Origin of the sequence: Bosea sp. F3-2 (genome assembly GCF_008253865.1) — a bacterium.
Lineage (GTDB): Bacteria > Pseudomonadota > Alphaproteobacteria > Rhizobiales > Beijerinckiaceae > Allobosea.
Map to the genome: position 1 here is coordinate 387,501 of NZ_CP042332.1, position 55,792 is coordinate 443,292.

Consider the following 55,792-nt stretch of genomic DNA (forward strand, 5'->3'; position numbering starts at 1 on the left):
CGCGCGATGGCATGCGCCCAGGCTGTCACCGGGCTCGCGGGGTCGTAGGTGTGGCGCGACAGGTGGAGCGCCAGCAGGGTTTCCTGCAGCACGTCCTCCACCTCGCTCGCCTCGCTGCGTCCGGCACGCGCCAGCATCTGGCGCAGATAGCCGCGTAGCCGCACGCTGATCGTTTCGAGGAACAGGCGATAGGCCGCGGCATCGCCGGCAAGGGCCGCGAGGAAGACAGGCCGAAGCTGGGTTTCGTGCTCTTGCAGCGACACGCCTTGCGCTTTTCGCATGGGGGATTCGGAGTGTTTCCGTCGCATGGCGCGCGCGGGCTCACAAGCCCGCGATGGGGCGGTGAAGCACGCATCCGGCCCCGCTACGCTCGCACGGGAGCGCACGGCCGTTCCGGCGCGCCATGGAGATCGCCGATGGCCACCAGACTTCGCATCGCAGGCGCGCTGGCCGGCTTCGTCGTCATCGCATCGGTTGGCGCGCAGGAGCCGGTCCGCCCGAAACCCGGCGATGCCTGCCCCGCCGGCGAGGGCTGCACCGTGGCGAGCGGCCGTTACCGCATCATCCTGCCACCACCCCGCGCCGAAACTTCGCGCTCCGGCGCCATCATGTATTTCCATGGCTATCAGGGCTCGGCCGAGGAGACGATCGCCGATGCCGGCCTCGTCGCCGTCGCGCGGCGCCTCGGCGTCGCGCTGATCGCACCGGACGGGGCCGGCCGCTCTTGGTCCTTTCCCGGGTCGCCCGCCCGCCAACGCGACGAGTTCGCCTTCGTCGGGCAAGTCTTGGACGATGTCGTCTCGCGCTTCGGCCTCGATCCGGCCCGCATCATGGCGAGCGGCTTTTCGCAAGGCGGCTCGATGGTCTGGTACCTCGCCTGCCGAATGCCGACGCGCTTCGCAGCCTTCGCTCCCATCGCCGGTGCCTTTTGGGAACCGCTCCCCGTGAGCTGCGAACCCCCCCGGCCGCCGCTGATCCATGTCCATGGCACAAGCGATACGACCGTGCCGCTCGCCGGCCGCACGCTGCGCTCCGGCGCCCGGCAAGGCGACGTCTTCAAGAGCCTCGCCATCCTCGCGCCGGGCGGCTGCACCGTCGCCTGGGCGGAGGCCACCCGCGCCTACCCCGCGCCGGATCACTTGACCTGCCGCGTCGCGACCGGCTGCGGCGGCTCGGCCCGGCTGGAACTCTGCCTCCATCCCGGCGGCCACAAGGCCGATCCGGCCTGGGTTGAGCACGCCTGGCGCCTCGCGATGCCGCGCTCGGGTTCCACAACGGCCGGACAGGCCGGGCTCACGTCTCCGTGATCATGTAACCAAACCGCTCTCCCGCGCGATCTCTCCTGCACGCCACCGACGCGGCGAGCCGGAGACAGATCATGCGCCATGAACGGATATCGGCAGCCGCGCCGACGGGGACTGGTCCGGACGAACTCGCGAGGGGCGCCGATCTGCTGGCCGTGCGACTGGCCGCCTCCGGCGCGACCCACGCTTTCGGCATCCCCGGCGGCGAAGTTCTGGCGCTGGTCGATGCGCTCGAGCGCGCCGGCATCCGCTTCATGCTCGCTCGGCACGAGAACGCCGCAGGCTTCATGGCTGAGGGGCTCTGGCATGCGACGGGCACGCTCCCCGTGCTGGTCGCGACGCTCGGGCCCGGCGTCGCCAATGCGGTCAACGTCGTTGCCAACGCGCAGCAGGACCGGGTGCCGCTGATCTTCGTGACCGGCTGCGTCGACCAGGCGCTGGCCGAGAGCTACACCCATCAGGTCTTCGACCATCAGGCCGTGTTGCGCCCGCTGGTCAAGGCGAGTTTCCGTGCAGCGCCCGGCACCGAGGATCTCGTCGCGGCGAAGGCCGTCGCACTCGCCCGGCGCGGCCGGCCCGGCCCGGTCCACATCGACCTGCCGATCGCGGTGGCGGAAGCCCCCACGGCACCGCGCACCCTGCCGGCCATGCCGCTCTTCTCGCCCTCCATCCCGGCCGATCTTCGGCCCGCGCAAGCGCTGATCGCCGCGGCGCAACGACCGCTGGTCATCGCCGGACTCGACCTCGTCGTCCAGGACGGCGCAGCCGCGCTCGGCCGTTTCCTGGCCGCCACGGGCGCGCCGCTGCTCACCACCTACAAGGCCAAGGGGCTGGTGCCGGAGGACGATCCGCGCGTGATCGGCGGCATCGGCCTTTCGCCGAAGGCCGATGCGCTCGTCCGCCCCTTGATGGAGGCCGCCGACCTGATCGTGCTGGCCGGCTATGATCCCATCGAGATGCGCCAGGGCTGGCGGAACCCCTGGCCCGCAAGCAGGCGGGTCATCGATATCGTCGCCGAGCAGGTAACGCATGGCATGCATCATTCCAGCCAGCTCATAGAGGGCGATGTCGGCACGATCCTGACGCGCCTGTCGGAGGGGTTAGCAGTGAAGGCGACTTGGCCGGGCGGCGAGCCGGCTGCGACCCGCCGCGCCTTCCGTGCCGCCTTTGCCGCTCCCGATGAATGGGGGCCGCATGCCGTCTTCGAGACCCTGCGCCAGGTCGCGCCGCCTGGCACGGTTGCGACCGCCGATTCCGGCGCGCATCGCATCCTGCTCAGCCAGATCTGGAGCTGCGACGGGCCGCGCCGTCTGCTGCAATCCAGCGGGCTGTGCACCATGGGCTGCGCCCTGCCGATGGCAACCGGCGCCGCGCTCGGCTCCGGCCGCCCAACACTGTGCTTCGTCGGCGACGCCGGCCTCGAAATGGTGCTGGGAGAGTTGGCGACGCTGCGCGATCTCGGCTTGCCGGTGATCATCGTCGCACTCGTCGACAGGGCGCTCGGGCTGATCGCGCTGAAGCAGAGCCAGCTCGGCCTGCTGCGCATCGGGGTCGATATCGGAGAGACCGATTTCACCGGAGTCGCCCGCGCGATGGGCGGGCATGGTGCGACGATCGACGACCGTGAAACTCTTGCGCGCGAAGCGGAGGCGGCCTTCCGGCGCGACGGCTTCACGCTGCTTGCCTGCCGGATTGATGCTGAAAGCTACGACGGAGCCTTCTGATGGCCGCACTCCCTCCCACGGCGAAGCGGCTGCGCGACGAACGGCTCGATTTCTTCCGCGGCGTGACCATGCTGATCATCTTCGTTGCGCATCTGCCGGAGAACAGCTGGAACGCCTGGATTCCGGCGCGCTTCGGCTTTTCGTCGGGTGCCGAGCTCTTCGTCTTCTGCTCAGGCATCGCCAGCGCTCTCGCCTTCGGCAGCGTCTTTACCCGCCACGGGCTATGGCTGGGCACGGCGCGCATCGCCTACCGGATCTGGCAGGTCTACTGGGCGCAGATCGGCCTCGTCCTGGCGCTGATCGCGCTCGCCGCCGCGCTGGACCAGCTCTTCGGCCTGGCGGAGCTCGCGCGGCAATTCGCACCCTTGCTGGCCGATCCGGAGCGCGCGCTGCTCGGTCTCGCCACCCTGAGCTGGCAGCCGGACTATCTCGACATCCTGCCGATGTACCTCGTCATCCTGGCGCTCGTGCCGGCGATGATGCTGGCGCGTCGCCTTCATGCCGCCTTGCCCTTCCTGATCACCGCAGCGCTCTATGCGGCGGTTTGGATCACAGGCCTCAACCTGCCAGGCAATCCCTGGAACGGCGCCGGCTGGTTCCTCAATCCCTTTGCCTGGCAGCTGATCTTCTTCACCGGCTTCTTCATCGCCATGAAGTGGCTGCCGGTGCCTCGGCTCGGCGACCGGCGGTTGATGGCGGCGGCGGCGTTCTTCATCCTGCTTTCGGTGCCGCTGTCCTTCTGGGGCATCCTGGAGCACTGGCCGCTGGCGCAGGCCGCCCGTGACCTGATCATCCCCGTCAGCGAGAAGACCGACCTGCACATCCTGCGCGTGCTGCATTTCCTGGCGCTCGCCTATCTAATGCTCAGCCTGGTCGAGCCCTGGCGGGACCGGCTCGACCGCGGCGCGGGCCACCTCCTCATCCTGATCGGACGGCAATCCCTCGCGGCCTTCCTCGCCAGCGTCGTGCTCGCGCGGCTGCTGGGCACGGTCGCCGATATGGCCGGGCGCAGTGAGCTCATCGTCGCTCTGCTGAATCTCGCTGGTTTCGTGCTGATCCTCGCCACCGCGCTCGTGGTCGGCTGGTTCAAGAGCGCGCCCTGGGCCGGGCCGGGACGCAAGCCTCTGGCAGAGCCGCACAACGAGCTGGCCGCGAGGGCCACGCCGACAACACGGGTCCGTGAAGCGAGTTGAACGCCGCTTGATCGACCTGTCGCGAACTCCCTGAAGAGCGCCTCTCGAACGGCGCGGCAATGGAGCAGCCCATGTCTTACGCCACGCATCATCACGACCTCTCCGGCGACAGCATCACCGTCGCGAACGACATTGCGCGCCTGGCCTGGAACGACACGCTCGAGGCGTTGCTCGCTCATGCAGCCGCCACGCCCGACCATCTCGCCTGCACGCTCGCCGCCGACTCCGATTTCGCCCTGGCCCATGCTGCCAAGGGGCTGATGCTGCTCTCGCTGGCGCGCTCCGAACTCGTCGCCCCGGCTCGCGATTGCCTAGCCAGGGCCCGCGCGGCGGCGCTCCTGCGGCCGGTGACGCGGCGCGAGACGATGGTTATCGAAGCCTTGGCGCTCTGGCTCGAGGATGCACCGCGCCGGGCGGCGGAGCGGCTCGAGGCGATCCTGCTCGCCCATCCCTTCGATGTGCTGGCGCTCAAGCTCTCGCATGGCGTGCGCTTCATGCTCGGCGATCAGGCCGAGATGCTCGCAACCCTGCGCCGCGTCGCGCCGGGCTTCGGCGAGAGCCATCCGCTCGCCGGCTTCGTCCATGGCTGCCACGCCTTCGCGCTTGAGGAGCAGGGCTTCTACGCCGAGGCCGAGCGTGCCGGCCGCCGCGCCGTCGCCCTGAGTCCGCGCGACGCCTGGGGCCGCCACGCCGTCGCCCATGTGTTGGAGATGACCGGTCGTGTCGACGAAGGCATCGCCTGGCTCCTGGACGGCCGCAGCGTCGCTCATGCCAACAATCTGCGCTTCCATATTTTCTGGCATCTCGCCCTGTTCCGGCTGGAGCGCGGCGAGACCGGCGAGGCGCTGCGGCTCTATGACGGGGAGATCCGGGCCGAGCCGACCGACGATTACCGCGACATCGCCAACGGCGCCTCGCTGCTGGCCCGGCTCGAATATGCCGGCATCGATGTCGGAGATCGCTGGGAGGAACTCGCCGCGAAGGCCGAGGGGCGCATCCATGACAGGCGCCTTGTCTTCGCCGACCTGCACTATGCGCTCTCGCTGCTCGGTGCCGGCCATGCCGACGGGGCAGAGGCCATCGCCCGCAGCCTGATCGAGGATGCGAAGGCCCACCCCAGTGGCGAGCGGCGTGACGCCGCCCGCAACGGCGCGCTCGCGGCCTTCGGACTGATTGCCTTCCATGAGGGCGACTACGACGAGGCCACCCGGCTGCTCGGTTCCGCCCGAGGCGGGCTCACCACCATCGGCGGCAGCCATGCCCAGCGTGACCTGTTCGAGCAGGCCTATGCCGAGAGCCTGATCCGCGCCGGCCAGCACGACCGTGCCGCCCAAGTCCTCGACGAGCGCCTGGCGCGGCGCGGCGGCACCAATCTCTTTGCCGCGCGCCGGCTGGCGCAGTTGCGCAGCCGCGGTGCCGGGCATCTCGCCGCTCTTGCCGTCGCTTCCACCCCGCTCGCCATCGCTCACTGACCCGCAGAAAGGACGACAGCCATGACCACCGCGACCATGACTCAGGGCTTCGCGCTGCCCTCCACCCGCACCGTGATCAACCTTGCCCTCGGCGGCTTTGCGGGCCTGGGCTTCTGGGAGCTGTTCTCCTCCGTGCCGACCGCCTGGTTCGCCGAGTATCCACTGGAGCCACCGGAGCTGGTGAAGTCGCTCTTCGCGCATCAGCTCGGCCTCACGATCTCGACCCCGACCGCCAAACTGCTGCACTTCGTCACCGGCTTCCTGTTCTATCCGCTCGGCTACTGGGTATTGACGCGCTGGGTAAAGAGCTTCGGCATGCCCGCGGATGGCTGGATCTGGGGCGTGATCACCTACTTCATCGCGCTCGCTTTCTTCGCTCCGCTCGCCGGCCAGCATTTCCTGCTGAACGACGTGCCGCGCCTCTCCTTCATGAGTCTCGTCGGCCACTCGATTTACGGCTACCTCGCGGCCTATGTCTTCGAGGCGCTCGAAGCGCGCCGGGCCTGAAGCAGGGGAGGTTTGGCCATGCTCGACCGACGGTCTTTCGTCCGGCTCGCCGGGGCAGGGCTGGTCGTCGCGGCCTTCGCGATTGGTGGGGCCGAGGCTGATACGTCCCGCCCGGTCAATACGCTCGGCTCGCCGGATGGCGTCGCGATCCGCGGTTACGACCCCGTCGCCTATTTCCGCGGCGGCGGTCCGCGCCCGGGCAAGCCCGAATTCTCAGTCAGCCATGGCGGCGCCACCTGGCGCTTCGCCAGCGCCGAGCACAAGGCGCTGTTCGAGGCTGATCCGGAGCGCTACCTGCCGGCCTATGGCGGCTTTTGCGCCTACGGCACCTCGCGCGGCTACCTCGTCAAGATCGAGCCGGAGGCCTGGTCGATCATCGATGGCAGGCTCTACCTCAACTACGACCTCGGCGTGAGGGAAATCTGGCTCGGCGATACGCGGAAGTTCATTGCTCGTGCCGATGGAAACTGGCCTCGCTTAACGACGAAGGATATCCAATAACATTCGTTTGTGGCGAGGGCAGTATGCGGCTGGCGTCACTCCGACCACCCTCGGAAAAGGCCGCCATGAAGGCGCTGCGCGACATACCGCAGATGTCCGCGAGGTCTTCCATCCGCCAAGGACGCGATGGGTGGTTGTGTATAGCGACAAGACGGTGCCGTCACGGACTGGCATAGCGAGGTTTGGAGCCAGTCCCACATGATACGGCCCGGTCCGCCGGGCACGCTGCTTGCTGCCCGCGACAAGAGCGACCCGGCTCCGCCGGCGCCACCAGTTGCCCTTGCGCAGCCGGAGGGGGGCGGCGACCGCAATGCGATCCCGCTCTACCGCTTCCCGAATGCAAAGGTGGTGCATCACTTCCTGCCGGAGATGCCGTTGCGCGGGTCTTCGATGCGCTCCCTCGGCGGCTATCTCAACGTTTTGGCCATCGAGAGCACCATCGACGACTTGGCCCATGCCTCTGGGCAGGATCCGGTCGATCTGCGCCTGCGTCTGCTTCTCGACGATCGCGCGCGCGCCGTGGTCGAGAAGGCGGCTGCGGATTTCGCTTGGAAGACGCGCCCGCAGCTTCCCAAAGGAGGCGGCTATGGCTTCGGGTTTGCCCGATACAAGAATCTCGAAGCATATTGTGCCATCGCGCTGGAAATCTTCATGACGTTCGCATTCTACGCGTCAATGCCGCCACCGACACAGGGGAGGTCGTCAATCCAGACGGTGTGAGGAACCAGATCGAGGGAGGCGTCATTCAGTCCGCGAGCTGGACGCTCTTCGAGGAGGTGACGTTCGATCCTAAGCGCATTACGTCGTTCGACTGGTCGTCCTATCCCATTCTTCGGTTCTCAGGCGTGCCGGAACGGCTGGAAGTTGCGATCATCGACAAGCCCGGCGCGCCTTTCCTCGGTGTTGCAGAGGCGTCGCAGGGCCCCACAGCTGCAGCACTTGGCAACGCCATTCGTGACGCAAGCGGTCAAAGGTTGCGGCAGTTGCCGTGTACGCCAGCCCGCGTTCGGGCAGCGTTCGGAGGGTGAGCGGAGCGAATTCGGGAGGCGAGCCCCGGTATTTGAGAGCGTTTACCCGGTCCAAGGGGAGGCTTTCGTTCGGGTCAAGTGCTAGATGGCAAGATCCAGTAACGTCCCACAGAAGGTGCCATATTATGCTGGCAGATGCGTGTTGGCGTACATCGTGCCGCTGTGATGTTACCCGGTGAGCTTGCTGAGGTCGGCCGAGCGGAGGTTGCCATGCGAGCCCCGACCCATCCAAACAGAGTGATTACTGCAGTGCCTGAGATCAGAGGGTCAGGGCCGAGCAGACAGTTGGGCTCGCAAGTTCGGCAAGCCGTGTCGGCTGTCGAATGCCATCACCGTGGTTGAGTTGTCGCTGGCTCACACACGCCCCGTCGTCAGACCTTGCCGCGCATCGAAAATCCTTGACCGCTATAGGCAAAGGCCACTGCGCTCGCCTGCAGGCGAGTGCTCCATTTGTCTTCTCAGTCGCCAGCGTTCGGACATGCAACGACCCTGGCTTCGACCAGCCGCTGAATCGCCGCCTCCGAGTAGCCGGCTTCCGCGAGGACTTCTCGGCTGTGCTCTCCCAGACGCGGCGCGGCTCTCTCCGGCCTGGGCTGGCTAACGCTCCATTGCGAGGCCACGCGCAATGTCCGAACCGAGCCTTCCGACGGGTGCTCCAAGATTGGGAAGAAACCCACCGCGGCCAGATGCGAATCGTTGACGAGCGAATCCAGCGTGTGCATCCGCGCATGCGGGATATCGGCTTCGCCGAGCAGGCGTTCCCATTCAGCCGTCGGGCGCGTGAGAAAGATCGCCGCGACGCTCTTCATGATCTCGGCCATATGGCGCGTGCGGCTGGCATGGCTTGCGAAGCGCGGGTCGTCGCGCCAGTCATCCCGTCCGGCGATGTCGATGAAGCGCTGCCAATGGCGGTCCGTGTAGATGACTGCGCAGAGATAGCCGTCTGCGGTCCGGAAGGGCCTGCGGTCCGGCGCGAGGAGGCGAGCATAACCGCCAAGGTCGAGAGGCGGCTCGTAGCTCAAGCCGCCGAAATGATCGCCGAGGACGAAGCTTGCCATCGTCTCGAACATCGGGACGTCGATGCGCTGGCCCTCGCCGGTGCGGTCGCGATGGCGCAGAGCAGCCAAGATCGCCGCGAGCGCGTGCAGGCCGACGATGCGATCGGCGATGTTGACGGGAGCATAGCGCGGCGTTCCGTCGCCGGCATCGGCGATGAGTGCCGGTACGGCGCAGAGGCCCTGGACGAGATCGTCATAGGCGGGCTTCGCGGCGTAGGGACCGTCCTGGCCGAAGCCGAAGGTGCCAACATAGATGATGTCGCTCCTGGCACCGGCGACGGCCTCGTAGCCGAGCCCGAGCCGTTCCATCGCCTGCGGCCGCAGATTGTAGACGAGAACGTCGGCAGTTCGCGCGAGGGCGAGCGCGATATCCCGACCGGCGGGCTTTTTGAGATCGACCACGATGCTGCGCTTGGAACGATTGGCATGCATGAACATGCCGCCCATCGCGCCGCTGCGGCTGGGGCCGACCTGGCGGATGAGGTCGCCCTCTGGCGACTCGAGCTTGATGACGTCGGCGCCCATGTCGCCGAGGATCGAAGTCGCATAAGGGCCCATGAGCACGGAAGTCATGTCGAGGACCCGGACGCCGGTCAGCGGGCCGCTCATGACAATTCGCTCGCTTCACGAGGCGGATCGTAGGCGCGTATGGGCGGCGCTTGCCCCTCGTATCGGGCGCATTGAACCGTCGTCACCTGCCCGCAACTGCCTTGCGCCAGCCGCGAGGTGCCGATGTCGCGGGTCACGACATTCGGATTGCCATGGCCGCAGAGAGGCCGGTCGCTGCCGTCCTCGACCGGATCGTACCAGGCGCCTGTCGAGAGGTTCGCCACGCCCGGCATAACACCATCGCTGATCTCGGCCGCTGCGAGGCATGCTCCACGAAAATTAAAGATCTGCACGAAATCGCCATCCGCGATGCCGCGCTCCACTGCGTCCTGCGGATTCAGCCGCACGACCTCGCGGCCATGGCGCTTGGCCGATTGGCTGTAGGCGCCGAAATCGAGCTGGCTGTGCAGCCGAGTCGCGGGCTGGTTGGCGATCAGCGTCAGCGGCGCGAATTCGTCCGGCTGCTCGGTGGCGGGAAGCCAGGTGGGAAGGCCGGGGCAGTCGTCATAGCGGAAGCCCGCGATCGTCTCGCAGAAGATCTCGATTCGCCCGCTTGGCGTCGGCAGGGCATTGCGCTCAGGATCTTCGCGGAAGGCGCGCAGCAGTCCGCCGTCATCCGGCGCGGATGGCAGCGGAATCTCGCCCTGCCGCCAGAACTCCGCGAAGGACGGCGCCGCGTGGCCTTGCGAAACGAGCGCTTCGCGGGTGGGTTCGTAGAGATGCTCCAACCATTGCGCGGCCGAGCGCCCTTCGGCGAAGGCCTCTTCGCAGCCCATCCGCTGCGCCAGGCCAAGGAAGATCTCAAAATCGTCGCGGGCTTCGCCGACCGGCTCGGCAGCCCGCCGCATCGCGATCAGGCGCGGGTCCGTCGCGGCCGCGCCGATGTCGTCGCGTTCCAGCGACATGGTGGCTGGCAACACGATATCGGCAAAGCGAGCCATCGGCGTCCAGGCGCTGTCCTGGCAGACTATGGTGTCGACCTGCGAGAAGGCCCGCCGCAGCCGGTTCAAATCCTGATGGTGATGGAAGGGGTTGCCGCCTGCCCAGTAGACAAGACGGATGTCGGGATAGATCAGCTTCTGCCCGTTGTATTCGAACGGTGATCCTCGATTGAGCAGCATGTCAGCGATGCGCGCCACAGGGATGAAGTCCTTCACCCCGTTGGCGCCCTGCGGCATGGTCGGGATCGGCACGGCATTCACCCGCCGGCCGGTGTGGCCCATGGCGCCGAGCGCATAGTTGTATCCGCCGCCCGGCAGGCCGATCTGGCCGACCATCGCTGCGAGGACCGCCGCCATCCAGACCGGCTGCTCGCCATATTGCGCCCGCTGTAGTGCATGGGCGACCGTGATGAGGCTGCGGCCGCCGACCAGCCTGTGCGCGATCTCGCGGATCGTGCCGGCCTCGATACCGGTGATTGCGGCCGCCCATTCGGCATCCTTGACGAAGCCGTCGGCGGTGCCGTCTAGATAAGCCGCGAAACGCTCGAAGCCGACGCAATATCGGGAGAGGAACGCCCGATCATGCATATCTTCCGCGACCAGCGTCTGCGCGATGCCGAGCATCAGCGCGACATCGGTGCCGGGTCGGATCGGGAGCCAGCGCGGGTGGGCCTCGCCCGGCATGTCGTCGCGCAGCGGGCTCACGGACCAGAAGGCGCAGCCGCGCTTGGCCGCCCGCGACATCGCATCCGGCTCGATGTGGCGGGTGATGCCGCCGCTGGCGATCATCGAATTCTTCAGCGGCATCCCGCCGAAGGCGAGCACGAAGTCGGTGTGCTCCGCGATCTGGTCCCAGGTGACGTTGCGCCGCGACAGGTTCTCGAACGGCCCCAGCACATGCGGCAGGATTACCGAGGATGCCCCGGCACTATAGCTGTTGACCGAGCGGACATAACCGCCACAGGCGAGGTTGAAGAAGCGATGAATCTGGCCTTGGGCGTGATGGAAGCGCCCGGCGCTGGCCCAGCCATAGGACCCGCCATAGATGGCCTGCGGACCGAAGCTCGTGTGCACGCGTCCGATTTCTGATGCCAGACGATCCAGCACCTCGTCCCAGCTGACAGCGACCAGATCATCCCGAAAGTCCCGCTCGCGTGGGCCTGGACCTGCTTCGAGCCAGCCGCGGCGCACCATCGGGTGACGAATTCTCGCCTTGTGATCCAGAGCATCCGTGAAATTGCCGAGGATCGGGGAGGGGGCGGGATCCTCGGGGTGAGGCGTCAGCACGAGCCGGGCGCCATCGCGGCGGGCGAAGAAGCTGCCCCAATGGGCGCTGTGAGGCAGGCCGCGCGGAGGCGAAACAGGAAGATCCATGCGCAACTCGCTGAGGACGCGGGCGTGAAACGATCCGGCGATATTGCTGAGCCTGGTTATATCGGTCCAATATGCCGATTAGTGGATTTCGAGAATTCAGACTTCTCAATGTGAGGCATGATCGATGGCGCCAGGCCGACGCCCCAGCAGCGCGATGCTCGAATTGCGGCATCTGCGCTATTTCCTCGCGACGGCCGAGGAGCTGAACTACGGCCGAGCCGCCGAGCGCTTACGCATCGCGCAGCCGGGCCTCAGCCAGCAGATCAAGAATCTCGAGGAGATCGTCGGGACGCCGCTCTTCGACCGGACGCGCCGATCGGTAAAGCTGACCCTCGCTGGCGAGCTCTTTGCGGAAGAGGCGCGCAAGGCCCTGCAACAGACCGAGACGGCGATGCTGGTGACGCGCCGGGCGGGCAGAGGCGAACTCGGGCGCATCGCCATCGGCTATGTCGGCTCGGCCGCCTATACCGGCGCGCTCACCACCATGATCGGGGATTTCCGCAAGGCCTATCCGGAGGTCGAGCTCGGCATTGCCGAGATGGAGATGTCGCAGCAGCTCGACCAGCTTGATCAGGGCAAGCTGGATGTCGGCTTCATCCGTCCGCCCGTGCCGCTGCCGCTGGGCATCGTCTCGACGCCGATCCTCTTCGAGGAGATCATGCTGGCACTGCCCGAGAACCACTCCTTGGCGACGCAGGAGCGGGTGCCGCTCTCGGCGCTCAACGGCGAGATCTTCATCACGCCGCGCCACCCCGCCGGTGTCAGCTTTCATGAGCATACGACGTCGGCCTGCCGCGCTGCCGGCTTCTTCCCACGGCTCGGGCCGCAGGGGCGCGATTTCGTCACCATCGCCAGCATGGTCGCCGTCGGCCTCGGCGTCGCCCTGGTGCCGCAGTCGCTGCGGAGCATCCAGGTCCCCGGCTTGCGCTACCGCCCCATCGCGGGCGAGCCGGTTCTTGCCGAGCTTGCCGTCGCCTATCGGCGCAACGAGCCTTCGCCGGTGGCACGGGCCTTTGCCGCGCATGCTCGCAAGACTGCACTATCAGCCAATCAATAATCTAAAGTTATCAAAAATGCGCCAGCTGCGTATTGGACTGATTTGAAAATCCGGTCCGATAATCCCTGATCATCAGCATCGGGTTCGTGGCTATGGATTGGCGCGATCGGGCGGGCAGCCCCTTCATCTGCGAGAAGACTGCAGTCGCCGCGCATCGCGGCATGGCGGTGACGAACCATCCGCTCGCCTCCGCGGCTGCCGTCGAGATGCTGGCGGCTGGCGGCAACGCGGTCGATGCCGCGGTCTCGGCTCTCTTCACGCTGACGGTCGTCGAGCCGATGATGGTCGGCATTCTCGGCGGCGGCGCCGCCCTGATCCGTCTGGCGGATGGACGCGAGATCGTTCTGGACGGCCTGTCGACCGCGCCGGCAGCAGCACGCCCGGACAGCTTCACGCCGATCTCGGACGAATGGCCTGACTATATGGAGGCCAGGGGCCGTGCCAACCGAGTAGGGCCAAAGGCCATTGCCGTGCCCGGCACGCTCAAGGCCTGGTGCGAGGCGGCCGAGCGCTTTGGCCGCCTGCCACTGCGCGACCTGATCGAGCCGGCGATCCGCCATGCCGAACGCGGCTTCAAACTCTCGCCCTATCTCGCGACCTGCATTGCCGAAATCGCTCCCGATCTCGCCTTGGATCCCGAGATCGCAGCCGTCTTCCTGCCGGGCGGCAAGCCGCTGCAAGCCGGCGATCTGCTGGTCCAGAAGGACTATGCCGGAACGCTGCGGCAGATCGCGCAGGAGGGGCCTGATGCCGTCTATGGCGGTGAGCTCGGTCAGCGCATCGCGACCCATCTAGAACAGGTCGGCTCCTTCCTGCGCTTCGAGGATCTCGTCGCCTACCGGACGATCGAGCGGGAGCCGGTTCGTGGGCTCTATCGCGGCGTCGAGATCGTCGGGCCGCCGCCACCTTGCTCGGGCGGCGTTCAGACGCTGCAAATCCTCAATCTTCTCGAAGCCTATGACCTCGGACAGCTCGGCTTCGGCACGAGCGAGACGCTGCATCTGGTGTTGGAGGCGCTGAAGATCGCTGCCGCCGACCGGCGCGCCGTCACCGCCGATCCCGATTTCGTCGATGTGCCCACCGCCCGGCTGATTTCCAAGGCCTATGCCGAGTTGCGGCGCCCGGAGATCGACCCGGGCCGGGCGCAGGCCTTCGAGGCCCGCATCCTCTCGAGCGAATCGGCCAACACCACGCACGTCACCATCGCCGATGCCGAGGGCAACATCGTCACCTCGACGCAGACGATCAACAGCCTGTTCGGCGCGCGCATCATGATCCCCGGCACCGGGATCATCCCGAACAACTACATGTACCTGTTCGATCCGCATCCTGGAAAGGCGCTGTCGCTCCAGCCCGGCAAGCGCATCACCAGCGGCATCACCGCGCTGATCGGCAAGCGCGACGGCAGGCCGATCTTCGCGCTCGGCCTGCCCGGCGCGCACCGCATCCCGGCCTCGGCCATGCAGGCCGTCCTGAACATGGTCGATCACGGCATGACGCCGCAGGAGGCGGCCGAGGCGCCACGCGTCTTCACCTGGGGGCAGGAGGCCGAGATCGAACTTGGCGTGCCCGAGACCGTGCGGGCGACGCTCGCCGGACTCGGCCACCGCGTCTCGGCCGTCGATCACGTTGCTGGAGGCATGGGCATCATCGGCTTTGCCGCCGACGGCACGATGGAAGGTGCAGCGTGCTGGCGCGCCGACGGCGTGCCGATGGGCGTGGGCGGCGGCGCGGCCCGCGAAGGCACCTCGTTCTGGCCCGATCCGCGTCGGGGCCGCAGCTACTGAGCCGAAAACGATTTCACAGCGAACCGGGCACAAGGCCCGCCTGACAAAGGGAACGGAGCCAAATGCTGATCAACCGACGCGACGCCCTGGCGCTGTCAGCCGGAGCGCTTTTCGCCGCCATGAGCCCTGCATGGGCGCAGGGAAAGAGGACATTGAGGCTGGCGCCGCACGCCGCCCTGCGGGTCCTCGATCCCGTCGTCACCAACGCCTACATCACCCGCAACCACGCCTTCATGGTCTACGACACGCTGTTTGCGGTCGATTCTAAATATCGACCGCAGCCGCAGATGGTGAAGGAGTGGTCGGTCAGCGATGACAAGCTGGCTTGGACCTTCGTGCTGCGCGACGGCCTCGCCTTTCATGACGGCCAGCCCGTCACGGCCGAGGACTGCATCGCCTCGATCGCGCGCTGGACCAAGAAGGATGTGGTGGGCCTGCGCCTCGCGGCCGTCACCGCCAGCATGCGCGTCGTCGACGGCAGGACCATCCGCATCGAGCTCAAGGAACCGTTCGGGCCGATGCTGGAGGCCTTTGCCCGTCCCAGCTCGATCCCGCTCTTCATCATGCCGAAGCGGATCGCCGATCTTCCTGCGGACAAGGTGCTCGAGGAGGTCGTTGGCTCCGGCCCGTTCCGCTTCCTGCCTTCGGAATTCCGTCCGGGCGTGAGCTGGGCCTATGAGCGCAACGAGAAATACGTCCCGCGTTCCGAGCCGCCCGATGGCCTCGCCGGCGGCAAGCAGGCCAAGGTCGACCGTGTCGAGGTCGTCTGGTTCCCGAGCAAGCAAACGGCGATCAACGCACTCGCCAAGGGCGAGATCGACCTGCTCGAAAACCTGAATGCCGATCAGCGTTCGCTGCTCCAGGGCAACAAGGACATAGTGATCCGGCGCCGGCCTGGCCCGAACGCCTCGACCATCCGCTTCAACTGGGCGCAGCCGCCCTTCGACAATGTGAAGGTGCGCCAGGCGGTGCAGGCCGTCGTCACCCAGCAGGACTACATGGATGCGTCGATCGGCGATCCCGAGTCCTATCAGGTCTGCCCCGCCTTTTTCGGCTGCGGCACGCCGCTGGAGACGACCGTCGGCTTTCCCGACACCGGCAAGCCCAACATCGCCAAGGCCAAGGCGCTGCTGCAGGAAGCCGGTTACAAGGGCGAGAAGATCGTCATCATCACGCCGGGCGACATCGCCTCCTTCGCCCCGCTGGCACCGCTGACGCAGCAGCTCCTGCGCCAGATTGGCATTCCCTCCGAGATCCAGACCATGGAGTGGAGCGCCTTCCTTGCCCGGCGCGCCAAGCCCGACCCCGTCGCGGAAGGCGGTTGGAATCTGGCCCATGCCGTCTTCGACCGCATCGACCTGATCTCGCCGCTCGGCAACCTCAACTTCGATGCGCGTGGCAAGGGCGCCTATACCGGCTTCGTCGACGACCCAGAGACCGAGGCGCTGAAAGGCCGCTACCAGCGCGAGACCGACCCCGCCAAGCAGAAGGCCATCGTCGAGGCGATGCAGAAGCGCGCCTACGAGCTCGTCTTCTACATCCCGCTCGGCACCTATTTCGACTACGAGGCCTTCCGCTCCAACGTCTCGGGCTATGTGCCGTCCCCGGTCATGGTGACCTGGGGCGTGGACAAGGTCTGATGTTGAGGCTGATCGCGCTCAGGATCGCGATGGCGGTGCCGGTGATGCTCGTCGTCGCCACCATCGTCTTCCTGCTGCTTCGCCTGAGCCCCGGCGATCCGGCGTTGATCATCGCGGGTGAGACAGCCGGACCGGAGGCGCTCGCCCGCATCCGGGCCGATATGGGGCTGGATCGGCCGCTCTTCGTGCAATATCTCGCCTGGCTCGGCGAGATCGCGCGCGGTCACCTCGGCATCTCCGTCCTGTCGAAGATCCCGGTGCTCAGCCTGATCTTCGACCGACTGGAACCGACTCTCGTGCTGGCGATCAGCGCGATCATCATCACGGTGCTCATCGCCGTGCCGCTCGGCGCGATCGCCGCCTGGCGGCACAATAGCTGGATCGACCGGGCCGTAATGATGCTTTCGGTCGTGGGCTTCTCGGTCCCGGCCTTCGTCATCGGCTACATCCTGATCCTGCTGCTCTCGGTGAAGGCGGACATCTTCCCCGTGCAGGGCTATGTCAGCCCGTTCGACGACCCGGTCGCGGCCTTGCGCCATCTTGCCTTGCCCTCGATCACTCTGGCGCTGGTCTTCATGGCGCTGATCTCGCGTGTCACCCGCTCCAGCCTGCTCGAAGTGCTCGGCGAGGATTTCGTCCGTACCGCGCGGGCCAAGGGCAATTTCGAGCGCCGCGTGCTCTGGCGCCATGCCCTGCCCAACGCCGCGGTGCCGATCATCACGGTGATCGGGCTCGGCATCGCCCTGCTGATCAGCGGCGTGGTCGTGACCGAGAGCGTCTTCACCGTTCCCGGTGTCGGCCGTCTGACCATCGATGCCATCCTCGCCCGCGACTATCCCGTTGTGCAGGGCCTCATGCTGTTCTTCGCGCTGATCTATGTCGGCGTGAACCTCCTGATTGACATCGCCTATGTGATCGTCGATCCGCGCATCCGCTATTGAGGCCCGCCATGACCGCAATGGAACGGGCCAATTCCCCTTCGCGACGCAGCCATCTCGTCGAGACACTGCTGGCGAATCGCGTCGCCCTGCTCAGCGCAATCCTGCTGCTCGCGATCGTGCTTTCCGCCATCTTCGCCACGGTGATTACCGGCGACGATGCCTTTCTGATCCGCCCGCGCCAGCGGCTGCGGCCGCCGGGGGGCGAATTCTGGTTCGGCACCGATGCCCTCGGCCGCGACGTCTTCGCGCTCGTGCTCCATGGCGGAAGGATCTCGCTGCTTGTCGGCCTGCTCTCGGCGCTAGCGGGGGTAGCTGCCGGCACCGTGGTCGGCCTCCTCACCGGCTATCTGCGCTGGCTCGATCCGATCGTGATGCGGATCATGGACGGCATCATGGCGATTCCCGGCATCCTCTTTGCCGTGGCGCTGGTCTCGCTGGTCGGGCCGAGCCTCGTGACGATCGTGGCCGCCATCACCTTCGCTGAGATCCCCCGCGTGACACGGCTGGTGCGCAGCGTCGTGCTCAGCGTGCGCGAGGAATCCTATGTCCGTGCGGCAGAAGGGCTGGGCATCCCGCCGCTGCTCGTGCTCGTCCGCCACATCCTGCCAAGCTGCATCGCGCCGCTGATCGTCCAGACGACCTATATGTTCGCAGCCGCGATTCTGTCTGAAGCCGTGCTCGGCTTCCTCGGCGTCGGCTTCCCACCTGATCTGCCGAGCTGGGGCAATGTGTTGGCCGAAGGCCGCGCCGTTTTCCAGCGCGCGCCCTGGACGATCATCGCGCCTGGCCTGTTCCTGGCCGTGACCGTAATGGCGGTGAACCTGCTCGGCGACGGGTTGCGCGATCGCCTCGATCCGCGCCTTTCCCGCGCCGCGAAGGTGTCGTCATGACCGTGTCCGAGCCGATCCTGCGCATCGAAAACCTCAGCGTCGCGCTCCCGGCCGGGCTCGACCGCACCCATGCGGTTCAGGCGCTCTCTCTCGACGTCCACCGCCGTCAGATCGTCTGCGTAGTCGGCGAATCCGGTTCGGGGAAATCGGTGACGGCTTCGGCCGTCATGCGCCTCCTGCCCGAGAAGGTGCTGCACATCACCGGCGGCACGATCCGGCTCGAAGGCGAGGACATCGCGGCCGCATCGCCGGCGCGTCTGTGCGAATTGCGCGGCAACCGCATGGCGATGATCTTCCAGGAGCCGCTGACCGCGCTCAACCCGGTCATGCGCGTCGGAGAGCAGATCGCCGAAGTGCTGCGGATTCACCGTCCGGAGATGGCGCGGGACCAAGTGAATGCCCGCGTCATTGAGTTGATGGCGGACGTCCATCTGCCTGACCCGGCACAGCTGGCGAAAGCCTATCCGCATCAGCTTTCCGGTGGCCAGCGCCAGCGCGTGATGATCGCGATGGCCTTGGCGCTGGAGCCGGCGCTGATCATCGCCGACGAGCCGACCACGGCGCTGGATGTCACCACCCAGGCGCAGATCCTGCGGCTGTTCCGTGAGCTTTTGACCAAGCACGACAGCGGTGTCCTGATGATCACCCATGATTTCGGCGTCGTCGCCGATGTCGCGGATCACGTCGTGGTCATGCGACAGGGCGAGGTCGTGGAGCGTGGTGCGCCAGACAAGGTGCTGACAGCGCCGGAGCATCCCTACACCCGCGCACTGATCGAGGCGGTGCCACGCTTTCGCTATCGGACGGAGCCGGAAGGGAACGACCAGCCGGTTCTTGAGGTCGAGGAGCTGTCCTTGACCTATCGCAGCACCAGCTTCCTCGGCGCGCGGCGAGAGACCCGCGCTCTGGATACCGTTTCCTTCCGCCTCGCGCCCGGAGAGACTCTGGGCGTCGTCGGCGAATCCGGCTCTGGCAAGACCAGCCTCGCCAAGACGTTGCTGCGCTTCGAGACGCCGGATTCCGGTCGCATCCTCTTCAAGGGGCGCAATATCGCCGGCTTGGGTGGCGCGGAGCTCCGGGAAATGCGTCGCCACATCCAGATGGTGTTCCAGGACCCGTACAAGTCGCTGAACCCGCGGCGCCGCATCGGGCAATCCCTGATCGAGGGGCCGGTTCAGCACGGCGTATCGCGCGCGAAGGCCTTGGCCCGTGCCGAGGAGCTGATGGAGCTCGTCGGGCTCAGGCGCGATGCGCTCGATCGCTTTCCGCATGAATTCTCGGGCGGTCAGCGCCAGCGCATCTGCATCGCGCGTGCACTTGCCATGGAGCCTTCGGTCATCGTCGCGGACGAAGCCGTCTCGGCCCTCGACGTTTCCGTGCAGGCGCAGGTGCTGCGATTGTTCGAGGATCTGCAGAAGCGATTGGGCTTCGCGATGATCTTCGTCACGCACGATCTGCGCGTTGCCTCCAACATCTGCGATCGCATCGCGGTGATGCAACGCGGCCGGATCGTCGAGATCGGCCCGTCGCGGCACGTCTTCGAGGAACCGGAAGCGTCCTACACACGCGAATTGCTGGCAGCGGTGCCGGGTTTCGCGCGCGAGGTCGTGGCTGTCTGACCTGCCGCGCTGCCCGTTTACGGCTGGCGGCCTTCGCGAATGCCGGGGGGCGCCGCATCCTGTTTCACGGCTTGGCGAGACATGACGACGACAACGAAAGCTCCGAACTACAAGGCCCCGTCCGGCTGGAATGCGCTGCTACCGCGGCGCATCGCGCGGCAGCAGGTTCCGCGTGATCGTCGCTTCAGGAACGTCGTTGTAGGTGCAGGCTATACCGGCCTGGCTGCTGCCCGACGGCTGGCGGAACTCGTTCCGGGCGAAGAGACGCTCCTTCTCGAATCTTCTACCGTCGGCGAGGGCGCCTCGGGCCGGAACTCCGGCTATCTGCTGATCAATCCCGGCGAGCCGAGCGCCAGCGCGGCTGGTTTTGCCGGCGAGTGGGCCACTCGACAGATTGCGCTGGTTCAGGCGGGAGTGGACTGGTTGCGCGAACTTGTCGCCACGCATTCGATCGACTGCAATTGGCAGGAAACCGTGCCGGCCATCACGGCTGCGGCGACACCCCGCGGCGAAAGATCCCTCCGTGAGACACGCAGGCGCTATGAAGCCTGGGGCATCGAGACGAGAGAATTTTCTGCCGAGGACCTGCGGCGCATTCTTGGAACCCCCTATTACTGCCATGGAATCCAGTCGTTGACCCGCGCTCTGGTCCAACCAGCCGCGCTTCATCGAGGTATTGCCGACAGCCTGCCTGCCGCCGTGACGTTGCTTGAGAACACTACGGTGGAGTCGTTGAGCGGCGCGGCGCATTTCACGGTCGGAACCAGCCGGGGCGATTTCATCGCTGACAGGGTGTTCGTCACCAACAACCTGCACGCCCGCGCCTTCGGGCTCGCCCGCGACCGGATGATCGGCATCTACACCTATGGCGCCTTCACACCGGAGCTCGACGGGGAGCAACTGGATCTCCTCGGTAAAAGCCCCGAATGGGGCGCCTTACCCGCACATCGGATGGGCACCACGATGCGTAAGACGATGGGGCGCCTGCTGATCAGAAGCGGCGACTCTTACGAGCGCGAGCTTGAGCCCGCTGCGGTCCGGGCTATGCTGACGGCGCTCCATCGCAAGCGCTTCCCGGCCATGCGGACCCACGCGTTCGAACATGTCTGGGGAGGGTTGACCGCTGTGACACATAACGGCGGCTTCCTCTTCGGGCAGGTCAAGCCCGGATTGTTCGTCTCTGCGGGATGCGGTGGGGCAGGTGTTACGCGCGGTACCATTCAGGGAAAACTGCTGGCGGAGTTGGCCTGTGGCTCACAATCACCGCTGCTGAGCGACCGGCTGGCGCAGAGCGGCCCGAATTGGCTACCTCCCGAACCTCTTAGAGGCACAGGCGCGAAGGTCCAGATCGCCTGGGAGCAATGGCTCGCGGCCGCCGAGCGTTGAGCCGCTCATTCTTCGCCTGACGCGTGCGCCCCCGGCGCGTGCGGCGCGGGCTTTGACATTCGGTCGTTCGAGGAGGACGGCCGCGAGACCCTGATTGAGGTCAAGACCACCCGCGGCGCCCTTCTATCTCACGCTCAACGAGTTGGCCGTCGCGAGCGAGCGGCCTGGCGCCTGGAGGATCTACCGCGTCTTTGAGTTTGGCTAGACGTCCCGGATATTCACGCTCAGGCCGACCGGGGCGAGTCCATCTGTCCGCTGCCTCAGATGCATCTTCCGCACTTGAAGGCGTGCTTGCTGCTGGAACCCGCAGCGGTGGCGTTGTGCGGATGTCGGGGACGAGCATGGCGGCGCCGCAAATCGCGCGGGCGGCTGCCATCCCATGCCTCACGGGAATGAGCCAGCCGAGCGGATCGAGTCAAGGTGATGCAGGCCATGACCTCGTGCAGTTGCTCGATGGTCAGGTTTGCCCCGTATCCCAGGATGCGATCAGCCGCGTCAGACTTGGCGAGGCTCTGCTGATCTCATGAAATCGAACGCGCTGCCGTTAGGCCCGATCCGCGCCCCAGCGTCCAATTGCAGGGCGGCGCTGGCGCGCAGGGCGATGCCAGCGCGCGTCGCGATCTCGTAGCCGAGGACGAGACAGGTCAGCAGAGCTTGGCCATCGAGAGCGCCCTCCTCGAGCAGATCCAAAAAATTAGAAGTTCTGCACTTGGGCAGCTTAGTGTTCGGATGGTCTGCTGTTTGGAAGCGCTAGCTTACAACATGAGGTAAAGCGTTCACACTATTCAGATGCAGTCGCATCTTGATGTCTTGGTTGTAGTTTCCAAAGCCGCGCCCGAAAATATTGACACCTCCCGGCCGACCTTCCTTTTCATCGATTCCGATACGGAGCCGGATCGAATGATGGCGATCGAGATCGAGATCTGTCAGGACGACGTCGCCCAGTCGACGCTCGCCGAGGAAGGTGCCCTCGGCCGTGATGCGCCAGGTCGTCAGAATGCCGTATTGGGAGCCTTCGAGCTTCCACCAGGGCGGGGTGTAGGTCCCGCGCCGATCGCCATAGTCGCCAGGGCAGGTCCACGTGCCGACCTTGTGTCCGTTGACCCAGAGGCTAATGTCGGACGGCCAGTCGGCATTGGTGCCCGGCACCTCCGACGACATCTCCATATCGAATTCGAGCGCGGTGATCGCCCGGTTCAGCACCTTCGCGTTGTTCGGGAACTTGTATTCGACATAGCCACGACCAAACCAGATCAGCCCCGCCTGCACGCGGCGCGGATCGAGGAAAAGCTCGGGGACGTCGAGCACGCCGAGTATTCGCTGGGTTGAGCAGAGGCCGCAAGGCGCCGAGACGTTCGAGCTCGTATAGAGCCCGAGCGGCATTTCGACCTCGACAACGTTGTTCTCGCGGCTCGGGTCGTCCGGATCGAGATTGACGACGATCTCGGAATAGCGCGCGGCACAGATCTTCTGCTGACCCTTGGCAGCCTTGCCGAGCGAGGTCGAGATCAGCTCGGCTTCCTCCAGCACCTGGACATTAGTCGCGATCGTCGACTGCGGCAGGCCGAGCGCCTCGGCGATCTGGTTGATGTTCTTGGGGCCGTGCCGGTTGAGCAGCTTCAGAATGCGAAGCCTGACCGGGGAGGCCAGGCCGCGCAGCACCTGATACTGCCGCCCCGAATCAACCACGAGGAAACCCTGGCCCTGCCGCCCCTCGGCCCATGGCGCGCCGCCGCCGCCGTTGCGGCGGCGCCTGCGAGTTGAGGCTGTCGGGCTCTGGTCCACCTTTGCGGGCGCCATTCTGTCAGCTTTCGAGCCGGATCACATTCCACGAGGCCGGCTGCAATTCCAGAGCGATCCTGTCCGATTTCGTGGATACAGCCTTCAGCGTCGCTGGTTTGACCTTGAGCGGTTCCTTCTTGCTGTTGACCGCTTTCAGATCGCTATGGTGCAGCTCCGTCGCTTCCGTGACCTTGAGCTTGCCGAAGCCCCGCGCATCGATCGCGACGTCGATGCTCTGTTCCAGGTCGCGGTTGAGCAGGAAGAGCGAGACGCCCTTGTCGTCGCTCACCACCGACGCCTTCAGATAAGGTGCGTCGATCGGATAGAAGAGATCCTGCTTGCCGCGCGGATCGAAGTAGCTGGCCTGGTAGTTCTCGGATTTGACGATGGCCTTGAGCACAGTGCCGCGCCCGAGACGGCTCATCTGGGCGAACGGCCAGAAGATCGTCTGACGCCAGGCCGGTCCGCCGGTTTCGGTCATGATCGGCGCGATGACGTTGACGAGCTGCGCGAGGCAGGCGGCCTTGACCCGGTCGGCATGGTTGAGGAGCGAGATGCAGGCGCCGCCGAAGACCAGAGCATCCTCCATGGAATAGATCTCCTCGAGGATGGGCGGGGCCACCGGCCAGCCCTCCTTGACGCGATCGGCCCGGACGCGGCGTGTGCGGTACCAGACGTTCCACTCGTCGAAGCTCAGCATGATGCGCTTGTCCGAGCGCCGCCGTGCCGCGACCGCGTCCGAGATCGCGACCACCTCCTCGATGAAGTTGTCCATCAGGTCGGGACTGGCCAGGAAAGCCTTGGTGTCGCCGGCATAGTTGTTGAAGTAGGTGTGCAGCGAGATGAACTCGACCTGGTCGAAGGTGTGCTCCAGCACCTCGTCTTCCCAGCGGCCATAGGTCGGCATGTTGCGACCCGACGAGCCGCAGGCAGCGAGTTCGATCGACGGGTCGATCCAGCGCATCATCTTCGCCGCTTCGTGCGCGACACGGCCATATTCGGTCGCCGTCTTGTGTTCCATCTGCCAGGGGCCGTCGACCTCGTTGCCGAGGCACCAGAACTTCACGTCGTGCGGCTCTTTCCAGCCGTGCTTGATACGCAGGTCGGACCAGGCCGAGCCGGCTGGATGATTGCAGTATTCGACGAGATTGCGCGCCGCGTCACCGTCGCGCGTGCCGAGATTGACAGCGAGCATCGGCTCGATCTTCGCCGCGCGGCACCAGTCGATGAACTCGTTGGTTCCGAAGCTGTTGGGCTCGGTGGTGAACCAAGCGAGGTCGAGCCGGGCGGGGCGATCCTTCGCCGGGCCGACGCCGTCCTCCCAATTATAGCCCGAGACGAAATTGCCACCGGGATAGCGCATGATCGTCGGCCCGAGTTCCGTGACGAGGTCGAGCACGTCCTTGCGGAAGCCGCGCTTGTCGGCGGTCGGATGACCGGGCTCGTAGATGCCGCCGTACACGCATCGACCGAGATGCTCGACGAATGCGCCGAACAGCCGGGGATCGGTCTCGCCGATGGCGAAGGCGCGGTCGAAGGTGATGCTGGCTTGTCTCATGAGCTGGCTCCGGGTGTTGCAATGGCTTTCGCGGAATGGGTGAAACGGAAGGCTCCCGCGCTGTCGGGCGTGAGCACGGCGTCGCGGAGCTGGCGGGAATAGGGATGGGTGGGGGCGGAGAGCACGGCGCGGGCCGACCCTTCCTCGACCACGATGCCCTTCTGCATGATGATCAGCCGGTCGCTGATGTAGTAGGCGGTGGCGAGGTCGTGGGTGATGTAGATGATCGACAGGCCGAGATCGTCGCGCAGCCGGCCGAACAGGTTGACGATCGACATGCGCAGCGAGGCGTCGACCATCGAGACCGGCTCGTCGGCGACGATCAGCCTGGGCTTCGCGACGAGCGCACGAGCGACCGCGACGCGCTGGAGCTGGCCACCGGACAATTCATGCGGAAAGCGCCCGCTGATCTCGGCCAGCGATAGACCGACCTGCCTGAGCGCTTCGTCCGCTTGCTTCTCGGCGGCCTTCCGGCCGGAGGCGCCGCCGAAGCGCTCCGCCGTCATGAACAGATAGCGGTCGAGCTGCTTCAGCGGGTTGAAGGCCTCAAACGGGTTCTGGAAGATCGGCTGCACCTCGGCCATGAAGGCCCGGCGCTCATAGGCTGCGACATCGCGCCCTGCGAGCCTGATCCGGCCGGAACTCGGCGCATGGATGCCGAGGATCATGCGGGCCAGCGTCGATTTTCCCGAGCCGGACTCGCCGATCACGGTGAATATCTCGGGCTCGTCGTCCTGTAACGCGAAGCTGACCTCCTTCACGGCGTCGATGCGCTGCGTCGACAGCAGCCCGCCGCGCGAGAAGCTCTTGCTGATCTTGTCGAGTTCGAGCAGCGCGCTCATGTCGCCGCTCCGGGATTGACGGCGTGACAGGCAACGCGATGGCCAGGCATAGTCGCGATCATCGCCGGCACTGTCGTCGCGCATACGGGCATGGCAAGCGGGCAGCGCGGGTGGAAGCGGCAGCCCGGTGGCGGGGCAGCGAGGCTGGGCGGGGTGCCCTCGAGCCCCTCGCGCTGCTTGACGTCGCCGATGCGCGGGAGGCTCGCGATCAGATGCCGCGTATAGGGGTGCAGCGGCTCAGCGAAGATTTCGGCCGTCTCGCCATCCTCGACCAGCCGCCCCGCATACATGATGCCGAGCCGGTCGGTCAGCGCCGCATGCACGCCCATGTCGTGCGTGATGAACAGAACGCTTGAGCCCATCTCGCGCTGGATGGCGCGCAGCATCGTCAGCACGTCCTTCTGCACCACGACGTCGAGTGCTGTCGTCGGCTCGTCGGCGATGATGAATTCCGGCTTGCAGATCGTCGCGAGCGCGATCGTGACACGCTGGCGCATGCCGCCGGAGAGCTCATGCGGATAGGCCTCGAGCACGGAAGGGTCGAGCTTGACGCGTTCCAGATGCGCCTCGGCCCTGGCGTCGAACTCGGCTTTGCTGCCGCCGAGATGGCGCCAGGCGAAGTCGCGGAAGCTGTATCTGATCCGCCTGAGCGGATTCAGCACGTTCATCGAGCCCTGCATGATGTAGGACAGGTGACGCCAGCGGATACGGCGCACGACCTCTTGCGGGGCCCGGCCGATCGCATCCCATTCCGGCAGGAAAGAGAAGCGGGCCGACCCGCCGACCATTTCGAGTGGCGGCTTCAGCAGTCCTGCGATCGTCTTCACCAGCGTCGTCTTGCCGGAGCTGGATTCGCCGGCGAGCCCGTAGATCTCGTTGCGGCGAACATCGAAGCTCACCCCGTCAACCGCCCGGACCTCGCGATTGACGCCGAAATAGCGGGTGCGGAAATGCGCCTGGAGGTCGCGGACCTCCAGCACCGGCGTCTGATCGGCCGCGCCGGTCATCGGCTGCCCCCCATCCTTGCCAGGCGGCTGCGCGGGTCGATGTATTCGTTCATCGAGACGGCGAGCAGGAAGAGGCCGACGAAGGTCATCACCACCAGCCCAACCGGGAAGGCGATCCACCACCAGATGCCGGCGACCAGCGCCGTGTGCTGGTTCGCCCAGTAGATCATGCCGCCGATGGTCGGGGTGTTGATGTCGGTGAAGCCGAGGACGGCGAGGGTAACCTCGATGCCGATCGACCAGTTCATGTTGTTCATCGTGGTCGAGAACACGATGGGCATCACATAGGGCAGATGCTCGCGCGCCAGGATCTCGTGCGTCTTCATGCCCGAGAAGATGCTCGTCTGGGTGAATTCGCGGGTTTTCAGGCTGAGCGCGACCGAGCGGATCAGGCGGGCGTCATAGGCCCAGCCGAGGCAGGCCATGATGGTGGCGAGCAGCGGCGTCGACATCGTGTCGCGCAGCACGAAGTAGAACAGGATCAGAATCGGGAACAGCGGGATGATGATGAAGGTGTCGTTGATCGACATCAGCACCCGGTCGATCCAGCCGCCGCTGTAGCCGGCGAGCAGCCCGACCACGAGGGCTATGACCCGCGACAGCAGCGCCACCATGATGCCGAAGCTCAGCGTGTTGCGGATCGCGAAGGTCAGGTGCCAGAACACGTCCTGTCCGCGCGAGGTCGTGCCGAGCCAGTGGCCGGACGAGGGCGGCAGATCGGGCGGCACGAGATAGACATCGCCCGGAGGATAGGGAGCAACGAAGGACAGCGCCGCCATGACCAGCACGACGGACACGAGCACGAGGCCGATCCGGAACTCGATATTGTAGCGGAGGAGGTCGCGCAGGATGGTCAGCATCAACGCAGCTCCACACGCGGATCGATCAGCGGATAAAGCAGGTCGATGATGAGAACGCCGATGGAGACGGCGATGATCGAGACGGTCGTGACGCCAAGAACGAGCCCGTAATCACCGGCATAGACCGCGTCGACGAGGAGCGTGCCGACCCCGGGATAGCCGAAGACCTTCTCTGTGATCACCGCGCCGTTGAAGATGCCGCCGAGCGACATGGCGAGCCCGGTGACCTGTGGCGCCAGCGCATTGCGCATGACGTAGGATCCGAGCACGCGGCGGCTGTCGAGCCCAGCAATCTCGGCATAGACCACGTAATCCTCGGTCACGACGTTGGAGACCAGCGAGCGCATGCCGAGGAACCAGCTGCCGAGACCTATCAGGATCAACGAGAGCGCGGGCAGGATCGAATGCAGTAGGACGCTGGAGACGAAGGCCCAGTTCCAGCCCTGCGGCAGGTTCATCGCGGAGCCGCCGGTGATCGGCAGCACCGGCCAGAGGAAGCCGAAGACGACGAGCAGCATTAGCGCGACGATGTAATAGGGGATCGGGTGGATGCCCATTGCGATCACGCCCATCAGCTTCAGTGTGCGGTTGCGCTGGTAATAGCCGGCGAGGCCACCGAGCAGATTGCCGAGCACCCAGCTGATCAGCGTCGAGACGATCAGCAGCCCGGCGGTCCAGGGCAGCGCCCGGCCGATCAGGGTCGAGACCGGCGTGGGAAAGGCGGAGAGCGAGGGGCCGAAATCGCCGAGCAGCACCCGGCTCCAGAATGTGACGTATTGCTCGCTCGGCGTTCCCTTCAGGCCATAAAGCTCCTGAAGCGAGGCGCGCATCGCCGCGATCGCCTCGGGCGAAGTGCTGCCGAAGGAGGTCACAGCCGAGATCGACTGCTCGACCGGGTCGATCGGGGAGGCATGAGTGATCACGAAGGCCAGGTTGACGCCGATGAAGACGACCACGACGAACTGGACCAAGCGTTTCGCGAGGTAGGCGATGTAAGCGTTCATGCGACCCCGAAAGCTCCACCTGGCCGGCGGCGAAGTGCCGCGCGCCGGCTGGCGATTGTCCTGGGAAGGAGGCGGGGCCGTCCCTCGAGGCGCGGCCCCTGCCGGATCACTTGGTCGGCTTCAGCCGTACGAACATGTAGCGGGAGTTGCCCCAGTTCGTGACCGGGTTGGCGTAAGGGTTGTCGGAGGTCGGGTAGCCGGTCCAGTAGGTCTGATCCATCGCCGTGAAGACGTTGTAGGCCATCAGCGGGATGATCGGCATTTCGCGCGTCATCAGCTTGACGTAGTCGCGCCCGAGCTCGACGCCTTTGGGATCGTCGAAGCCGATCCTGCGGATGTCCTCGATGATCTTGTCGAGCTCGGGATGCGACCAGCGCTGCCAGTTGCGCAGCGGCTGCGGCTGGCCGGGTTGCGCGACGAACTGCGAATGCCAGCTGTCCATGAAATAGGACAGGTCCTGGTGCCCGCCCCAGGTCTCGACGCTCCAGCCGATGAAGCTGTCGAAGTCGCCGGCGGCGCGGCGGGTCAGCAGCGTGCCCTGCGCGACGTCGATGCGAGCGTCGATGCCGGCCTGCTTCCACTGCTGCACGATCATCGTGCCGGCGCGCGTCATCACCGGCCTCAGGTCACCCTCGACCATCAGCCTGACGACGAAGGGCTTGCCGTCCGGCGTCAGCCACTGGTTGCCCTGCTTGCGGAAGCCGGCGCGCGTCAGCAATTCGCCGGCCGCCGCGACATTGGTCTTCCACCAGCCGAGGCCGAAGGAATTGGCGATGACGGCGGGGTCGGATGGGATCTGCTCACCCATCGAGGGCCGCAGGAGGTCGGCGATCTGCTTACCCACGGTCGGATCGTAAGGCTTGAACTTGCTCTTGCCGGTGTCGATCTCGAAATCCTTGAGCCAGGCCTCCATCGGCTTGTGGTAGGCCTCCGGATGGATGCCGGTCGGCGGAACGGCGATCGCCGAGATCGTCGCGGCGCCGCGATAGGCCGCCATCGACACCGCCTTGACGTCGATCATCAGCGCCAGTGCCCAGCGGACGTCGCGGTTCTTCAGGTTTTCGTTCTGGGTGTTGAAGATCACCGCCGGCAGGGTCGGATCCGGATGGCCGTAGGGGAAGCCCTTGAACCAGGCGCGGGTGCCCTTGTCCTGCTTCGCCAGGGTGAACATGCCTTCCGGCGCGATGTCGTGGATGACGTCGAGCTCATGATTGAGCTGGGCAATGACGCGCTTGTCCGGCGGCCCCGGGTCGATATAGGCGAGGTATTTCGGCCCGGGCTTGCCGAGGCTGCCGAGCGAGGTGCGCTGCCAGTCCTCGCGCAGCTGCCAGATGTACCACTTTCCGTCGGGGTCGAAGGAGTGCAGCGTATAGGCGCCGAGCGTGACCGGCTTGTTGAAGTCGAACTTCAGGGGGTCCTCGATCTTGTCGAAGACGTGTTTCGGCAGGATCCAGATCGCGCCCCAGCGGACCGTGAAATTGGTATGGAAGCGGGAATTCGGCTTCTTCAGCTTGAAGATCACCGTTTCCGCATCGGGTGCCTCGACGAGGGCGACGTTGTTCGCCAGCACCGCGGAGAAGCGCATGTTCGCGTTCTTGACCTGGATGTCGACGGTGGCCTTGACGTCCGCGGAGCTGAACTCCACGCCGTCGCTCCAGAACAGGCCGCGCCGGAGCTTGACCTGCATCTCGGTGAAGTCGGCATTGTAGACCGGCTTGTCGGCGGCGAGCGAATTGTACCAGGGGCCGTCGAGGCCTTTCTCGGGGTCGATGTACCAGAGGGTGTCGAGCGCCGCCTGCTGCAGCCCGTTCGACTGGCTACCGGCGTTGATCGCCCAGATGTTGAACCAGCCGGCGTTCTTGATCGTCCCTTCCGGATTTTCGAGGATCAGGAGCTCATTGCGGGGAATATTCTGTGGAATGCCCTGCGCCGTGGCCGGCGCGGGTGAGAGCGGCATTGTCGCAGCCAATAGCGCAGCCGCAAGCAGCCAGGCGCGCAAACGCGTCATCGTCACCTCCCTGAACGGGGCGTTTCTCGCCCTTTATGGTCGGGAGCTTAGGCGCCGCCCAAAATCGGGGCAACGGCGGATATGATCCATATCAGAAGGTTAGATATAGAATGATTATCACGCTGATTTTTATAGCTTTTTCTTGATAGCTTACTTCGGCAAGTGAGCATTCAAAGCCTGTTGATCAAGGGAGATTGTCCCGCAGGAAAATATCGATGCCGATGCGCTCCTGATCCGGAAACAGCGGATCGCCAGAGCAATATGCGAGGAGCAGGCGTGCGGCCGAGCGCGCCTCGTGACCGAGGTTCCGGCTGATGATCGCGTCGACCTCGCCGCGCACCAGGAAGCGACGGGTGTGTGCGGTGAGTTCATGGGCGATCCAGACGATGGCGCTGCTGCGGCCCGCTTCGTTCAGCGCTGCGGCGATGCCGCGATTGCCGGCGCCGACATTGTAGATTCCGATGAGGTCGGGCTTCTCGCGCAGCAGCGAAACGCTGGCGCGGCAGGTGAGCTCGTTGTCGTCCTTGCCCTCGACCGCTGGGAAGACGGTGAGTCGTGGATACTCGACCGTCAGAGCCTGATTGAAGCCGAACTGGCGCTCGGCATGATCGCGCGGCGCCAGCGATCCGGCCATCACGCCGACAGCCCCGGACCTGCCGTGCAGGAAACACGAGACGGCCGGAGCTGCGCGTTCAGGCGACCTCGACGAGCGCTTTGACGACGCCGGCGGCGGGATCGGTCAGGCTTGCGAATGCCCGAGGTACGTCGGCCAGCTGCATACGATGGGTGATCAGGGCGTCGCGCACCTCACCGGCGCGCAAGGCCGCCATCACGCGTTCGAAATCCCCGATCGTGGCGTTGCGGCTGCCGAGCAGCGTGGTCTCGCGCTTGTGGAATTCGGGATCGGAGAAGCTGATCTCGCCCGCCACGATCGAGACGAGCACATAATTGCCGCCATGAGCGACGAAGCCGAAGCCGCGCTCGATCGCCTTGGGATTGCCGGTGGCGTCGAAGACGGTGTCGAAGAACTCGCCATCGGTGAGGGCCGAGAGCGCATCGACGTCGCCTTCGCCGAGCTCGACGGTGGAGGCGATGCCGAGATGCGAGCGGGCGAAGGCGAGCCGGTCGGCGCGGCCGTCGATCAGCGTCACCTCCGCCCCTTCGAGCCGGGCGAAGATCGCAACCGCGAGCCCGATCGGCCCCGCTCCGGCGATCAGCACCCGGTCGCCCGCTCCGGTGCTGGCCCGCGCGACCGCATGGGCGCCGATCGCCAGGAACTCGACCATCGCCGCCTGGTCGACGCTCAGCCCCTCGGCCTTCAGGACGAAGGGTTCCGGAAGGCAGAGATACGCAGCGCGGCACCACCGTTCTGCTCGTGGAGCAGAATGTCGGGCTCGCACTCGCGATCGCCGACCGTGCCTATGTGATGGAAAGCGGCGCCGTGGTCCATGCCGACACCGCGCAGGCCATGCTGGCGGACCAATCCGTTCAGGAACTCTACCTCGCCGTTTGACCTGCTGTTGTCCCGGCAAAGCCAAGGATGACCGCGTGTTCCATGAAAAATCAGCAGGCAAAAAACGACCGCGTCGGGAAGGCCCGGCGCGGTCCCTGTCAGGGCAAAAGCTGTCCCGGCCGCGTCAGGCTGCCGAGGAGGTGAGGGCGGGATAGTCGAGATAGCCTTCGGCGCCCTGCGAATACCAGGTTTCCATGTCGTCCGGGTTGAGGGCAGCGCCCATCGCGAAGCGTTCGGGCAAGTCCGGATTCGCCAGGAAGGCACGCCCAAAAGTGATCGCGTTGGCTTCGCCGGCGGCGATGACCGCGCTGGCGCGCGCCAGGTCGAAATCCGAGTTCAGGACCAGCGGCCCGTCGAACGCCTTGCGGATCACCGGCGCCATCGGCGGGTGATCGGGTCTGCCGCGCGTGCCGTTGGGCGGCGGCTCGCGCAGTTCGAGGAAAGCGATGCCGAGCGCGGACAGGGCCTGCGCCGCCGCGCGGAAGAGCGGCACCGGCTGCGGATCGTTCACGCCCTGGGATTCGCCATTGGGCGAGAGCCGCACCGCTAGCCTGTCGGCTCCGACGACGCCGGCGACCGCCTCGCTGACCTCGCGCAGCAGGCGCGTGCGGTTCTCGATCGAGCCGCCATAGGCGTCCATCCGCAGGTTCGCGCTGGAACGCAGGAACTGGTCGATCAGGTAGCCATTGGCGGCATGGAGCTGGACACCGTCGAAGCCGGCGCGCAGTGCGTTGTCCGCTGCCCGGCGGTAATCCTCGACGACGCGCGGGATCTCTCCGATCTCCAAGGCGCGCGCCTGGGCGTAGGGCTGCTTGCCATCATAGGTGTGGGCCAGCCCCGGGGCGGTCGTCGACGAGGAGGAGACTGGCGCGGCGCCGTTGCGCAGGCTCGGGTGCACGACGCGGCCCATGTGCCAGAGCTGGCAGAAAATGCGCCCTCCGGCGGCATGGACCGCATCGGTGACGCGGGTCCAGCCGGCGACCTGGTCGTCCGACCAGATGCCGGTGGCGAAGGGCCAGCCCAGCCCTTCGCGGCTAATGCCTGTCGCCTCGCTGATGATCAGGCCGGCGCCGGCGCGCTGCGCGTAGTAGTCGGCCATGATCGGGGTTGGCAGATGGTCGCGCGTCCCGCGGGCGCGAGTCAGCGGGGCCATGAAGATGCGGTTCGGCGCCTGCACGGCCCCGATACGGATCGGATCGAACAAGATCGGCATGTGGTTTCCCGGAATCTGGAAGGTGAGCGCGCGTCAGGCGGCTGGCAGCGGGGCGTTCGCCCCTTGCTTGAACTCGACGGTGGTGAAGACGAGCTCGGTGTCGCCGGTGTTGGTCAGGTCGTGGATCATGAACTCGCCCGAGCCATAGGCGTGGTGCTGGGTGTCGCCGGGCTTGTAGGAGACTTCCGCCACGCGGCCGTCGGCGTATTGGGAGCGCGCGCTGCCGCCCGTCACAGCGGTCCAGAAATAATCCAGGACATGGGTGTGGAAGCCGATGCGCTCGCCGGGCTGCAGGGCCAGTGCCCAGACCCGGACGCGGTCGGTCTCGGACACGAGCTGCGTACCGACGAGACCACGGCCGAGATTGGCTTCGAACTCGGCGCGGTCATGGGCCGAGAGGTTCGCGGGAGGGTTGGGCCAGACGAAATCGCTGTTCTGGGTCATCGGTCTCATCCTTTCTGTCGCTGTTGCAAGGAAGCGGTCGTCGCGTCAGGCGGCGATGCCGGTCGAAACTGCGGTTTCCGTCATCACGGCCTCGGGCTTGCGGTGGCGTTCGGCCAGCTCGCGCTCCGCCGGCGTAAGGAGCTGGGCCTGCATGTAGGCGCCGAGGTCGCGGGCGCGCTTGATCACCGCCCGCCCATAGGGCAGGCGCTCGGCCTCGAAGGCGGCCAGGCCGGCGGCGATGTCGTCGCCATGGGCCTCGAGGGCACGGGCGAGCGACCAGGCGTCGGCCGCCGCCTTGGTCACGCCCATGCCGACATGCGGGCGGGCGACGAAGGCGGCGTCGCCGATCAGGGCGACGCGGCCCTGGATGGCCATCCAGGGTGTTTCCAGATCCTGGATCGACTGGATGAAGGGCTGCGAGGTTTTCTCGACGACTTCCGCGAACTGAGGCGACAGCAGCCTCCGGGCGGCCTGCCGCATCTCCTGCTGGACCGCCGGCCGGATCTTGTTGGGCGGGATGGAGAGCTCGTGCTGCACGCCGTCCACGATGACCAGTTGGGCAGCCTCATCCACGCGTTCTACCAGCAGCAGGCGCAGATCAACGGCGGCAAGATGGACCGTTTTGCCTTGGCTTCAGACGCCAAGGGCTATGCCATGGCCGCTTGGGACGGCTCCTCTCTGAAGATGTTCGAGCTGGCGAAGCGCTACACCCTTGCCGACAACTTCTTCCATGCGGCCTTCGGCGGCTCGTTCCTGAACCATTTCTGGCTGGTTTGCGCCTGCACGCCGGTCTACCCGAATGCGCCGGAGAAGATCGTCGCGAAGCTCGATTCCAACGGGACGATGGTGCAGGACGGCTTCGTCACGCCCGACGGCTACGCCGTGAACACGCTGGAGCCGATCGGCGGACCGCATGAGCACAAGACCAAGCCGGAGCGTTTGCTTCCCGTCCAAACTCTGCCCACGATCGGGGATCGGCTGGCGGAGAAAGGCGTCAGTTGGGCCTGGTACAGCGGCGGCTGGAACGAAGCAGAGTGTGATCGTCACCTATGACGAGAACGGAGGCTTCTGGGATCACGTCGCCCCGCCCTCCCGCGACCGCTGGGGGCCGGGTGTTCGGGTCCCGACGCTGATCGTGTCCCCTTTCGCGAAGAAGGGGTTCGTCGATCATGCGCTGTATGACACGACGGCGGTGCTCAAGCTGATCGAGACCCGTTTCGATGTCGCCCCGCTGACCGAGGCGGATGCCAAGGCCCCTCTGATGAGCAACGCCTTCGACTTCAATTGATCGGCTGCCGGAGATCAGCCGTCGGCTCAGCTTCGAGACTCTGCGCGATCTGCCGGATTTCGAGAGGCTCGAGACTGGCGGTCGGCTGAGCCGGGACAGGCTGCTCGCGGCCATCGATCTCAATCCGCCGGCGGCAGACCATCCCGGTGACGACGAGACATAGGCGCTGCGTTCGGGCGCGAAATTATAAGGCTTGGAGCTGCTTGGCCGAGGTCCGAGCAGACCGCTCTATCCCGAACGGGCTCATACGAAACCTTCTGATCATCGCGAAGCTCGCACACCCGCTCCTCGAGCCGCCGCATTTCCGAGCTGCCGACGACGGGCTCGTCCGAATCCACCGCTGCCGGGCCTCCCGCGCTCGCTCAACAGACGGCGCCAGCGATACAGAAGATTGAGCGCCACCCCGTTGCGCCGGGCAACCGACGACACCGTCTCGCCCGGCTTGAAACTCTGCTCGATGATCCGCAGTTTCGCTTCCATCAACCAATGACGACGCCGCGCCTCGCCCGTGATCACCTCATCCGTCGAGGACACCGGCATTGATCTGTTTCAGCGCTCCGAAGGAGGTGTTGTGGCCCGACGAAGCGGGCGCTGGCGAGGTCTGTGCTTTCGCTTGGCCGCTCAGCCCGGGACCTGCTACGGCCGAAGCGAGCGCTCGCGAGCATCCCCATCGCGGCATAATTCACCGGCGCAGCTTGGTTGTTGCCGCGATCGAGGCTGAGATTGGCGACCCTGCAGATGCTGAGCGCGACGAGGTTCTCGTCGATATACTCGGCCGGCAAGCTCAGCTTGGTGAGGAGATCGAGCGTCGCCAGGGTCTCCGGATCCCGCATGAGCGGCAAGTCCAGGATATCCTCGATCGTCCGGTCCCCCAGGAGCGCCCAGAAGCGCTCGCATTCGAGACGCGCTTCCGTCTGGCTCGGGTGCGCGGACCAGTCGATGCCGCTTCGCTGCAAGCCTCTCAGGGCGACGGCGACCGCGCTCTCGCCGTCACCGAGCATCGTGTGAAGATTGACCAGCCGACGCGCGACGGCACATTGCTGGACTGTGCCGACCGATCGCGCCATCAGAGCATTCAGACGCTCTTCGGCGGCTGCCAGCGCGCCCGTGCAGACCTCGCGCGGGCGCAGTGGCCATCGTGAAGAGCGAGCCGGCAACGAGAATTGGCGGCGCACGAGGTCTTGCGCGCCGCCAGGCTCCGATTTCGAGAGAGTCAGCGGAGCGATTTGAACGAGGCGCGCATCTCGCTGACGAAGGCAGCGGGCTGTTCCCAGGCTGCGAAATGGCCGCCCTTCGCAAGCCGGTTGTAGTGGATCAGCCTGGGGTAGGCCTTCTCCACCCAGCTCTTCGGCGCCTGATAGATCTCGTCGGGAAAGGCGCTGATCGCCGCCGGCAGCGTGACGCCCTTGGGTGCGAAGAAGGGGAGCTTGCTCTCCCAGTAGAGCCGGGCGGACGACACCGCGGTGCCGGTCAGCCAGTAGAGTGCGACATTGTCGATCAGGTCCTCCTTGGAGAGGCCTTCTTCGGCGTTGTCGAACACACGGGTGACCAGCTCCATGCTCCGCACGTCATGGTCGAACATCCAGGACGCCAGCCCGATCGGGGAATCCGCCAGCGCGTAGAGCGTCTGGGGGCGCTTCTGCATCTCGATCGCGTAGCCCAGCCCGTTCTTGTAGAAGCTGTCGAGCTGGTCATAGGCCCGCCGCTCGTCGGCCGAGAGGCTAGCCGGTGCGCCGCCGCCCGCTGCGAGCGCCTTCGCGATATCGTCGGGCACCGATGCCGGCATGTTGGTGTGGATGCCGATCAGCCCCGGAGGCTGCAGCAGCGCCAGCTGTTCGGTGACCGCATTGCCCCAGTCGCCGCCCTGTGCGACGTAGCGGGTGTAGCCGAGACGCTGCATCAGGACGGCCCAGGCCTTGGCGATACGGATTGGATCCCAGCCGAGTTCGGTCGGCTTGCTGGAAAAGCCGTGCCCCGGCAGCGAGGGGATCACCAGGTCGAAGGCATCGGCCGCCGTCCCGCCATGAGCGGTCGGGTCGGTCAGCGGGTCGATGATCTTGAGCTGCTCGAAGATCGAACCCGGCCAGCCATGCGTGACGATCATCGGCAGCGCAGTCCGATGCTTAGATTTCACATGGATGAAATGAATGTCGACGCCGTCGATCTCGGTGATGAAATTCGGCAGGTTGTTGAGATAGTCCTCGGCCTTGCGCCAGTCGTACTCGTTCGCCCAATAGTCGGCGGCGGCCTTCATCGTCGCCAGTTTCAGCCCCTGCGAGGTATCGCCGACCGTTTCGCGGTCGGGCCAATTGGTCGCCAGCACGCGGCGCTTCATGTCGGCAAGCGCAGCCTCGGGGATGCTGATCTTGAACGGACGCACCGCCGCGTTCCCCGAGGCGGGGGCGGATTGCGCCGAGGCGACGCGCGGCAGGCCGATGGCGACGGCGCCGGCCAACGATGTCGCAAGGAACTTGCGCCGGCCGATTTCTAAATTGGCAAATGACATGATGCTTCTCCTGTGAGGCGACGCGAACCGCGACTCTCAAGGAAAGCTGCTGTGGATTTCCACGGTCGGCTGGCTTGAGATCGTTCGGTCGCGCTCCCCGCTATTTCGCTGTGTTGGTCGGTGCTCGGTAGCCACCCGAATAGATAGGCAGCCTCTCACTGAGCCGACAGGGCCAGCCGAAATGATCGTTTGGGTATGAATCCGACGGCAATGGCCTGTGCCAGAACCCTTTCGCACTGGTGATCCACCCCCCCCCCCCGGGACCCCAGCTATCTTCCAAGTTGACGAATTAAATCAGTAAGATGGGACACGTATCGCCCTGGGTCCTGCTTCGGTGCTGATTCACACGACAAGGCAAGGCTCAAGCTTCGAGAAGAACGTCAGGACTTGCGATCGACGCAACTGACGCTTCACGACGACCTCGCCATCTGCAGCGATCGCGTGGACCTGGAAAACCTGCTTAGCCAGGTCGAGCCAATAACCTGAATCTGCGACATGGAAAGGTCCCTTTCCGCAATGAACACCACTCCGGAACACAAGCGCGGATCAGCGATGCCGCAAAGCGGAGCCGTTCTACATCAGAATACGTCAGGGTGGACCAATTCACAGGGGTGGATCAGAATAGAGACGCTCCTAAAAGTCGGCCCGGAACCAATCAGACTTCAAACATGGCGCGATTTGTTCGGCTTCGATTTTTCGTTTGATGCGGCAGAAGTGAACCTCTGCTTCGCGCATCAGAACGATTATCGTGCAATACTCCAAGGTGAGTTCATTCAGTTCTGCTCTCGGCGAAGACCTCCGGCGATCCAACAGATCGAGTTCGGATCACCTGACCAAAGGACGCGACTGGTCCCCCGGTCGGAATTCGATGATGCTGGCAGATAGCATGAACTCTTGCCACAATGCGCGGGCTGCTGCCGCGCAGCGGCGCATGAAGCGTGGAATCGTCGGTGCCTGTATAATGTTAGAGGCTTTTGACTTTTCTCAAAACCGATCGGCTATCCGTGTACGGAATTGCCGCTCTTAATCAGTGGGATTCGTGCGGATCCTCTGCATATGCACCAACGCGCTCGTACGAGGTCTGATCTGGCCATGACAAAAGGAAAACATCTGCTCACATTCGTGGTCGCCTTCACTCTCAGCGAGTTCCAGTCTCCGCATAGCTTTTCGAGCGAAATAAAAGCCGGGCAAGCTGAATACGAAAATAAATGTGCCGCTTGCCACGGTAAAGATGGAAGCGGGAATGGGCCTGTTGCCCCCGCCCTAAGAAGGCAACCCCCTGATCTTCGTCTGCTCACCAGGAACAATCGTGGCGTGTACCCGGCGGAGGTTCTCCGCGGCATAGTCGATGGTCGAAGATCGCTTCGAGCACACGGGAACTATGAGATGCCTGTTTGGGGGAGGGAGACGTCTCCGGGGGGCACGGATATCAGCACGAACGAGCGGATAGCAGCCATTGTAGAGTATTTAAGAAGTATGCAAATCAAGTGATAAGTAATAAAGTCTCAGTGATTGCGCGTAAACTGTGATTTCTATGGCTAAATTATGAATTTAGTGCAACTGATATGGCGTTCGCGACCAGTGGTTCGACAAGAGTTCTGTTGCGTCGAGGAGAATAACTCGCCATGGTTCGAGAAAAGTCTCGTTGCATTCGGGCTGCGCGGGCGTATGCTGCGGCAGCCTATACCCTATCTCGACCGATCTGAACGTACGCTTTCGCGTTGAGCAAATGAGGTCACCCGATCTTACGGCGGATGAGAGAGCGACTCTCGCCGGGCTTGAGCCACGTCTCGGCCGCTTGCACGTGCGCCAGCGGCTCGGATTGGAGCGCGACTACGAAGCTCACATCTTCCGACGTGGGACGCATTTCTTTCATCTTGAAAACTGGTACTCGATCCATGGACTGATCCGGGCCCTGCTCCGGATGGCAGGCCTTCATACTCGCGGGCGTCGTAACGCGCTCGCAATCGAGCTGCGCCATAACGACGTCCTTCTCGCCAATCTCCCCCGCGAGTTCGACGGGTTTACGTTGCTGCAGCTTTCCGACCTGCATCTCGACATGAACCTGATCTTCCCAGCCGCGCTGATCGAGCGCGTCCAGGGCTTGGACTATGACCTTTGTGTTATGACCGGCGACTACAGGGCCCGGACGTTTGGACCTATCGCGGCTACCCTTGAGAGACTGCGAGAGCTACGCCAGCACCTGAAAGGAGCCGTGTATTGCGTGCTCGGCAATCACGATACGATCAGGCTTGTTCCACCTATGGAAGCCATGGGCTACGCCCTGCTCTTAAATGAGTGGACTCGAATCGAACGGGACGGCGCTGTTATTTACCTCGCGGGAATCGAGGACGCGCACTTCTATCGCATGGAGAACTTTCACCGGGCCGCGCATGATATTCCACCTGCAGCGGTATCCATCCTTTTGTCGCATACGCCCGAGGCCTACCGACACGCGGCGCACGCTGGATTCGATCTCATGCTGTCCGGACATACGCACGGAGGGCAGATCTGCTTGCCCGGGGGCGTTCCGATCGTGACGGACGCTGACAGCCCCCGCGCATTCGCCCGCGGGGCGTGGCGCTATCACGATATGGTAGGCTACACATCGGTCGGAGCGGGCACCTGCATCGTGGACGTCCGGCTCAACTGCCTGCCCGAAATCACGTTGCACCACTTCAAGCGTTTGCCGCCCAAGCAATTGCCGACCAGCAGATCAGCTCAATAAGGCCTTTCGCGAATTCCGAGTCGGAACAACAACCGCGACAGTATAACCTCCACTGCGGTGAATGCTCCCACGATCACTCCAATATCAATCGCCGAGAGTCCAAGTCTGTCCTGCAGAACGAGCAGCGGTAGCAGCGCCTCAGGGATCTGATCCAAGCCGAACGCTTGAGCATGAGGCCTCAATCCGAGCCGACGCTTGATGAAGCTGGCGATGAGGTCGCCCAGCATTGAAGTGGCTCCTAGCGCCAGACCAATCGAAACGGAGAGGCCGAGCACGAACGCGGCAAGCATCGTCGCGATGACCGCGACGAGCAAACCGCGGATGGTTTTTCCAGGTCCAAGGATGGCCTTGCCATCGGGCAGCTTGAAGTCGAGATCAATTGGGGTTCCGAACCTGTTTCCGAGCAGCTTCCTTGCAACGACGGGAGCGCCGTTCGCGGCTGCAAGCAGCAATAGGACGCGGATCAGGAAAAATGGGTCGCTCACGGTCCTGCGCACCAAGGGTTACGTTGGGAACTTTCCTCGCCGGCTTCAGGGCGACAGAGCGCGCCTGGAGCGCTACCCAACACTGCGCCAGTCGCATCCATCGTTGAAGGCCGTGCATCGGTGGGCGCATCCCATGATGCGTGGGTTCTCGTCTGCGTCGCCCGTAATGCGAACTGCCTGCGCAATGAGAGCGATGCGACCCTCTCCAGTCCGTAGGTCGGGTAGGTGACGGAGGCGCCGGCAAACCCGCCCAATGCCGAGCGGCGTCGTCCTCGCCGCGCCCCGCACATGCTCACCGCGCTCCGGCACAACCTCGGTGACGAGTTGCGCTCCGCGACCATCGTCGACATAGACAAAGACCTGACAAAGCATTCGGCCCACGAGATCGAACGGCTGCTGACCGATCGCTCTTCGGCCGAGGACACGTAAGAGGAAGGTCTTGAGGTCGTGGTCGTTGCGGACGCGTGCCGGCGCATCGACGTTCATAGCTCAAAGGAGGGATACTTGGCGCCAATTTGGAGCGCTCGAGAGCCCATCCGATCGGACGAAAACCATGGCCATTAATGCAATTGAACTCACTTATTGATCGGGATCAAAATCCGGTTTGGCCGGGTCGCATATAGCTGACACGTTCCGTGAGGACGGTGAGATGGCACATAAGCAGGTCCTGTTTCATTCGGCGGCGCGCGAGAAGATTCTTCGCGGCACCGCTCTGCTCGCAGACGCTGTGCGGATTACCTTAGGTCCTCGGTCGAAATCGGTGCTGATCGAGAAGAAGTGGGGCGCTCCGATCGTCTGCAACGACGGCGTTACCATTGCCAAGGAGTTCGACCTCAAGGATCCTGAGGAAAACCTCGGTGCCCGCATGCTGCGGCAGGCCGCGGAGAAGACCGGCGACATGGTCGGTGACGGCACCAGCACGGCAACTATTCTCGCCCATGCGATCTTCGCCGATGGCGTGCGCAACGTCGTCGCCGGCGCGAGCGCCATCGACATCAAGCGCGGTCTCGACCGCGCGACGCAACGCGCCGTAGATGCGCTCCGTGCCCTGTCGCGGCCGGTCAAGACAAGCCTGGAGAAGGCGCAGGTGGCGACGATCTCGGCGCATAACGATCAGCAGATCGGCAAGCTGGTGGCCGACGTCATGGACAAAGTCGGCAACGAGGGCGTCGTTAGTGTCGAGGAATCGAAGACCACGGAGACGATCGTCGAAGTGGTCGAGGGCATGCAGTTCGACCGCGGCTTCCTCTCGCCTTATTTCGTCACCAACCCGGAGCGCATGGAGGCCGTGCTCGAAGACGCCCTCGTGCTGGTGTCGGACCGAAAGATCGGCACCCTGCAGGATCTGGTGCAACTTCTTGAAGAAGTGGCCAAGCAGGGGCGGCCGCTGCTGGTGATCGCCGAAGATGTCGAGGGCGAAGCTCTCGCTACGCTTATTGTCAATCAACTGCGCGGCGCGCTCCGGTGCTGCGCCGTCAGGGCGCCCGGATTCGGCGATCGCCGCAAGGCCATGCTGCAAGACATCGCCTTGTTGACGGGAGCACAAGTGATTTCCGAGGAACTCGGCATCAAGCTCGATCATGTCGGCCTCGATCAACTCGGCAACGCCAAGCGCATCGTTGTCGACAAGGATGCCACAACCATCGTTGGCGGCCGCGGTAACCGCAAGCAGATCGACGCGCGTATCGGGCAGATCCGTCGCGAGATCGAACGGGCGACCAGCGACTACGATCGCGAGAAGCTGGAGGAGCGCCTCGCCAAGCTCGCAGGCGGGGTCGCGGTCGTCCGCGTAGGCGCTCCTTCGGAATCCGAGATGAAGGCGAGGAAGGAGGCGCTCGACGATGCGATCAGCGCCACCAAGGCGGCAGTCGCCGAGGGCATCGTGCCCGGAGGGGGCCTCGCGCTCCTGCGCTGCGTCGCGGCGGTTGCCGAGGAAGAAGGCAAGGTCGAGGGCGACGAGAGAACCGGCGTCCAGATCCTGAAACGTGCGCTCGAAGCCCCGGCCCGGCAGATCGCCGAGAATTCTGCGAGCGATGGCGGGGTCGTCGTCGCCCGCATGCTGGAAAGCCAGGGCAGCGAAGGTTTCGATGCCGGCCGTAAGATCTATGTCGACCTCATCGAAGCAGGGATCGTCGATCCGACAAAGGTCGTGCGCGTCGCGCTCGAAAACGCCGTATCGGTCGCCAGCATCCTGCTGCTCACCGAAGCCACCATGACGGAGATACCGGAAGAGCCAAGGCGACAGCTCAACGAACCTGAAATGGCGCTGTGATCGTCGGTTCGGCGATCGTTCCCGAAACTCTTGCTGAGAACGTCGAGCCATCGAAGATTCCGGACACGCCGCTCTTCTGACAGACCCTTAGAGCCGCAGTATCTTCTCGGCACGCCGCTGATCGGTGACTTCCTGGAGGAGGGCTTTCGATGCTCGGCTACTCCTGCGAGGAGTTCGGGGTCGGCTAGGCTGCCCCCATGGACGAGGCCTCGCTGGTCGCGACAACGTGAAGGGAGAGAGCCGCCAATGCCCTATGCGCGCAATGCGGACCTACCACCTTCCGTGCGCGGTCATCTGCCAGCACATGCGCAGGACATCTACCGCGCCGCGTTCAACCATGCCTTCGCCGCGCATGCGGACGAGAGCGAGCGCGAGGAGATCGCTCACCGGATCGCCTGGGCCGCGGTCAAGCGCTCCTACGTGAAGGACGGAGACCGCTGGGTTCCCTCAGAGCCTCGGTCCTGATCCGTGGCAGCCGCCCGGGCGGAGCCACCCGTCATTTCGCGCCCTGACTTGAAACGGCTCAATCCTGTAGTGACAAGGCTCTCCCTTGGGGTCTTCGAGCAAGGCGCTCGCCGAGGCTTCGGAAGGGGGGCGCCGGCAAATCGGCGCGCGACGCAGGCGACGACCAGATCGCCGCGCGTCCTACCGGACGCGATAACGGTGATCGACACCTTTGTTATCGCGTCTGATTTTTTCGAAAACTGGAATCCACTTTTCGGCCCGATGCCATAGATTAAAGCGGCGGATCAGCGACCTGCCTGTCGCTTGGAGGCGGGAAATCGCGCCAAGACGGAAACGACCTCCTCATCGCTCACTTCGCCGAAGTCGCGGTAGAAGTGGCCGATCGCCACGAAGGGCTTCGGCGCGTCGAGATAAACAAGGTCGTCGACTTCGCCCCGCAGCTCGGCAACGGCTTCGGCCGACGCGACGGGCACGGCTAGCACGACCTTCAGGGGCCCACGGTGGCGGATGGCCCTCAGCGCCGCCCTCGCCGTCGCGCCAGTCGCCATGCCGTCATCGACGACGATCACGGTTTGACCTGCGACGGGCACTTGGGTGCCGGCGCCGAGGTAGCGGGCCCGCCTGCGGTCGATCTCCGCAAGCTCTCTGCGGCATATGCGCTGGAACTCGTTCTCTTTGACACCGGCGAGGCTGATGAGCGCCTCGTTCCGCACCACGACCGGAGCCGTTCCGTCCACGACTGCGCCAATGGCGAGTTCCGGCTGCCAGGGAAGGCCGATCTTGCGGACGAGGACGAGGTCGAGCGGCGCCGACAGGGCGTTCGCGATCTCTGCGGCGACCGGCACGCCGCCGCGCGGTAGCGCCAGCACCACGGGATGCTGATCACGGTATTGCGCGAGCGCCGAAGCCAACCTGCGCCCAGCATCGGTTCGGTCCAAAAAGCGCATCGGGTCATGCTCCATCAATGAAGAGCCTCGTGATGGCCGGGGTCAGAAAACGCCTCCTGAACCTCATCCCATCCCCACCGGACGAAACCGGGCATTGATCAGCATCAAGTCCGGCACGTGCCGCGGTCCTATGATGCAACAATGGATCGCATCCTCGACGCAGCTTCCAGGATCGAAACGCTTCGACCGGTGGTCCCGGTCGAGGACAAGGTGGCGTTTCTGAGTGATCCGCAGCATTTTCCCGGGAAGGTCCGATCCGTGGAAGCGCGCGAGACCCACATGTCCTGGGTCTTCCTGACCGAGGACCTGGTCTACAAGCTGAAGAAGCCCGTGCGCTTTGCCTATCTCGACTTCTCGACGCTCGAACGGCGAGCCGCCGCCTGCCGGGCGGAGTATGAGCTGAACCGACGTCTCGCGCCGAACGTCTATCTCGCCGTGGCGCCGCTGACGGCCTCCCCAGAGGGGCTCGCCGTCGATGGCGACGGCGCGGTGGTCGACTGGCTTGTGGTCATGCGCCGGCTCGCCTTGGAACGGAGCCTCGAGGCCGCGTTGTTGACGCGGCGGCTGCAGCCGGTCCAGGTCGAGCGCATCGCGTCGACGCTGTGGGAGTTCTATCGGCACGCGCGCCACGTGCTCGTGCAGCCAGCACGCCATCTTTTGGACTGGCGTCGAGCGATCGGCGCGAACAGGAGCGTGCTCTGCGATCCGCGCCTCCGACTGCCGGCGGGGCGGATCGGATGGATCGTCACCTTGCAGCAGCGCTTTCTGAGCGAACGCGCCGAAACGCTGGCGGCCCGCCTCAGGGCAGGCCGCATCGTCGACGCGCATGGCGACCTGCGCCCGGAGCACGTCTGGCTGACCGACCCTGTGACGATCATCGATTGCCTCGAATTCGATCCCCGCCTGCGCGCGCTCGACCCGCTCGACGAGGTTGCGTTCCTGCATCTGGAGTGCGAGCGGCTTGGAGCCCGTTGGGCTGGGGAGCGCATCCGCCGGCATCTCGCCGCGGCGCTCGGGGAGGACCGCGCCTCCGGCCTGTTTCTATTCTATCGCAGCCATCGAGCCATGCTCAGGGCGCGGCTGTCGATCGCGCATCTTCTGGACCCGATGCCGAGGATGCCCGAGAAATGGCCGCGGCAGGCGCGCCACTATCTGCGCCTCGCGGCCCAGGACGCGATGCAGCTCGAGCAATTGCTCAGAAGACCATGAAATCCGTCAGCGGCCGGTTATCGTGCAGCCTGCCGATTGTACTAGCGAGCAGCGGCGCGACGCTCACCACCTCGAGCTTGTCCCGGACGGTGCCGGCCGGAAGCCGGAATGGCGGAACGGCGTCGGTGACAACGATGCGCTCGATGGCGGGATCGGAAAGGATCTCGGACGCCCCCTGCATGAACAATCCGTGGGCCACGCAACTGATCACGCGCCGTCCGCCGCCTTGCAGCGCTGCGCGAGCGGCGCGGACGAGCGTGCCGCCGGTGTTGACGAGGTCGTCGACCACGATGCAGCTCGCGTCGCGGACCTCACCCACGAAGAGATCGCCGGAGACCACTCCGGCGCTGCGGTACTTCTCCGCGAATGCCTTGCCAACCGGCCGGCCGACGGCCGCTTCGAGCGCCGCGCGGAAGAGATCGGCGCGCTTGCCCCCGCCGAGATCAGGAGAGACGACGCAGAGCGGCTCATCGCCGAGCATCTTCCGGATGCGCTCGACGAGGACGGGCGCGGCGGTCAGCGCTACCGTCCGGCAGCGGAACGCGTTCTCGAACGCCGCTTCATTATGCACGTCCAATGTGACGACAACGTCGGTCGCCACTGCTTCGAACAGTGAGGCGACGTAGCGCATGGTCAGGGGATCGTTCGGCTTGGTGCGGCGGTCCTTTCGCGCATAGCAGAGATAAGGCACGACAGCGGTGACGCGCGCTGCGCCCGAATCCTTCAGCGCTGCGATGAAGAACAGCAGCCGGCAGAGCTTGTCGTTGGTGCTGGCGCGCGGCCCACCATGAAGGCTGTGAAGGACGTAGACGTCTGCGCCGGCGACGGGATCGAGCGGCCGGACTTTATGCTCGCCGTCCTCGAACTCGCGCTCCTCATGGGCCGCAAGGACCACGCCGAACTCATCCGCGACCGACCGGCCGAGTTCGTCGCTCCCCGCCAGCGCAAAGAGCATCGGACGCCCCGAAGCGAGAGCCTCCGAATGGGATGCAGAGAGGGCAAGGGTTCGCATCATCCGCCGATCTCCTGAGCCGCGCCGCGCTGCTTTCGGGACGGGCTGGCCGCTTCCCTAAAAGCGAACGATCGCCAACTGCAGTACGGGCGCGGCGGAGCATCCTCACCTGTAGACCAGAACCGGGACCTTCGAATGGGTCAGCACCTTCAGGGTTACGCTGCCGAGCAGAAGCGCGGCGATGCCGCGCCTTCCATGCGAAGCCATGGCGATGAGGTCGCATCCGCGTTTCGAGGCCGTCTCGACGATGACGAGATAGGGGTCATCGCTTTCCACCTGGACGACCTCACAGCGGACGCCGAGCAGCTTCGCCTCGCGCTCGGCCGCCGCCAGAAGATCGGCCGCATGCGCCCTGGCTTGCCTTTCGTACTCGCCGCGTTTGGCCTGCAACTGTTCGGGCGAGACGGTGAAGATGTGGAACGGCTCCACCACTGTGAGAACGGTCACTTCCGCGCCGGCGTCCCGTGCGAACGCCATCGCAGTCTGCATGGCTCCCATCGAGAGCGGCGAGCCGTCGATGGGGATCAAAAGATGGCTGTACATGGCTCCTCCCGACAATCTCGCTGCCCCGTCAGCCTCGCAAACAGCAGGGATATGAGTTGACGATATCTTATTGCCCGAATGCCGCTGGAGACACATTGATCAAACGCAAAGAGACGGTGCCTCTTGGGCTGCATGGCTTATTTATCGGTCCATTGAAGCAAGACGTCCTGAGGCCTCATTACCCCTGTATCAATTAGTGAGTCATCAGGATTGGCAGGCGACAATTATTGAGCATGGACTCAGTCACCCCTCCGAGCAGCCATTCCCGAAGGCGAGAGCGCCTATAAGCACCGCACACGATCATTGAAGCTTCGAAGCCGGTGGCTGCACGCTGGATTGCGGTTGCAACGTCCTCCGTCGGGCCAACCGACGTATTCGAAACTGAAACATTGATACCGTGACGCGAAAGATTTGGAGCGAGATCAGTTCCGGCTGCCGTTTTTGAGAGGTCCTTTTCCCCAACCACCGAAACAATTTCGGCTGCCTCTGCCGCTTTGAGGAAGGGCATGGCGCCAGCAACGGCGCGGGCGGCGCTGGCGCTGCCGTCCCAGGCGACAATAACGCGTCGGCACAGGAATGTGCTCCGTCCCGGCGGGACGATCAGCACCGGCCGGCCGCTGTCAAACAGGCCTGCCTCAATCAAATCGCGGTCGATCTCCATTCGGGATGGTTCGGCGTCAAGAATTGCAATGTCATTGACACGAGCATGGCTGAGAAACCGCTCAATCAAACCCGAAGAGTACAGCTGCGGCGATTCAATCGTACAAACCACTCCCGAAAATTCGGCCTCCGCCTTAGCAGTTTGAGCGAAGTGCTCGGCCAAGGACGCAATGCGTCGGTTTTCCGCAGAGACCAACCTTTGAGAAAAATCATTGATCATCGAATATGGGACGTGGAAGCGGGCGGCTGCCGCTTGAACCGTTAAATGCGCGTTTGCTTCATGAGCCAGCGTGAGCCCAAAGCCCAAGGCAGATGTCTGTTCTTCTCTGCCCTCCTCCGTGATCGTGACCAGCACATTCTTGATGCCGTCAATCATGATCGCCTCCCATTTTTTGGGAGGAGATCATCGCCGATGCAGCACAAGCGTCCTTGAGAAAAATCAAATGGCTCCTGCATCGCCGCGCGTCCTATCGGACGCGGTAACGGCGATCTGTGTAATGGTAATCGCATCGGATTCTCCGAAAAGCGGATTCCACTTTTTGGTCCGATGCGATAGCTGCAGATTGGTTGCTCGCTCACCGGTCCAAGCAACGTCTTGGTACGAGCCTAAGATGCAGGAACCGCAGTTTCTATGCAGCCCTCAGCAACCGTTCGATCTCTTGGATCGGATGCTTGGTCAGATCCTTGTCCACTTCTGCGAGGATGCGAGAACGCAATTCCTCGTCGAGATGTTGTCGAAGCATTGCGAGCATGCGCGGCGGCGCGACCAACACGATGCTTCGCGGGTTAACGGCTCGATTTGCTAGCTTGAGAGCCGCAACCGTATCATGCGCGAACTGCCTCTCAGCCAGTTCATGCCAATCGGTTCCCTCGATTGCGCTGGTGGGTGCAACGGCGTTTTGAATGCGACCAGGCCGATCCGCTCCCTGCTCCGCGCTCGGTGGATTGGCTGCGGCTTCCCTGACCTGCTCGACCCTCAGATTGGCCAGGGTCGCGTTTCCTTCGTTTCGCAGAAATATCGCCTTGCGAGCGTCACATACGACCACCCAGGCATTATGTGGAATTCGTAGGTTCATGGCCTTGCTCCTCGGGGCGACACTGCAGTCCAAGGAAAACATCCCACCGCCACTTCTGGCTGCCTTGATCCAGCGCAAAAGAAGCGTAACGGCTGCGAATTTGATTGTTCTCAAAGCAGGCCCCGATGGGATCCCAGGTAAGAGGGGGGCGGGATGACGGAACCGAAGCCGGTGTCTTGGTCGAAAAGAGCGTGCTCATTTCCTAATGTTTATGTTTGTTGCTTATGTTTTAATATGTTCTAATAAAGTTCAGACTGCTATTTTATTAGCTCATCGAGCGATTGATAGGCTACAACACTACCCGGAGATAAATCATGGCAGAGACGAATATTGGTCTTGGACTTGGAATCAGTCTGAGCTTTCACGGCACCGCTCAAGCTGTCACCGGTTCATGCTTCGCGTTTCGGACAGATGAGGCCCACATCCTTGTCGACTGCGGGCTCTTCCAAGGGTCAAAGACGGAAAAGGAGCTAAACTACCGGGCGTTTCCCTTCGATCCCGCTTCGGTCGATGCCGTACTCTTGACCCATGCTCATATCGATCACAGCGGATTACTGCCGAAACTGGCGAAAGATGGTTTCAAGGGGCCGATTTTCGCCACTGCGGGAACCGTCGCTCTCTGCTCGGTGATGCTGCCCGATTCCGGGCATATACAGGAGATGGAGGTCGAACAGCTCAACCGATGAAACGCGCGCCGTGGCCGTTCTTTGGTGCAGGCGATCTACGGAGCAGACCAGGCTATTGCGACACTCACGCAGTTTCGTGCCGTTCCTTTTGGCGAGTTCGTCGGAATAACCGAAGGTATCCGGGCGCGATACTGGGACGCAGGACTCGCCACCACACCAGGTGCGCCATGGCCTGGCCCTGCGATGAGGAGGACATCGAGATCCCGTGACCTGATGATGCGATTGAGGTGGAGATAGATGAAATTCAGGCCGGGAGTTGTACCCCAGTGTCCGAGCAGCCGAGGCTTGATGTGCTCGATCCGCAGCGGCTCGCGCAGCAACTGATTGTCCAGCAGATAGATCTGCGCGACAGAGAGGTAATTCGCTGCCCGCCACCACGCCTGCATCAAGGCAATCTCGTCTGAACTTAAAGCCGCCTGTGCCGCTGTATCGATATCCCTAGAGGTCATTGCTGCGCTCCCGAAAGGGGTCGTCAGAAGAAAAGTCGATACTACCGCGCTGGCGCTGCGCGCTTTGATTTTTAGCAAAGCGCTTCCGACATTCAGCGAGTATGGAATAGCTGACCCGGGTAGGATGGTCGAACACCATCGTGGCGTCGATCTGTTCGTGCGCCAGAAGTCCTGATGTTACCTGTCGGCCGAAATCCCGGACGCCAAGGCTCGACGCCGTCAGAGCCAAGCATAGTGCAGTGAGGTGAGATCCGCAGGGAATTCGGAAAGAAGCGGAGCCTGCGCGATCGCGCAGCGATGGAAGGAAATCGTATGATGACCGATGATATGAACCGGAGTCTGAACACGCGAACGGGTTTCAGATTTCATGTTAGGCCTGCTCGGCCCGACGACGAAGCGGGACTGGCCGAGTTCTTCAAGCACGTGACGCCCGAGGATCTGCGCTTCCGCTTTCTGACAACGGTCAGGGAGGTGGGGCATGATCGTCTGGCTGCTATGACAAAAATCGATCATAGGCAGACCGAGAACTTCATTGTCTTTACCGAAGACGGAAAGACGATCATCGCCACCGGAATGTTGGCTTGTGACGCTGCTTTGGAGAGAGGAGAAGTCGCGATCTCGATCCGAAGCGAATATAAGCACAGAGGCGTGGGATGGGAATTACTCAGACATATTTGCAAATTTGCCGAGGCCAAGGGTGTTAAAGTAATCGAATCGCTGGAAGATCGGCAGAATCACGAAGCAATCGAGATCGAGCGTGAACAGGGCTTCGAGATTGACGAGTTCCCGGACGATATTCGCCTCGTAGTGCTCCGAAGGGTATTCAAGTAGGCCCAGAAGTTGAAATGAGGGGCTGACACGGGCCGCCGGCATGTCGATCCCATCTTGTACCCAGATGTCGAACTTGGTCGCCATACCTTCATTTGATTGCGCTGTAAGCCGGGCAAGAGCAACCTTGGCGTCATGCGTTGCCTCCCGTTACCGTCAAAGGCGCGTCATGCGGTGATCTCATCTGCGAAGATAGTGCGACCGCGCTCGCCGGCGAAGTATTGCCTGAGCCAGGGGTCTTCGTGTCTCAGGAGGTCTCCCAGCGTTCCAATGGCAATCACCTTGCCTCGCGCGATGGCCGCGATCCTGTCACAGGTCGCATGAAGGCTGCTCAGATCGTGGGTGATCATCATCACGGTCAGGCCCAGACTCGCCTTGAGGGTCAGCAGGAGTTGGTCGAAGGCATCGGCTGCGATCGGATCGAGTCCTGAGGTCGGTTCGTCGAGAAATAGTATTTCGGGATCGAGAGCAAGTGCACGCGCCAGGGCCGCCCGCTTCGTCATGCCGCCCGAGAGCTCCGCCGGGTATTTTTCAGCCGCATCGCGCGGCAATCCGACCATCTCGATCTTCAGCATCGTTATCTCCGCCAGCAGGCTGGGCGACAGATGCAGAAGTTCGCGCATCGGCAGCTGGATATTCTCGGCAATCGTCAGCGACGAGAACAGCGCGCCTTGCTGAAACATGACGCCGCAACGCTGTTCAAGGGCTCGTCTCTCGCTCTCCCGAAGATCATCGAGATTGTTGCCGAGGATCTCGATTACGCCGCTCCGTTTGGGCAGGAGGCCAAGAATGGTGCGCGCCAGCACAGACTTGCCGGACCCGGACGCGCCGATCACGCCGAGAACCTCGCCGCGCATGACGTCCAGGTCGAGATGGTCCAGCACCACCTTGTCGCCGAATGCGACCTCCAAGCCTCGGACGCGGATTGCGACTTCGCTGTTTACCGGAGCCGGTTCTCGTTCGGTTGAACCCATGGATACTCTCCGGCTCCGGGCTGTCACATGGGAGCTCAGGTTGCTGGCGGAAGAGCCGGGCAGACCATCCGCTTTGGCTGCTTTAGTGAGCGAGAAAAAGCGGCACGAGAGAGTTTTCGAGCAGGTCCGCGGTCACGCCTCCCAGCACCCATTCTCTGAAGCGCGAATGGCCGTAGGCCCCCACAACGATCAGATCTGCCGAGATTCTCTGAGCTTCGTCGAGGAGGGCGTCGGTTGTGGATGTCTCCGTGTTGAGAACGGTTGCCGTCGCCTCGACACCGTGCCGGGCAAGGTGGGCCGTGATGTCGGCGAGGACTTCGGCGCCTCCCATCCGTCCGTGGGCTTCTTCCCTGACCGAGACGATATGGACCTCCGTCGCTTGAGCGATCAGAGGCAAAGCCTCAGCCACTGCGCGAGCGCTCTGCCGCGTATCGGTCCATCCGATCAGAACCGTTTGGAGCGGGGATCGCAACGCGGCTTTCGGCGACAATAGGTAGAGTCCTCTTCCTCCGTCGAACATGACGCTCTCGAGCAGGGGGCGCCAGCGTGTGTGACCGTTATCGCGCGGACAGGTCGCAATGAAGAGGTCGTTCCAGCGCGCTTCACTGGTGACGGCCTGTTCAAGAAGGCCAGGGAACGCGTCCAGACGGCGCAATTCATGAGCGGTCCCAAGGCGGTTCAGGCGCTGCCGTAGTCGCTCTTCACTGGCGTCTCCTTCCTTGGTGACGTCATCGACCAATTGCCCGATCGCGGAGGTGCCGAATTCACCCGCGAAAAGGGCGGGATCCGGAAGGAGATTCGTAATGACCCCGGTGATCCGGGCCGTGTACCGCGCCGCGAGCGCTTCAGCATGAGCCAAACGCACCTCGTCTTCCGGCGAACCGTCGAGATGGACCGCGATGTCGCGATAGGCAGTGCCGTAAGTTGTCTGCGCCGTCGCAACGGTGCTCGAAGATGGTGTGACGTCGTTCATGCCGACCTCCGCGTCGATAGCGCGATTTGCCCCACCATTGAGCGGCGGAAGAACGCTCACTGCTTTGATTTTCGTCAAAAAAGCGGAGGTTTCGCGCAACTTGCGCTGAATCAAATGCAACATTGCGGTTTCGCTGCAGGCTGGGACCACGACACCTCAACGACGATCTCGGAGAGCGAATATGTCGCCAATGCGTCAGTCTGATGTTCCTTCCGGTCCGAGTGCAAGGCGGACGAGCCGGCCCAAGATGATGTGCGCGGCCGTATTCCGAGAGCCGGGCCGCATTGAGCTCGAGGACAAGCCGGTTCCGGATGTGGGGCCGCTCGATGCGTTGCTGCGCATCACCACAACGACGATCTGTGGCACCGACATTCACATCCTCAAAGGCGAGTATCCGGTCGCGCGCGGCCTGACCATCGGCCACGAGCCGGTCGGCGTGATTGAGAAGCTGGGCTCGGAGGTGAAGGGCTTCCGTGAGGGGCAGCGCGTAATCGCCGGCGCCATCACACCGTCGGGACATAGCGCCGCCTGCCTGTGCGGCTGCCATTCGCAGGACGGTCCCGGCGAGCGCCACGGCTTCAAGGCGATGGGCGGCTGGCGCTTTGGCAACACGATCGACGGCGCACAGGCCGAGTATCTGCTGGTGCCGGATGCGATGGTCAATCTCGCGCATGTGCCCTCCGGGTTGACCGACGAGCAGGTGCTGATGTGTCCCGACATCATGTCGACCGGCTTTTCCGGAGCCGAGAGCGGCGGAGTCAGGATCGGCGATTGCGTCGCGGTATTCGCACAGGGGCCGATCGGGCTGTGCGCCACGGCCGGTGCTCGCCTGATGGGTGCAACGCGGATCATCGCGGTGGAGAGCATTCCCGAGCGGCAGGCGGTGGCGCGCAGGCTCGGCGCCGACGAGATCGTCGACTTCTCGAAGGGCGATCCGGTTGACGAGATCATGCGGCTGACGGATGGGCGAGGCGTCGACGTCGCGATCGAAGCCCTTGGACGGCAGGAGACCTTTTCTGCGGCGCTGCGCGTGCTGCGCCCAGGCGGGACACTGTCCTCGCTGGGTGTCTATTCGAGCGACCTCACCATCCCGCTCGGCGCCTTCGCCGCAGGCCTCGGCGATCACCGCATCGTCACCACGCTGTGTCCCGGCGGCAAGGAGCGGATGCGCCGCCTGATCGACGTCGTTGCGTCCGGCCGGGTCGATCTGGGACCGCTTGTCACGCACCGGTATCCGCTGGAACGCATCAAGGACGCTTACGAACTGTTTTCGCATCAGCGCGACGGCGTGCTTAAGGTGGCAATAACGCCTTGAACGGCAAGCCATGGACCAGCGTGTCACGAAACCGCCGCGCAGCAGCCGGACATTCGCCTGCCCGGCGCGGGCAAGAGCGCCGGCAGAGTGCGGCGCCTGCTCGCAACGCTCTGGTCTTATCGCTGGTTCATCCTGGTGTCGCGTCGCGACCTCAGCAGGCGGCCGCGGCCACAGAAGGAATTCCGCTGGGGGAGGATTCAAGCGCTCCGATGATGAGCCCGTATTTCACGGTCGTCATCGCGAGGCCGCGCGCCCAGTCGACAACGTCGTTCCATGGGTCGACGATCCGTCCGGTCGCGGACAGAAAGGTGACGACAGTGGCGATCTCGGTCTGCCCTTGTACGACCAACACGCAGCCGATGCCGAGCACGAGCAGGTTGCCCAGGGAATAGGTCAGATTCATCAGGAAGTTGAGGGAGAATTTGATCTCGAACATGCCGAGATTGAGCGTGAACACCTCGTCCAGGCGACGTGCGCTCGATTCCACTTTCGATGGTGACAGGATTTCGTCGCCAAAGCGCCGCAGAATGCGGGTCCGCTGCGCCACGCGGCGGTTGATCGCTCGCTGCATCAGCGGCACGAACACGAATTGCGGCGTCAGGATCAGAAGGCTGGCGAACATCATCTTGAGGTCGAGTACGGCGAGATAGACGAAGACGCTCGCCAGAAAGCCGATCTCGACGGTCGGAAGGCTGAGGCTTGAGCCGACAAAAACGCCTACGTCGTCGGCTTCCCCGAGGATCATGGCGAGGCCGGTCCCATTGGTGAGAGCGGAGTCTTCCGCGCCCATGCCCTCCAGCCTGTGCGTCACCACAAGGCGCAGATCCCGTGTCGCGCATTCGCCGAGCCAGGCGCGGTAGACGTTCATGGCCAGCTTCGCCAACCCGAAAGTCAGGATGATGGCAAATTGCAGCGCGACAAGCGTCAGGATGGCGGAGAGGCTGCCGGCATGGACGGCCGTGTCGATGATGCGCCGCTGCGTTTCAATCGGAGCAGCATTGAGCAGGAAGACGGTAACGGAAAGGGCACAGACCGCCGCCTGATGCCAGCCGCCCGACCAGAGCACGAAGCGCAGGAACGAAGAGGGCAGGGTCAAGCCCTGTGCATGCGGGCGAGGGGGCTCGGCGATCGACGCGATGAATTGCGAGAACATCATGGAATGAGCACCGCTGCGCCTTGCAACCGGCCGGTGCGCAGATCCGACAGCGCCTCATTCGCCTGCTTCAGCGGATAAACGGTCGTTTTCGTCACAATGCCAACCTGGCCGCGCAACCGACAGAAATTCAGGCCGTCTGTCCGCGTGAGGTTGGCGACCGAAACCAGCTCACGCTCGTGCCAGAGGAGATCATATCCGAAGCGCGGGATGTCGCTCATGTGGATGCCGACGATCTCGTGACCGGGCACGCGCGGATAATGCAAGTTTGGCAGCTCGCCGTCGACGACGTGCAGATCCGTGCGGCAGACCGCACAGGCCTCGACCCTGATCCGCAATTCACCCGACCTCGGTACTGGATCGGAGCGTCGCTTCTCGACTAGCGGTCGACCCGGAACCGTCAGAACCATTGCTTTCATCGGCTTCTCCGGCCAACGCGCAACGGAATGATACCGGCGCGATACCGAGCCGGCCTTGATCAAGCTCAAGGAGTATATGGCTCTCAGGGCGCATGCTAGCGAACAGTTTCCAAAGGGACAGCCATGCACTCCTCGCCGCAAGCCGGTTTGGCCGGAAACGCCCATCGACCACAACCTTGCCGGGAGGAGACGCGTAGCTCGGAGGCCTTCTCGGCCATTGACCGCATGCGGCAGGCGTGGAGCGCGAAGTTCACCGGCGGGTTTTCGCCGATGGCCTTGACACTGGCCTATCTCGACTGGGCCGTTCATCTGGCGGCCGCGCCCGGCAAGCAGCTCGAACTCGCCAACAAGGCCGCACGCAAGGCCGCTCGCTTTGGAACTCACCTTGCGTCGGGCCTCTTCCAGGCGGACGCCGGTCCCTGCATTGCGCCGCTGCCCGGCGATCGCCGCTTCGCGGCGGCGGAATGGAGCACGCAGCCCTTCAGCTTCCTGGCGCAGGCGTTCCTGCTCAATCAGCAATGGTGGCACAACGTCACGCATGA

Annotated in this window: 53 protein-coding genes and 8 pseudogenes (2 of these 61 only partly in view); 29 read left to right on the top strand and 32 right to left on the bottom strand. The window is 64.3% G+C overall.

Annotated elements, in window-relative coordinates; translation table 11 throughout:
- Positions 1-281: the beginning of a sigma-70 family RNA polymerase sigma factor gene (locus FQV39_RS31645; protein ID WP_149134397.1), read on the bottom strand. It extends 313 nt beyond the left edge of the window; the window shows 281 of its 594 coding nt (coding positions 1-281); its start codon is at positions 279-281; its stop codon lies beyond the left edge, outside the window.
- Positions 282-416: 135 nt separating this feature from the next.
- Here FQV39_RS31645 and FQV39_RS31650 point away from each other — a divergent pair, with 135 nt between their 5' ends.
- From FQV39_RS31650 to FQV39_RS31675, 6 genes are all read left to right on the top strand, one after another.
- A complete protein-coding gene (locus tag FQV39_RS31650; RefSeq protein WP_149134398.1) occupies positions 417-1,307 on the top strand; it encodes a CE1 family esterase in 891 nt (296 codons plus the stop codon).
- Between the two features lie 71 nt (positions 1,308-1,378).
- Positions 1,379-3,028, top strand: coding sequence for a thiamine pyrophosphate-binding protein (locus tag FQV39_RS31655; RefSeq protein WP_149134399.1), 1,650 nt, complete (start codon positions 1,379-1,381; stop codon positions 3,026-3,028).
- Positions 3,028-4,221: an OpgC family protein gene (locus tag FQV39_RS31660; protein WP_149134400.1), complete on the top strand. Its 1,194-nt coding sequence runs from the start codon at positions 3,028-3,030 to the stop codon at positions 4,219-4,221. Before FQV39_RS31655 ends, FQV39_RS31660 begins: the two co-directional genes overlap by 1 nt.
- Positions 4,222-4,292: 71 nt before the next feature.
- Positions 4,293-5,693, top strand: a complete 1,401-nt coding sequence (locus FQV39_RS31665; protein WP_149134401.1) for a tetratricopeptide repeat protein — start codon at positions 4,293-4,295, stop codon at positions 5,691-5,693.
- 21 nt (positions 5,694-5,714) lie between these two features.
- A complete protein-coding gene (locus FQV39_RS31670; protein ID WP_149134402.1) occupies positions 5,715-6,200 on the top strand; it encodes a hypothetical protein in 486 nt (161 codons plus the stop codon).
- Positions 6,201-6,218: 18 nt separating this feature from the next.
- Positions 6,219-6,701, top strand: a complete 483-nt coding sequence (locus tag FQV39_RS31675; RefSeq protein WP_149134403.1) for a YHS domain-containing (seleno)protein — start codon at positions 6,219-6,221, stop codon at positions 6,699-6,701.
- Here the strand turns inward: FQV39_RS31675 and FQV39_RS31680 are convergent.
- The gene (locus FQV39_RS31680) at positions 6,646-6,813 is read right to left on the bottom strand and encodes a hypothetical protein (RefSeq protein WP_248313531.1); all 168 of its coding nucleotides are present in this window, start codon (positions 6,811-6,813) and stop codon (positions 6,646-6,648) included. The genes FQV39_RS31675 and FQV39_RS31680 overlap by 56 nt on opposite strands.
- An 86-nt stretch (positions 6,814-6,899) precedes the next feature.
- On the opposite strand from FQV39_RS31680, the gene FQV39_RS34005 reads away from it, so the two are divergent.
- Together FQV39_RS34005 and FQV39_RS34010 are read left to right on the top strand one after the other, a co-directional pair.
- Complete coding sequence (locus tag FQV39_RS34005; protein ID WP_248313532.1) at positions 6,900-7,421, top strand: molybdopterin-dependent oxidoreductase; 522 nt, start codon at positions 6,900-6,902, stop codon at positions 7,419-7,421.
- Positions 7,328-7,729, top strand: a complete 402-nt coding sequence (locus tag FQV39_RS34010; protein ID WP_248313533.1) for a molybdopterin cofactor-binding domain-containing protein — start codon at positions 7,328-7,330, stop codon at positions 7,727-7,729. Before FQV39_RS34005 ends, FQV39_RS34010 begins: the two co-directional genes overlap by 94 nt.
- A 458-nt stretch (positions 7,730-8,187) precedes the next feature.
- Here the strand turns inward: FQV39_RS34010 and FQV39_RS31690 are convergent, their stop codons facing one another.
- A complete protein-coding gene (locus FQV39_RS31690) occupies positions 8,188-9,396 on the bottom strand; it encodes a CaiB/BaiF CoA transferase family protein (RefSeq protein WP_149134404.1) in 1,209 nt (402 codons plus the stop codon).
- Positions 9,393-11,711, bottom strand: coding sequence for a molybdopterin guanine dinucleotide-containing S/N-oxide reductase (locus tag FQV39_RS31695; RefSeq protein WP_149134405.1), 2,319 nt, complete (start codon positions 11,709-11,711; stop codon positions 9,393-9,395). Before FQV39_RS31695 ends, FQV39_RS31690 begins: the two co-directional genes overlap by 4 nt.
- Positions 11,712-11,835: 124 nt before the next feature.
- Between FQV39_RS31695 and FQV39_RS31700 the strand changes: the two genes are divergently transcribed.
- The 8 genes from FQV39_RS31700 (at position 11,836) to FQV39_RS31735 (ending at position 21,226) form a co-directional block, all read left to right on the top strand.
- Entirely contained in the window at positions 11,836-12,768 is a 933-nt protein-coding gene (locus FQV39_RS31700; RefSeq protein ID WP_149134406.1) for a LysR substrate-binding domain-containing protein, read from the top strand.
- Between the two features lie 92 nt (positions 12,769-12,860).
- Positions 12,861-14,555 carry a gamma-glutamyltransferase gene (gene ggt, locus FQV39_RS31705; protein ID WP_248313534.1) on the top strand — a complete coding sequence of 565 codons (1,695 nt, stop codon included), beginning with the start codon at positions 12,861-12,863 and terminating at the stop codon, positions 14,553-14,555.
- Between the two features lie 62 nt (positions 14,556-14,617).
- On the top strand, positions 14,618-16,195 hold the full coding sequence (locus FQV39_RS31710; protein ID WP_149134407.1) for an ABC transporter substrate-binding protein: 1,578 nt from the start codon (positions 14,618-14,620) through the stop codon (positions 16,193-16,195).
- Positions 16,195-17,136 carry an ABC transporter permease gene (locus FQV39_RS31715; protein ID WP_149134408.1) on the top strand — a complete coding sequence of 314 codons (942 nt, stop codon included), beginning with the start codon at positions 16,195-16,197 and terminating at the stop codon, positions 17,134-17,136. The genes FQV39_RS31710 and FQV39_RS31715 overlap by 1 nt, the downstream gene beginning before the upstream one ends.
- 8 nt (positions 17,137-17,144) lie before the next feature.
- A complete protein-coding gene (locus FQV39_RS31720) occupies positions 17,145-18,026 on the top strand; it encodes an ABC transporter permease (RefSeq protein WP_149134409.1) in 882 nt (293 codons plus the stop codon).
- Positions 18,023-19,645 (top strand): dipeptide ABC transporter ATP-binding protein, encoded by a 1,623-nt coding sequence (locus FQV39_RS31725; protein ID WP_149134410.1) that lies wholly within the window; start codon positions 18,023-18,025, stop codon positions 19,643-19,645. The genes FQV39_RS31720 and FQV39_RS31725 overlap by 4 nt, the downstream gene beginning before the upstream one ends.
- Before the next feature lie 81 nt (positions 19,646-19,726).
- A complete protein-coding gene (locus FQV39_RS31730) occupies positions 19,727-21,031 on the top strand; it encodes an NAD(P)/FAD-dependent oxidoreductase (protein WP_149134411.1) in 1,305 nt (434 codons plus the stop codon).
- Between the two features lie 57 nt (positions 21,032-21,088).
- A complete protein-coding gene (locus FQV39_RS31735) occupies positions 21,089-21,226 on the top strand; it encodes a protein NO VEIN domain-containing protein (protein ID WP_349238609.1) in 138 nt (45 codons plus the stop codon).
- Between the two features lie 300 nt (positions 21,227-21,526).
- On the opposite strand, the gene FQV39_RS31740 is transcribed toward FQV39_RS31735, so the two are convergent.
- From FQV39_RS31740 to FQV39_RS31785, 10 genes and pseudogenes are all read right to left on the bottom strand, one after another.
- The gene (locus FQV39_RS31740; protein WP_149134412.1) at positions 21,527-21,721 is read right to left on the bottom strand and encodes a hypothetical protein; all 195 of its coding nucleotides are present in this window, start codon (positions 21,719-21,721) and stop codon (positions 21,527-21,529) included.
- Between the two features lie 60 nt (positions 21,722-21,781).
- Positions 21,782-22,831 carry an ArsR/SmtB family transcription factor gene (locus FQV39_RS31745; RefSeq protein WP_149134413.1) on the bottom strand — a complete coding sequence of 350 codons (1,050 nt, stop codon included), beginning with the start codon at positions 22,829-22,831 and terminating at the stop codon, positions 21,782-21,784.
- A 4-nt stretch (positions 22,832-22,835) separates the two neighbouring features.
- The gene (arfA, locus tag FQV39_RS31750; protein ID WP_149134414.1) at positions 22,836-24,371 is read right to left on the bottom strand and encodes an arabinosylfuranosidase ArfA; all 1,536 of its coding nucleotides are present in this window, start codon (positions 24,369-24,371) and stop codon (positions 22,836-22,838) included.
- Complete coding sequence (locus FQV39_RS31755; protein ID WP_149134415.1) at positions 24,368-25,213, bottom strand: ABC transporter ATP-binding protein; 846 nt, start codon at positions 25,211-25,213, stop codon at positions 24,368-24,370. Before FQV39_RS31755 ends, arfA begins: the two co-directional genes overlap by 4 nt.
- On the bottom strand, positions 25,210-26,220 hold the full coding sequence (locus FQV39_RS31760) for an ABC transporter ATP-binding protein (RefSeq protein WP_149134416.1): 1,011 nt from the start codon (positions 26,218-26,220) through the stop codon (positions 25,210-25,212). Before FQV39_RS31760 ends, FQV39_RS31755 begins: the two co-directional genes overlap by 4 nt.
- Positions 26,217-27,080 (bottom strand): ABC transporter permease, encoded by an 864-nt coding sequence (locus tag FQV39_RS31765; RefSeq protein ID WP_149134417.1) that lies wholly within the window; start codon positions 27,078-27,080, stop codon positions 26,217-26,219. Before FQV39_RS31765 ends, FQV39_RS31760 begins: the two co-directional genes overlap by 4 nt.
- Positions 27,080-28,084: an ABC transporter permease gene (locus FQV39_RS31770; protein WP_149134418.1), complete on the bottom strand. Its 1,005-nt coding sequence runs from the start codon at positions 28,082-28,084 to the stop codon at positions 27,080-27,082. Before FQV39_RS31770 ends, FQV39_RS31765 begins: the two co-directional genes overlap by 1 nt.
- A 106-nt stretch (positions 28,085-28,190) precedes the next feature.
- Positions 28,191-30,041, bottom strand: a complete 1,851-nt coding sequence (locus tag FQV39_RS31775; protein WP_248313557.1) for an ABC transporter substrate-binding protein — start codon at positions 30,039-30,041, stop codon at positions 28,191-28,193.
- A gap of 235 nt (positions 30,042-30,276) precedes the next feature.
- Positions 30,277-30,780, bottom strand: a pseudogene (locus tag FQV39_RS31780) (substrate-binding domain-containing protein); the annotation flags it as partial.
- 4 nt (positions 30,781-30,784) lie between these two features.
- Positions 30,785-31,441 (bottom strand): annotated as a pseudogene (locus FQV39_RS31785) (zinc-binding dehydrogenase); the annotation flags it as partial.
- A gap of 26 nt (positions 31,442-31,467) precedes the next feature.
- On the opposite strand from FQV39_RS31785, the gene FQV39_RS33445 reads away from it, so the two are divergent.
- Complete coding sequence (locus tag FQV39_RS33445) at positions 31,468-31,605, top strand: hypothetical protein (protein WP_187640368.1); 138 nt, start codon at positions 31,468-31,470, stop codon at positions 31,603-31,605.
- Between the two features lie 124 nt (positions 31,606-31,729).
- On the opposite strand, the gene FQV39_RS31790 is transcribed toward FQV39_RS33445, so the two are convergent.
- From FQV39_RS31790 to FQV39_RS31800, 3 genes and pseudogenes are all read right to left on the bottom strand, one after another.
- Positions 31,730-32,818: an alkene reductase gene (locus tag FQV39_RS31790; protein WP_149134422.1), complete on the bottom strand. Its 1,089-nt coding sequence runs from the start codon at positions 32,816-32,818 to the stop codon at positions 31,730-31,732.
- Between the two features lie 33 nt (positions 32,819-32,851).
- Complete coding sequence (locus FQV39_RS31795) at positions 32,852-33,262, bottom strand: cupin domain-containing protein (protein ID WP_149134423.1); 411 nt, start codon at positions 33,260-33,262, stop codon at positions 32,852-32,854.
- A gap of 45 nt (positions 33,263-33,307) precedes the next feature.
- Positions 33,308-33,817: pseudogene (locus FQV39_RS31800) on the bottom strand (FAD binding domain-containing protein); the annotation flags it as partial.
- Between FQV39_RS31800 and FQV39_RS34015 the strand changes: the two are divergent.
- Both FQV39_RS34015 and FQV39_RS34020 read left to right on the top strand, forming a co-directional pair.
- Complete coding sequence (locus FQV39_RS34015) at positions 33,818-34,315, top strand: alkaline phosphatase family protein (protein ID WP_248313535.1); 498 nt, start codon at positions 33,818-33,820, stop codon at positions 34,313-34,315.
- Positions 34,299-34,550, top strand: a complete 252-nt coding sequence (locus FQV39_RS34020; RefSeq protein ID WP_248313536.1) for an alkaline phosphatase family protein — start codon at positions 34,299-34,301, stop codon at positions 34,548-34,550. The genes FQV39_RS34015 and FQV39_RS34020 overlap by 17 nt, the downstream gene beginning before the upstream one ends.
- Before the next feature lie 269 nt (positions 34,551-34,819).
- On the opposite strand, the pseudogene FQV39_RS31810 reads toward FQV39_RS34020, so the two are convergent.
- The 4 genes and pseudogenes from FQV39_RS31810 to FQV39_RS34025 all read right to left on the bottom strand — a co-directional run.
- Positions 34,820-35,090 (bottom strand): annotated as a pseudogene (locus tag FQV39_RS31810) (transposase); the annotation flags it as partial.
- The gene (locus FQV39_RS33450; RefSeq protein WP_187640369.1) at positions 35,063-35,617 is read right to left on the bottom strand and encodes a hypothetical protein; all 555 of its coding nucleotides are present in this window, start codon (positions 35,615-35,617) and stop codon (positions 35,063-35,065) included. The pseudogene FQV39_RS31810 and the gene FQV39_RS33450, both read right to left, overlap by 28 nt.
- 146 nt (positions 35,618-35,763) lie before the next feature.
- Positions 35,764-37,056: an epoxide hydrolase family protein gene (locus FQV39_RS31820; protein ID WP_149134425.1), complete on the bottom strand. Its 1,293-nt coding sequence runs from the start codon at positions 37,054-37,056 to the stop codon at positions 35,764-35,766.
- Between the two features lie 348 nt (positions 37,057-37,404).
- Positions 37,405-37,524, bottom strand: a pseudogene (locus tag FQV39_RS34025) (IS110 family transposase); the annotation flags it as partial.
- Between the two features lie 624 nt (positions 37,525-38,148).
- Here FQV39_RS34025 and FQV39_RS34515 point away from each other — a divergent pair.
- Entirely contained in the window at positions 38,149-38,547 is a 399-nt protein-coding gene (locus FQV39_RS34515; protein WP_187640370.1) for a c-type cytochrome, read from the top strand.
- Between the two features lie 313 nt (positions 38,548-38,860).
- Positions 38,861-39,784 carry a metallophosphoesterase gene (locus FQV39_RS31835; RefSeq protein WP_149134427.1) on the top strand — a complete coding sequence of 308 codons (924 nt, stop codon included), beginning with the start codon at positions 38,861-38,863 and terminating at the stop codon, positions 39,782-39,784.
- Here the strand turns inward: FQV39_RS31835 and FQV39_RS31840 are convergent.
- Complete coding sequence (locus FQV39_RS31840; protein WP_149134428.1) at positions 39,778-40,269, bottom strand: CDP-archaeol synthase; 492 nt, start codon at positions 40,267-40,269, stop codon at positions 39,778-39,780. The genes FQV39_RS31835 and FQV39_RS31840 overlap by 7 nt on opposite strands.
- A gap of 225 nt (positions 40,270-40,494) precedes the next feature.
- On the opposite strand from FQV39_RS31840, the gene FQV39_RS31845 reads away from it, so the two are divergent.
- From FQV39_RS31845 to FQV39_RS31855, 3 genes are all read left to right on the top strand, one after another.
- Complete coding sequence (locus tag FQV39_RS31845; protein ID WP_149134429.1) at positions 40,495-40,698, top strand: host attachment protein; 204 nt, start codon at positions 40,495-40,497, stop codon at positions 40,696-40,698.
- Positions 40,699-40,918: 220 nt separating this feature from the next.
- Complete coding sequence (gene groL, locus FQV39_RS31850) at positions 40,919-42,541, top strand: chaperonin GroEL (protein WP_149134430.1); 1,623 nt, start codon at positions 40,919-40,921, stop codon at positions 42,539-42,541.
- Between the two features lie 246 nt (positions 42,542-42,787).
- Positions 42,788-43,006 carry a ChaB family protein gene (locus FQV39_RS31855; protein WP_149134431.1) on the top strand — a complete coding sequence of 73 codons (219 nt, stop codon included), beginning with the start codon at positions 42,788-42,790 and terminating at the stop codon, positions 43,004-43,006.
- A 284-nt stretch (positions 43,007-43,290) separates the two neighbouring features.
- On the opposite strand, the gene FQV39_RS31860 is transcribed toward FQV39_RS31855, so the two are convergent.
- Positions 43,291-43,953, bottom strand: coding sequence for a phosphoribosyltransferase (locus FQV39_RS31860; protein WP_149134432.1), 663 nt, complete (start codon positions 43,951-43,953; stop codon positions 43,291-43,293).
- 141 nt (positions 43,954-44,094) lie between these two features.
- Here FQV39_RS31860 and FQV39_RS31865 point away from each other — a divergent pair, with 141 nt between their 5' ends.
- Complete coding sequence (locus FQV39_RS31865) at positions 44,095-45,162, top strand: hypothetical protein (protein ID WP_248313537.1); 1,068 nt, start codon at positions 44,095-44,097, stop codon at positions 45,160-45,162.
- Here FQV39_RS31865 and FQV39_RS31870 read toward each other — a convergent pair.
- From FQV39_RS31870 to FQV39_RS31885, 4 genes are all read right to left on the bottom strand, one after another.
- Complete coding sequence (locus tag FQV39_RS31870) at positions 45,149-46,174, bottom strand: ribose-phosphate diphosphokinase (RefSeq protein ID WP_187640394.1); 1,026 nt, start codon at positions 46,172-46,174, stop codon at positions 45,149-45,151. The two genes, FQV39_RS31865 and FQV39_RS31870, sit on opposite strands and share 14 nt — an antisense overlap.
- 105 nt (positions 46,175-46,279) lie before the next feature.
- The gene (locus FQV39_RS31875; protein ID WP_149134433.1) at positions 46,280-46,717 is read right to left on the bottom strand and encodes a universal stress protein; all 438 of its coding nucleotides are present in this window, start codon (positions 46,715-46,717) and stop codon (positions 46,280-46,282) included.
- A gap of 193 nt (positions 46,718-46,910) precedes the next feature.
- Positions 46,911-47,753, bottom strand: coding sequence for a universal stress protein (locus FQV39_RS31880; RefSeq protein WP_149134434.1), 843 nt, complete (start codon positions 47,751-47,753; stop codon positions 46,911-46,913).
- A 253-nt stretch (positions 47,754-48,006) separates the two neighbouring features.
- On the bottom strand, positions 48,007-48,453 hold the full coding sequence (locus FQV39_RS31885) for a host attachment protein (protein ID WP_149134435.1): 447 nt from the start codon (positions 48,451-48,453) through the stop codon (positions 48,007-48,009).
- Positions 48,454-48,767: 314 nt separating this feature from the next.
- Between FQV39_RS31885 and FQV39_RS31890 the strand changes: the two are divergent.
- Positions 48,768-49,283 (top strand): annotated as a pseudogene (locus FQV39_RS31890) (MBL fold metallo-hydrolase); the annotation flags it as partial.
- Here the strand turns inward: FQV39_RS31890 and FQV39_RS31895 are convergent.
- Positions 49,283-49,588: pseudogene (locus tag FQV39_RS31895) on the bottom strand (phosphoketolase family protein); the annotation flags it as partial. The pseudogenes FQV39_RS31890 and FQV39_RS31895 sit on opposite strands and share 1 nt — an antisense overlap.
- A gap of 312 nt (positions 49,589-49,900) precedes the next feature.
- Here FQV39_RS31895 and FQV39_RS31900 point away from each other — a divergent pair.
- A complete protein-coding gene (locus tag FQV39_RS31900; RefSeq protein WP_248313538.1) occupies positions 49,901-50,419 on the top strand; it encodes a GNAT family N-acetyltransferase in 519 nt (172 codons plus the stop codon).
- 164 nt (positions 50,420-50,583) lie between these two features.
- Here the strand turns inward: FQV39_RS31900 and FQV39_RS31905 are convergent, their stop codons facing one another.
- The gene (locus FQV39_RS31905) at positions 50,584-51,390 is read right to left on the bottom strand and encodes an ABC transporter ATP-binding protein (RefSeq protein WP_149134436.1); all 807 of its coding nucleotides are present in this window, start codon (positions 51,388-51,390) and stop codon (positions 50,584-50,586) included.
- Positions 51,391-51,472: 82 nt separating this feature from the next.
- On the bottom strand, positions 51,473-52,486 hold the full coding sequence (locus FQV39_RS31910) for a universal stress protein (RefSeq protein ID WP_149134437.1): 1,014 nt from the start codon (positions 52,484-52,486) through the stop codon (positions 51,473-51,475).
- 124 nt (positions 52,487-52,610) lie between these two features.
- Here FQV39_RS31910 and FQV39_RS31915 point away from each other — a divergent pair, with 124 nt between their 5' ends.
- Positions 52,611-53,678 (top strand): NAD(P)-dependent alcohol dehydrogenase, encoded by a 1,068-nt coding sequence (locus FQV39_RS31915; protein ID WP_187640372.1) that lies wholly within the window; start codon positions 52,611-52,613, stop codon positions 53,676-53,678.
- 151 nt (positions 53,679-53,829) lie between these two features.
- Here FQV39_RS31915 and FQV39_RS31920 read toward each other — a convergent pair whose 3' ends face one another.
- Positions 53,830-54,834 carry an ABC transporter ATP-binding protein gene (locus tag FQV39_RS31920; protein WP_149134439.1) on the bottom strand — a complete coding sequence of 335 codons (1,005 nt, stop codon included), beginning with the start codon at positions 54,832-54,834 and terminating at the stop codon, positions 53,830-53,832.
- Positions 54,831-55,127: pseudogene (locus FQV39_RS31925) on the bottom strand (hypothetical protein); the annotation flags it as partial. The pseudogene FQV39_RS31925 and the gene FQV39_RS31920, both read right to left, overlap by 4 nt.
- A gap of 246 nt (positions 55,128-55,373) precedes the next feature.
- Between FQV39_RS31925 and FQV39_RS31930 the strand changes: the two are divergent.
- Positions 55,374-55,792, top strand: the 5' portion of a protein-coding gene (locus FQV39_RS31930) for a PHA/PHB synthase family protein (RefSeq protein ID WP_149134440.1). 1,378 nt of this gene lie beyond the right edge of the window; the window shows 419 of its 1,797 coding nt (coding positions 1-419); its start codon is at positions 55,374-55,376; the stop codon falls past the right edge of the window.

Coding starts and splice junctions, on each gene's coding strand:
- FQV39_RS31650 (WP_149134398.1), top strand. CDS start 417: ATGGCCACCAGACTTCGCATCGCAGGCGCGCTGGCCGGCTTCGTCGTC.
- FQV39_RS31655 (WP_149134399.1), top strand. CDS start 1,379: ATGCGCCATGAACGGATATCGGCAGCCGCGCCGACGGGGACTGGTCCG.
- FQV39_RS31660 (WP_149134400.1), top strand. CDS start 3,028: ATGGCCGCACTCCCTCCCACGGCGAAGCGGCTGCGCGACGAACGGCTC.
- FQV39_RS31665 (WP_149134401.1), top strand. CDS start 4,293: ATGTCTTACGCCACGCATCATCACGACCTCTCCGGCGACAGCATCACC.
- FQV39_RS31670 (WP_149134402.1), top strand. CDS start 5,715: ATGACCACCGCGACCATGACTCAGGGCTTCGCGCTGCCCTCCACCCGC.
- FQV39_RS31675 (WP_149134403.1), top strand. CDS start 6,219: ATGCTCGACCGACGGTCTTTCGTCCGGCTCGCCGGGGCAGGGCTGGTC.
- FQV39_RS31680 (WP_248313531.1), bottom strand. CDS start 6,813: ATGGAAGACCTCGCGGACATCTGCGGTATGTCGCGCAGCGCCTTCATG.
- FQV39_RS34005 (WP_248313532.1), top strand. CDS start 6,900: ATGATACGGCCCGGTCCGCCGGGCACGCTGCTTGCTGCCCGCGACAAG.
- FQV39_RS31690 (WP_149134404.1), bottom strand. CDS start 9,396: ATGAGCGGCCCGCTGACCGGCGTCCGGGTCCTCGACATGACTTCCGTG.
- FQV39_RS31695 (WP_149134405.1), bottom strand. CDS start 11,711: ATGGATCTTCCTGTTTCGCCTCCGCGCGGCCTGCCTCACAGCGCCCAT.
- FQV39_RS31700 (WP_149134406.1), top strand. CDS start 11,836: ATGGCGCCAGGCCGACGCCCCAGCAGCGCGATGCTCGAATTGCGGCAT.
- ggt (WP_248313534.1), top strand. CDS start 12,861: ATGGATTGGCGCGATCGGGCGGGCAGCCCCTTCATCTGCGAGAAGACT.
- FQV39_RS31710 (WP_149134407.1), top strand. CDS start 14,618: ATGCTGATCAACCGACGCGACGCCCTGGCGCTGTCAGCCGGAGCGCTT.
- FQV39_RS31715 (WP_149134408.1), top strand. CDS start 16,195: ATGTTGAGGCTGATCGCGCTCAGGATCGCGATGGCGGTGCCGGTGATG.
- FQV39_RS31720 (WP_149134409.1), top strand. CDS start 17,145: ATGACCGCAATGGAACGGGCCAATTCCCCTTCGCGACGCAGCCATCTC.
- FQV39_RS31725 (WP_149134410.1), top strand. CDS start 18,023: ATGACCGTGTCCGAGCCGATCCTGCGCATCGAAAACCTCAGCGTCGCG.
- FQV39_RS31730 (WP_149134411.1), top strand. CDS start 19,727: ATGACGACGACAACGAAAGCTCCGAACTACAAGGCCCCGTCCGGCTGG.
- FQV39_RS31745 (WP_149134413.1), bottom strand. CDS start 22,831: ATGGCGCCCGCAAAGGTGGACCAGAGCCCGACAGCCTCAACTCGCAGG.
- arfA (WP_149134414.1), bottom strand. CDS start 24,371: ATGAGACAAGCCAGCATCACCTTCGACCGCGCCTTCGCCATCGGCGAG.
- FQV39_RS31755 (WP_149134415.1), bottom strand. CDS start 25,213: ATGAGCGCGCTGCTCGAACTCGACAAGATCAGCAAGAGCTTCTCGCGC.
- FQV39_RS31760 (WP_149134416.1), bottom strand. CDS start 26,220: ATGACCGGCGCGGCCGATCAGACGCCGGTGCTGGAGGTCCGCGACCTC.
- FQV39_RS31765 (WP_149134417.1), bottom strand. CDS start 27,080: ATGCTGACCATCCTGCGCGACCTCCTCCGCTACAATATCGAGTTCCGG.
- FQV39_RS31770 (WP_149134418.1), bottom strand. CDS start 28,084: ATGAACGCTTACATCGCCTACCTCGCGAAACGCTTGGTCCAGTTCGTC.
- FQV39_RS31775 (WP_248313557.1), bottom strand. CDS start 30,041: ATGCCGCTCTCACCCGCGCCGGCCACGGCGCAGGGCATTCCACAGAAT.
- FQV39_RS31790 (WP_149134422.1), bottom strand. CDS start 32,818: ATGCCGATCTTGTTCGATCCGATCCGTATCGGGGCCGTGCAGGCGCCG.
- FQV39_RS31795 (WP_149134423.1), bottom strand. CDS start 33,262: ATGACCCAGAACAGCGATTTCGTCTGGCCCAACCCTCCCGCGAACCTC.
- FQV39_RS33450 (WP_187640369.1), bottom strand. CDS start 35,617: ATGGCGCGATCGGTCGGCACAGTCCAGCAATGTGCCGTCGCGCGTCGG.
- FQV39_RS31820 (WP_149134425.1), bottom strand. CDS start 37,056: ATGTCATTTGCCAATTTAGAAATCGGCCGGCGCAAGTTCCTTGCGACA.
- FQV39_RS34515 (WP_187640370.1), top strand. CDS start 38,149: ATGACAAAAGGAAAACATCTGCTCACATTCGTGGTCGCCTTCACTCTC.
- groL (WP_149134430.1), top strand. CDS start 40,919: ATGGCACATAAGCAGGTCCTGTTTCATTCGGCGGCGCGCGAGAAGATT.
- FQV39_RS31855 (WP_149134431.1), top strand. CDS start 42,788: ATGCCCTATGCGCGCAATGCGGACCTACCACCTTCCGTGCGCGGTCAT.
- FQV39_RS31860 (WP_149134432.1), bottom strand. CDS start 43,953: ATGCGCTTTTTGGACCGAACCGATGCTGGGCGCAGGTTGGCTTCGGCG.
- FQV39_RS31865 (WP_248313537.1), top strand. CDS start 44,095: ATGGATCGCATCCTCGACGCAGCTTCCAGGATCGAAACGCTTCGACCG.
- FQV39_RS31870 (WP_187640394.1), bottom strand. CDS start 46,174: ATGCGAACCCTTGCCCTCTCTGCATCCCATTCGGAGGCTCTCGCTTCG.
- FQV39_RS31875 (WP_149134433.1), bottom strand. CDS start 46,717: ATGTACAGCCATCTTTTGATCCCCATCGACGGCTCGCCGCTCTCGATG.
- FQV39_RS31880 (WP_149134434.1), bottom strand. CDS start 47,753: ATGATTGACGGCATCAAGAATGTGCTGGTCACGATCACGGAGGAGGGC.
- FQV39_RS31885 (WP_149134435.1), bottom strand. CDS start 48,453: ATGAACCTACGAATTCCACATAATGCCTGGGTGGTCGTATGTGACGCT.
- FQV39_RS31900 (WP_248313538.1), top strand. CDS start 49,901: ATGATGACCGATGATATGAACCGGAGTCTGAACACGCGAACGGGTTTC.
- FQV39_RS31905 (WP_149134436.1), bottom strand. CDS start 51,390: ATGGGTTCAACCGAACGAGAACCGGCTCCGGTAAACAGCGAAGTCGCA.
- FQV39_RS31910 (WP_149134437.1), bottom strand. CDS start 52,486: ATGTTGCATTTGATTCAGCGCAAGTTGCGCGAAACCTCCGCTTTTTTG.
- FQV39_RS31915 (WP_187640372.1), top strand. CDS start 52,611: ATGATGTGCGCGGCCGTATTCCGAGAGCCGGGCCGCATTGAGCTCGAG.
- FQV39_RS31920 (WP_149134439.1), bottom strand. CDS start 54,834: ATGATGTTCTCGCAATTCATCGCGTCGATCGCCGAGCCCCCTCGCCCG.